Annotated in this window: 50 protein-coding genes and 1 tRNA gene (1 of these 51 running past the window's edge); 17 read left to right on the top strand and 34 right to left on the bottom strand. The window is 73.6% G+C overall.

Annotated elements, in window-relative coordinates:
- On the bottom strand, positions 1 to 489 hold a 489-nt coding region (locus tag JQN83_RS19140), incomplete at its 3' end, for an acyl-CoA dehydrogenase family protein (RefSeq protein WP_208568509.1).
- Positions 490 to 736: 247 nt separating this feature from the next.
- On the opposite strand from JQN83_RS19140, the gene JQN83_RS19145 reads away from it, so the two are divergent.
- A complete protein-coding gene (locus JQN83_RS19145; RefSeq protein WP_208568510.1) occupies positions 737 to 2,164 on the top strand; it encodes a UDP-glucose dehydrogenase family protein in 1,428 nt (475 codons plus the stop codon).
- Positions 2,165 to 2,319: 155 nt separating this feature from the next.
- The gene (locus JQN83_RS19150) at positions 2,320 to 7,212 is read left to right on the top strand and encodes an SCO7613 C-terminal domain-containing membrane protein (RefSeq protein WP_208568511.1); all 4,893 of its coding nucleotides are present in this window, start codon (positions 2,320 to 2,322) and stop codon (positions 7,210 to 7,212) included.
- A 215-nt stretch (positions 7,213 to 7,427) separates the two neighbouring features.
- Here the strand turns inward: JQN83_RS19150 and purE are convergent, their stop codons facing one another.
- The 3 genes from purE to JQN83_RS19165 form a co-directional block, all read right to left on the bottom strand.
- Entirely contained in the window at positions 7,428 to 7,919 is a 492-nt protein-coding gene (gene purE / locus JQN83_RS19155) for a 5-(carboxyamino)imidazole ribonucleotide mutase (RefSeq protein WP_208568512.1), read from the bottom strand.
- Positions 7,916 to 9,076: a 5-(carboxyamino)imidazole ribonucleotide synthase gene (locus tag JQN83_RS19160; protein WP_208568513.1), complete on the bottom strand. Its 1,161-nt coding sequence runs from the start codon at positions 9,074 to 9,076 to the stop codon at positions 7,916 to 7,918. The genes purE and JQN83_RS19160 overlap by 4 nt, the downstream gene beginning before the upstream one ends.
- Positions 9,077 to 9,265: 189 nt before the next feature.
- Positions 9,266 to 11,302 carry a thioredoxin domain-containing protein gene (locus JQN83_RS19165; protein ID WP_208568514.1) on the bottom strand — a complete coding sequence of 679 codons (2,037 nt, stop codon included), beginning with the start codon at positions 11,300 to 11,302 and terminating at the stop codon, positions 9,266 to 9,268.
- Between the two features lie 125 nt (positions 11,303 to 11,427).
- Between JQN83_RS19165 and JQN83_RS19170 the strand changes: the two genes are divergently transcribed.
- Positions 11,428 to 12,462, top strand: coding sequence for a phosphatidylinositol-specific phospholipase C domain-containing protein (locus JQN83_RS19170; RefSeq protein WP_208568515.1), 1,035 nt, complete (start codon positions 11,428 to 11,430; stop codon positions 12,460 to 12,462).
- A gap of 528 nt (positions 12,463 to 12,990) precedes the next feature.
- Here the strand turns inward: JQN83_RS19170 and JQN83_RS19175 are convergent.
- The 3 genes from JQN83_RS19175 to mca form a co-directional block, all read right to left on the bottom strand.
- Complete coding sequence (locus JQN83_RS19175; RefSeq protein WP_244252792.1) at positions 12,991 to 15,465, bottom strand: putative bifunctional diguanylate cyclase/phosphodiesterase; 2,475 nt, start codon at positions 15,463 to 15,465, stop codon at positions 12,991 to 12,993.
- A 242-nt stretch (positions 15,466 to 15,707) separates the two neighbouring features.
- On the bottom strand, positions 15,708 to 15,992 hold the full coding sequence (locus tag JQN83_RS19180) for a hypothetical protein (protein ID WP_208568517.1): 285 nt from the start codon (positions 15,990 to 15,992) through the stop codon (positions 15,708 to 15,710).
- A 49-nt stretch (positions 15,993 to 16,041) separates the two neighbouring features.
- Positions 16,042 to 16,923 carry a mycothiol conjugate amidase Mca gene (gene mca, locus JQN83_RS19185; RefSeq protein ID WP_208568518.1) on the bottom strand — a complete coding sequence of 294 codons (882 nt, stop codon included), beginning with the start codon at positions 16,921 to 16,923 and terminating at the stop codon, positions 16,042 to 16,044.
- Between the two features lie 179 nt (positions 16,924 to 17,102).
- Here mca and JQN83_RS19190 point away from each other — a divergent pair, with 179 nt between their 5' ends.
- Complete coding sequence (locus tag JQN83_RS19190; protein WP_208568519.1) at positions 17,103 to 17,537, top strand: DUF4307 domain-containing protein; 435 nt, start codon at positions 17,103 to 17,105, stop codon at positions 17,535 to 17,537.
- 153 nt (positions 17,538 to 17,690) lie between these two features.
- Positions 17,691 to 18,191 (top strand): transcription elongation factor GreA, encoded by a 501-nt coding sequence (gene greA / locus JQN83_RS19195; protein ID WP_208568520.1) that lies wholly within the window; start codon positions 17,691 to 17,693, stop codon positions 18,189 to 18,191.
- A gap of 75 nt (positions 18,192 to 18,266) precedes the next feature.
- Here the strand turns inward: greA and ilvA are convergent, their stop codons facing one another.
- The 3 genes from ilvA to JQN83_RS19210 all read right to left on the bottom strand — a co-directional run bounded on the left by ilvA (position 18,267) and on the right by JQN83_RS19210 (position 22,251).
- A complete protein-coding gene (gene ilvA, locus JQN83_RS19200) occupies positions 18,267 to 19,487 on the bottom strand; it encodes a threonine ammonia-lyase (protein WP_208568521.1) in 1,221 nt (406 codons plus the stop codon).
- Between the two features lie 196 nt (positions 19,488 to 19,683).
- Entirely contained in the window at positions 19,684 to 21,093 is a 1,410-nt protein-coding gene (locus tag JQN83_RS19205) for an amidase (RefSeq protein WP_208568522.1), read from the bottom strand.
- An 18-nt stretch (positions 21,094 to 21,111) separates the two neighbouring features.
- Positions 21,112 to 22,251, bottom strand: coding sequence for a cystathionine gamma-synthase (locus JQN83_RS19210; RefSeq protein WP_208568523.1), 1,140 nt, complete (start codon positions 22,249 to 22,251; stop codon positions 21,112 to 21,114).
- Positions 22,252 to 22,376: 125 nt separating this feature from the next.
- Here JQN83_RS19210 and JQN83_RS19215 point away from each other — a divergent pair, with 125 nt between their 5' ends.
- From JQN83_RS19215 to JQN83_RS19235, 5 genes are all read left to right on the top strand, one after another.
- Positions 22,377 to 22,790, top strand: a complete 414-nt coding sequence (locus tag JQN83_RS19215) for an HIT family protein (RefSeq protein WP_208568524.1) — start codon at positions 22,377 to 22,379, stop codon at positions 22,788 to 22,790.
- 109 nt (positions 22,791 to 22,899) lie between these two features.
- A complete protein-coding gene (gene msrA / locus JQN83_RS19220) occupies positions 22,900 to 23,562 on the top strand; it encodes a peptide-methionine (S)-S-oxide reductase MsrA (RefSeq protein WP_208568525.1) in 663 nt (220 codons plus the stop codon).
- A 197-nt stretch (positions 23,563 to 23,759) separates the two neighbouring features.
- Positions 23,760 to 25,550, top strand: a complete 1,791-nt coding sequence (locus JQN83_RS19225; RefSeq protein ID WP_208568526.1) for an N-acetylglutaminylglutamine amidotransferase — start codon at positions 23,760 to 23,762, stop codon at positions 25,548 to 25,550.
- Between the two features lie 2 nt (positions 25,551 to 25,552).
- Positions 25,553 to 27,382: an N-acetylglutaminylglutamine synthetase gene (ngg, locus tag JQN83_RS19230; protein WP_208568527.1), complete on the top strand. Its 1,830-nt coding sequence runs from the start codon at positions 25,553 to 25,555 to the stop codon at positions 27,380 to 27,382.
- Positions 27,379 to 28,554: an osmoprotectant NAGGN system M42 family peptidase gene (locus JQN83_RS19235; RefSeq protein WP_208568528.1), complete on the top strand. Its 1,176-nt coding sequence runs from the start codon at positions 27,379 to 27,381 to the stop codon at positions 28,552 to 28,554. The genes ngg and JQN83_RS19235 overlap by 4 nt, the downstream gene beginning before the upstream one ends.
- Before the next feature lie 146 nt (positions 28,555 to 28,700).
- On the opposite strand, the gene JQN83_RS19240 is transcribed toward JQN83_RS19235, so the two are convergent.
- On the bottom strand, positions 28,701 to 30,419 hold the full coding sequence (locus JQN83_RS19240; RefSeq protein WP_208568529.1) for an alpha/beta hydrolase domain-containing protein: 1,719 nt from the start codon (positions 30,417 to 30,419) through the stop codon (positions 28,701 to 28,703).
- Between the two features lie 472 nt (positions 30,420 to 30,891).
- On the opposite strand from JQN83_RS19240, the gene JQN83_RS19245 reads away from it, so the two are divergent.
- Together JQN83_RS19245 and JQN83_RS19250 are read left to right on the top strand one after the other, a co-directional pair.
- The gene (locus tag JQN83_RS19245; protein WP_208568530.1) at positions 30,892 to 31,821 is read left to right on the top strand and encodes a ribonuclease Z; all 930 of its coding nucleotides are present in this window, start codon (positions 30,892 to 30,894) and stop codon (positions 31,819 to 31,821) included.
- Positions 31,818 to 32,336, top strand: a complete 519-nt coding sequence (locus tag JQN83_RS19250) for a GNAT family N-acetyltransferase (protein ID WP_208568531.1) — start codon at positions 31,818 to 31,820, stop codon at positions 32,334 to 32,336. Before JQN83_RS19245 ends, JQN83_RS19250 begins: the two co-directional genes overlap by 4 nt.
- A gap of 3 nt (positions 32,337 to 32,339) precedes the next feature.
- Here the strand turns inward: JQN83_RS19250 and JQN83_RS19255 are convergent, their stop codons facing one another.
- The 3 genes from JQN83_RS19255 to JQN83_RS19265 all read right to left on the bottom strand — a co-directional run bounded on the left by JQN83_RS19255 (position 32,340) and on the right by JQN83_RS19265 (position 35,223).
- On the bottom strand, positions 32,340 to 33,248 hold the full coding sequence (locus JQN83_RS19255) for a dioxygenase family protein (RefSeq protein ID WP_208568532.1): 909 nt from the start codon (positions 33,246 to 33,248) through the stop codon (positions 32,340 to 32,342).
- A gap of 172 nt (positions 33,249 to 33,420) precedes the next feature.
- Positions 33,421 to 34,791, bottom strand: coding sequence for a cystathionine beta-synthase (locus JQN83_RS19260; RefSeq protein WP_208568533.1), 1,371 nt, complete (start codon positions 34,789 to 34,791; stop codon positions 33,421 to 33,423).
- A gap of 75 nt (positions 34,792 to 34,866) precedes the next feature.
- Positions 34,867 to 35,223, bottom strand: coding sequence for a YkvA family protein (locus JQN83_RS19265; protein WP_204928292.1), 357 nt, complete (start codon positions 35,221 to 35,223; stop codon positions 34,867 to 34,869).
- A 182-nt stretch (positions 35,224 to 35,405) separates the two neighbouring features.
- On the opposite strand from JQN83_RS19265, the gene JQN83_RS19270 reads away from it, so the two are divergent.
- The 3 genes from JQN83_RS19270 (at position 35,406) to JQN83_RS19280 (ending at position 38,856) form a co-directional block, all read left to right on the top strand.
- Complete coding sequence (locus tag JQN83_RS19270; protein WP_208568534.1) at positions 35,406 to 36,455, top strand: SGNH/GDSL hydrolase family protein; 1,050 nt, start codon at positions 35,406 to 35,408, stop codon at positions 36,453 to 36,455.
- Between the two features lie 85 nt (positions 36,456 to 36,540).
- A complete protein-coding gene (locus JQN83_RS19275; protein ID WP_208568535.1) occupies positions 36,541 to 37,344 on the top strand; it encodes an SGNH/GDSL hydrolase family protein in 804 nt (267 codons plus the stop codon).
- A 249-nt stretch (positions 37,345 to 37,593) separates the two neighbouring features.
- Positions 37,594 to 38,856, top strand: coding sequence for an acetyl-CoA C-acetyltransferase (locus tag JQN83_RS19280; RefSeq protein WP_208568536.1), 1,263 nt, complete (start codon positions 37,594 to 37,596; stop codon positions 38,854 to 38,856).
- A 4-nt stretch (positions 38,857 to 38,860) separates the two neighbouring features.
- Here the strand turns inward: JQN83_RS19280 and JQN83_RS19285 are convergent, their stop codons facing one another.
- The 20 genes from JQN83_RS19285 to eno all read right to left on the bottom strand — a co-directional run bounded on the left by JQN83_RS19285 (position 38,861) and on the right by eno (position 55,914).
- Complete coding sequence (locus JQN83_RS19285) at positions 38,861 to 39,181, bottom strand: hypothetical protein (RefSeq protein ID WP_208568537.1); 321 nt, start codon at positions 39,179 to 39,181, stop codon at positions 38,861 to 38,863.
- Positions 39,182 to 39,273: 92 nt separating this feature from the next.
- Positions 39,274 to 40,095, bottom strand: a complete 822-nt coding sequence (locus JQN83_RS19290; protein WP_208568538.1) for a Bax inhibitor-1/YccA family protein — start codon at positions 40,093 to 40,095, stop codon at positions 39,274 to 39,276.
- Positions 40,096 to 40,205: 110 nt separating this feature from the next.
- A tRNA-Leu gene (locus JQN83_RS19295) sits at positions 40,206 to 40,289 on the bottom strand.
- Between the two features lie 130 nt (positions 40,290 to 40,419).
- A complete protein-coding gene (locus tag JQN83_RS19300; protein ID WP_208568539.1) occupies positions 40,420 to 41,757 on the bottom strand; it encodes an NAD(P)/FAD-dependent oxidoreductase in 1,338 nt (445 codons plus the stop codon).
- A gap of 91 nt (positions 41,758 to 41,848) precedes the next feature.
- Positions 41,849 to 42,409 carry a hypothetical protein gene (locus JQN83_RS19305; RefSeq protein WP_208568656.1) on the bottom strand — a complete coding sequence of 187 codons (561 nt, stop codon included), beginning with the start codon at positions 42,407 to 42,409 and terminating at the stop codon, positions 41,849 to 41,851.
- A 5-nt stretch (positions 42,410 to 42,414) separates the two neighbouring features.
- Positions 42,415 to 43,779: a DUF58 domain-containing protein gene (locus JQN83_RS19310; protein ID WP_372444071.1), complete on the bottom strand. Its 1,365-nt coding sequence runs from the start codon at positions 43,777 to 43,779 to the stop codon at positions 42,415 to 42,417.
- 5 nt (positions 43,780 to 43,784) lie between these two features.
- Positions 43,785 to 44,792 (bottom strand): AAA family ATPase, encoded by a 1,008-nt coding sequence (locus JQN83_RS19315; RefSeq protein ID WP_208568540.1) that lies wholly within the window; start codon positions 44,790 to 44,792, stop codon positions 43,785 to 43,787.
- Entirely contained in the window at positions 44,792 to 45,379 is a 588-nt protein-coding gene (locus JQN83_RS19320; RefSeq protein ID WP_208568541.1) for a hypothetical protein, read from the bottom strand. Before JQN83_RS19320 ends, JQN83_RS19315 begins: the two co-directional genes overlap by 1 nt.
- Before the next feature lie 72 nt (positions 45,380 to 45,451).
- Entirely contained in the window at positions 45,452 to 46,189 is a 738-nt protein-coding gene (locus JQN83_RS19325; RefSeq protein WP_208568658.1) for a DUF4129 domain-containing protein, read from the bottom strand.
- A gap of 19 nt (positions 46,190 to 46,208) precedes the next feature.
- Complete coding sequence (locus tag JQN83_RS19330) at positions 46,209 to 47,024, bottom strand: uracil-DNA glycosylase (RefSeq protein WP_372444072.1); 816 nt, start codon at positions 47,022 to 47,024, stop codon at positions 46,209 to 46,211.
- A 27-nt stretch (positions 47,025 to 47,051) separates the two neighbouring features.
- A complete protein-coding gene (locus tag JQN83_RS19335) occupies positions 47,052 to 47,738 on the bottom strand; it encodes a dienelactone hydrolase family protein (protein WP_208568659.1) in 687 nt (228 codons plus the stop codon).
- Positions 47,739 to 47,953: 215 nt separating this feature from the next.
- Positions 47,954 to 48,445 (bottom strand): LppU/SCO3897 family protein, encoded by a 492-nt coding sequence (locus JQN83_RS19340; RefSeq protein WP_244252778.1) that lies wholly within the window; start codon positions 48,443 to 48,445, stop codon positions 47,954 to 47,956.
- Positions 48,446 to 48,553: 108 nt separating this feature from the next.
- Positions 48,554 to 49,627, bottom strand: a complete 1,074-nt coding sequence (locus JQN83_RS19345; protein ID WP_208568543.1) for an HAAS signaling domain-containing protein — start codon at positions 49,625 to 49,627, stop codon at positions 48,554 to 48,556.
- A complete protein-coding gene (locus JQN83_RS19350) occupies positions 49,624 to 49,956 on the bottom strand; it encodes a PadR family transcriptional regulator (protein ID WP_088642881.1) in 333 nt (110 codons plus the stop codon). Before JQN83_RS19350 ends, JQN83_RS19345 begins: the two co-directional genes overlap by 4 nt.
- Before the next feature lie 347 nt (positions 49,957 to 50,303).
- Positions 50,304 to 51,245 carry a Ppx/GppA phosphatase family protein gene (locus JQN83_RS19355; RefSeq protein WP_208568661.1) on the bottom strand — a complete coding sequence of 314 codons (942 nt, stop codon included), beginning with the start codon at positions 51,243 to 51,245 and terminating at the stop codon, positions 50,304 to 50,306.
- Between the two features lie 234 nt (positions 51,246 to 51,479).
- Positions 51,480 to 52,721 (bottom strand): hypothetical protein, encoded by a 1,242-nt coding sequence (locus JQN83_RS19360; RefSeq protein ID WP_208568544.1) that lies wholly within the window; start codon positions 52,719 to 52,721, stop codon positions 51,480 to 51,482.
- A 159-nt stretch (positions 52,722 to 52,880) separates the two neighbouring features.
- On the bottom strand, positions 52,881 to 53,387 hold the full coding sequence (locus JQN83_RS19365) for an amino-acid N-acetyltransferase (protein ID WP_208568545.1): 507 nt from the start codon (positions 53,385 to 53,387) through the stop codon (positions 52,881 to 52,883).
- Positions 53,384 to 53,941: a DUF501 domain-containing protein gene (locus tag JQN83_RS19370; protein ID WP_208568662.1), complete on the bottom strand. Its 558-nt coding sequence runs from the start codon at positions 53,939 to 53,941 to the stop codon at positions 53,384 to 53,386. Before JQN83_RS19370 ends, JQN83_RS19365 begins: the two co-directional genes overlap by 4 nt.
- Before the next feature lie 34 nt (positions 53,942 to 53,975).
- A complete protein-coding gene (locus JQN83_RS19375) occupies positions 53,976 to 54,599 on the bottom strand; it encodes an FtsB family cell division protein (protein ID WP_208568546.1) in 624 nt (207 codons plus the stop codon).
- A 31-nt stretch (positions 54,600 to 54,630) separates the two neighbouring features.
- Complete coding sequence (eno, locus tag JQN83_RS19380) at positions 54,631 to 55,914, bottom strand: phosphopyruvate hydratase (RefSeq protein WP_208568547.1); 1,284 nt, start codon at positions 55,912 to 55,914, stop codon at positions 54,631 to 54,633.
- 222 nt (positions 55,915 to 56,136) lie between these two features.
- Between eno and JQN83_RS19385 the strand changes: the two genes are divergently transcribed.
- Both JQN83_RS19385 and JQN83_RS19390 read left to right on the top strand, forming a co-directional pair.
- Positions 56,137 to 56,829 carry a hypothetical protein gene (locus tag JQN83_RS19385; protein WP_208568548.1) on the top strand — a complete coding sequence of 231 codons (693 nt, stop codon included), beginning with the start codon at positions 56,137 to 56,139 and terminating at the stop codon, positions 56,827 to 56,829.
- A 215-nt stretch (positions 56,830 to 57,044) separates the two neighbouring features.
- On the top strand, positions 57,045 to 57,671 hold the 5' portion of the coding sequence (locus JQN83_RS19390; RefSeq protein ID WP_307799445.1) for an NAD(+) diphosphatase. It continues 210 nt past the right edge of the window; only the first 627 of its 837 coding nucleotides appear in the window; it begins with the start codon at positions 57,045 to 57,047; its stop codon lies beyond the right edge, outside the window.

Consider the following 57,671-nt stretch of genomic DNA (forward strand, 5'->3'; position numbering starts at 1 on the left):
GATCCACCGCTTCACCCCGTTGAGCACCCAGTGATCACCATCACGCACCGCCCGCGTCGTCATCGACGCCGCGTCACTGCCCGCCTCCGGCTCCGACAGACAGTACGAGAACATCCCCTCACCCGAGGCGACCCGGGTCAGGTAACGCTGCTTCAACTCCTCGGACCCGGCCAGGATCAACGGCATCGTGCCGAGCTTGTTCACCGCCGGGATCAACGACGACGACGCGCAGACCCGCGCGACCTCCTCGATGACGATCGCGGTGGCCAGGGCATCCGCGCCGGCACCGCCGTACTCCACGGGGATGTGCGGGGCGTGGAAGTCGGCGGCCCGCAGCGCGTCGTACGACGACTGGGGGAACTCACCGGTCTCGTCGGCCTCGGCCGCGTGCGGGGCCACCTTGGCGGCGCAGACGTCGCGGACCGCCTCGCGGACCGCGTCGTGCTCCTCGGGCAACCGGTAGACGTCGAACGTCTGCTCTGCGGCCATGTCGACCCTCCCATTTCACGGCTATCATGCGCAGTCTGTGACGTCCCTCAGGCCGCCGACTGCCGCGGTTGAAGAATAGCCATCGCGACCCCCGTCATGTTACCGACAGGTAGGATCACGCCGCACGGCCCCCGAGAGCGCACAACTACGCTGACCGAACGACAGGTTTTTCCATCGGTGCCCGGCCAGGCGCCGCAGCCGATTGCGACGCAGTGAAGCGCCGCCAGCGCGAGCGGAGAAGACAGGCGTGACGATCCCGTACCCGAACATCCAGCCGGCGCCGACCATCTCCCCGGTGACGCCCCCCTCGGGTGCGCCCCGCCCCCGGGTGACCTTCCTGGGCACCGGCTACCTCGGCGCGACGTACGCCATCTGCTATGCCGAACTGGGCTACGAGGTGCTCGGCTTCGACGTCGACGCCGACAAGATCGCCAAGCTGAACGCAGGCGAGGTGCCGATCCACGAACCGGGCCTCGACGAGCTGCTGCGGCGTAACCTGGCCGCCGGCCGGCTGCGGTTCTCGACCGACATCGCCGAGACCGCCGACTTCGGCGACGTGCACTTCATCTGCGTCGGCACCCCGCAGCGCGCCGACGGCATGGGCGCCGACCTGTCGTACGTCGAGGCGTCGGTGACCGCCCTGGCCCAGCAGCTGACCCGCAAGGCGCTGATCGTCGGCAAGTCCACCGTCCCGGTCGGCACCGCCGAGTGGGTGGAGCAGCTCGTCGGCAAGCACACCCCGACCGACCTGGGCGTCGAGGTGGCCTGGAGCCCCGAGTTCCTCCAGGAGGGCTTCGCCGTCGACGACGTGCTGCGCCCCAACCGGATCGTGGTCGGCGTCAAGAGCGAGTGGGCCAACGCCATGCTCTACGCCGCCCACAAGGGCGTCTTCGACCTGGCCGCCACCGAGGACCGGGAGGTCCCGCTGGTGGTCACCGACTTCGCCACCGCCGAACTGGTCAAGGTCGCCGCGAACGCCTTCCTGGCCACCAAGATCTCCTTCATCAACGCGATGGCCGAGGTCTGCGAGGCCAGCGGCGGCGACGTCACCCAGCTCGCCCGCGCCATCGGCTACGACCCCCGGATCGGCAACCGGTTCCTCCAGGCCGGCCTCGGCTTCGGCGGCGCCTGCCTGCCCAAGGACATCCGCGCCTTCCAGGCCCGCGCCCAGGAGCTGGGTGCCGGCGAGGCGCTGCGGTTCCTGCACGAGGTCGACCTGATCAACCTGCGCCGCCGCACCCGGGTCCTCCAGCTCGCCGCCGACCTGCTCGGCCGCCGCTCCGGCCCGGCCGGCCCGGACTTCTCCGGCACCCGCATCGCCGTGCTCGGCGCGACCTTCAAACCCAACACCGACGACGTCCGCGACGCCCCGGCCCTCGCCGTCGCCGCGCTGCTCGCCAAGGCCGGCGCCGACGTGCACGTGTACGACCCGCAGGGCACCGAGAACGCCCGCCGGGTCGCCCCGGAACTGGTCTTCGAGGACAGCGTGAACGACGCGGTCTCCGGGGCCGACCTGGTCTGCGTACTCACCGAGTGGGCCGACTTCCGCAACGCCGACCCGGTGGCCCTCGGCGAACTGGCCGCCGGGCGCAAGGTCGTGGACGGCCGCAACTGCCTCGACGCGGCACTGTGGACCCAGGCGGGCTGGGAATACCGGGGCATGGGCCGCCCCTGACGACGCCGGAACGCGTCGGTGCGGGAGGTGACACTCCCGCACCGACGCGTTTTTTGTGCCCCTAACGGAGCGGCAGGTGTCGAAATCCACGCCCGCTCAGGGCATGCTGCGTGGGGACGGCGTCCACAGTGCGGCCGGCCGGGTGGAGGGATGTCGTGGAGAACTTCCAGTGCTCCTCGTGCGGGCGGCAGATGAAGGCGGCGGCCCGCTGCCCCAACTGCGGGGCCGAGCAACCGCAGTGGCGCGAACACCTGGCCGACATCGAACGCTCCATCGCGGAGATGAAGGCACGCGACGCCGAGATCGCCCGCGAACAACGGCAGATCGCCGCGAAGATGCAGGCCGCCCTCTTCCAGCGGGACATCCTCGCCCACGCCGGTGACGAACGCGTCAAGCAGGCCACCCGCCCGCGCCGGGTGCTGCGCCGCAAGCCGGGCCGTCGACCGCCGACCGCCGCCACCGGAGCGCCACCCCGGGTGCCCCGGCAGGGCACTCCGGCCGGTCCGGACGAACCCCCGCTCCCACCGCCGTACCGGACCGCCACCTGGCTGGGCGCGGACAACCCGGAACACCCGGCCGAAGCCTCCTCCCGGGAGGTGCAGAACATCCCCCTCGGGCTGGGCGCACTGGTGCTGGCGGTGGCCGCGGTGGTCTTCGCCGCCGTCGCGACCAGCTCGATGGACGCCCTCGCCCGACTCGGCATCCTGCTGGTCGCCACCGTCCTGCTGCTGCTCGCCCCGCCGGTGCTGGCCAAACGGGGGCTGACCTCCACCGCCGAGACGATCTCCACGGTCGGCCTGCTGCTGGTGCCGCTGGCCGGGTACGCGCTGTGGGCGGTGGACCGGATCGGCGCGTCCGGCGCGGTCTTCTCCGGGATGATCTTCGCGCTGACCACCGGGGTCGCCCTCGCCTACGCCGTCGGCACCGGCCTGCGGGCCCCCCGGTTCGCGGCGGTGCTGGCCGCCCAACCCGTGGTGCCGCTGCTGGCGTACGGGTGGATCAGCGGCCCGACCGGCTGGGCGGTGGTGTTCACCGTGGTGGCCGTGCTCGACCTCGGGCTGGTGCGCTCCGGCATCATGCGGGAACGACCGGCCCCACCGGAACCCGCGACCGCCGGCACCACCGCCCCGCCCCGGCAGCGGGTCACCCCGGACGGCCGGCCGGAGGGCGCACCCGAGGAGACGGGCGAGATCCTCGACGGCTCGGCGGCCACCCCGACCGGGCCCGCCCGACCGGTACCAGGGCTGCCCGAGGCGACCTGGCTGCTGCACGGGGTGGCGGTGGCGCTCGCCCTGGCGTACGCGGTCACCGCCCTGCTGCGGGTGCAGACCGTACCGGCAGCCACCGGGGCGGGTGCGGCGCTGCTGCTGGCCGCGGCGGTGGCCCTGGCCGGCACCCTGCTGCTGCGCCGCCCGCCGCTGCCGGACGTGGGAGCCGGCATCCTCACCCTGGCCGTGATCGGCGCGCTCGGGCGGATCGCCTCGGTGGCCTTCCCGGACCGGGCGTTGCTGCTGATCGCCGCCGTCATCACGTTGACCGGGCTGGCCGTGCGGGCCGTACCGGAAGCAGCCCGGCGGGGGCCGCAGCTCGCCTCCGCCGCGGCGCTGACCGTCAGCGGCCTGGTGGTGGCCGGCGGTGCGCTGCGGGCCGGGCTGGCCCCGGTCCAGGCGGCGCTGCCGGCCTGGCGGGCCGACCTGTCCGCGTTCCCTGGCGAGGTGGCCGCGACGGCCGGGCCGTCCGCCGGGCAGCTCGCCGCCAGCGCCCTGCTGCTCACCGTCGCGGCGGTGCTGGCCCTGCCGCCGGAGATCCGCCGCGAGTTCGCGGTGGTCGGCGCGGGCCTGACCGCGCTGGCCGTACCCGCCTCACTGGGTCTGGGTTGGGTGGCGGCCCCCTGGCCGATGGTGCTGGCGGCGGTCGCGATCGGCGTCGCCGGGATCTCCGCCGGCACGACCCGGGCGGCCGTGGTGCACGCCGGCACCGCCACCGTCGTCGGGTTCGTCGGGGCCGGTGCCGCCCTGAGCCGGCCGTCGGTGGCTGCCGCCGCACTGGCCGTGCTGATGCTGGCGGGCGTACTGGTGGCGCTCGCGCCCCGGGTACGCATCGCCCCGGCCGCCGCCGACGTCCTGTCCGGGTGGGCGGCCGGTGGGGCGGCGTTCGCGCTGCCCGGCGCGGTCACCGCGTTCGTGGCGGCCACCGAGCCGTCCGGGCCGGCGCTCACCCCGGGGGTGCTGCGGGAACTGACGGTGCCGATCCTCGCGGCGGGCTTCCTGGCCGTCTGCGTCACCCTCGGCTACGCGGCGATGATGCAGGTGTCGCAGCGGCACCTGAGCCTGCCGCACGCCGTCGGCACCGGGCTGGGCGCGTTGGCGGTGATCGGGGCCGCCTTCTTCGCCCCGGGGCGCACCGCCGCCGACGCCTGGCTCGGTGGGCTGGTGCTGATCGCCACCCTGCTGCTGCTGTTCGCCGGCCGGATCGACGCGGGTCGGCGTTCCGACCTGGCGCTGGACGGCGCGGACCTGGCCGCCGCCGCCGTCACCGCCGCACTGATCGCCACCCTGGCCCGGATCACCGCGGTGATCTCCCCCGGTGGACAGCTCGCGGTCGCCGCCGTGCTGGTGCTGGTGGTCGCCGTCGCCGCCCGGGCGATGCCCGAGGAGTGGCGGCGCGGCCCGGTGCTCGGCATCGCCGTCGGTGCCGCCCTGATCGGGGTGCTGGCCGGCTGGTCCACGCTGCGCGGCGGCGTGGGTGTGCTGGCCACCCCCGGCCCCATCTGGGCCGGGGACCTCACCGCCTGGCCGGCCGCACCGACCGGTGGCTCGGCCTGGCAGGCACCGGTCGCGCTGGCGCTGCTCGCGCTCGCCGCCGCGATCCTGCTCCCCACCCCCTGGAAGTACGACGTGGCGGGCATCGGCGCGGTGCTCGCCACCATCGGCGTCCCGGCCGCCTTCGACCTGCCCTGGTGGTCACCGGTCCTGGTGGGGTTGACCGTCGCCACCGTCTTCGCCATGGCCGCCGTGGCGTCCGCCGACCCGCGCGCCGGGCTGTCCCGGGCCACCGTCGCCGGGGTGGTCGCGCTGCACGCCGCCGGAGCCGGGCTGGTGCGCCCGTGGACCACCGCGCTCGCCCTGGGCGGCATCGCGTTGATCGGTCTGGCCGTGGCGGCGGTCGCCCGGTCCGTCGCCCCCTCCCTGGTGGACGACGTCGAGACCGAGGGGATGCCGCCCCACCTGGTGCAGATCGGTGGCCTGGCGACCGCCGCCGCGCTGCTCACGCTCCCCGGTGCGGTGGCCGCCCTCGCCGCCGAGTTCGGCCACGGGCCGCAGGTGGTGCTGACCGCCGCGTTGGCCGCGTCCAGCTTCGGCCTCGCCGCCGTGGCCGCCGTCCGCCGCCAGGTGCCGCAGTACCTGCCGTACGCGAGCGCGGCGATCGCCGGCGGAGCCACCGTCAGCGCGCTGGCCGCCATCTTCGTCGACCTGCCGTCCGGGGTGTTCGCCGCCGCAGCCGCACTGCTCGGGGTGCTCGCCGAACTGGTCCGGGCGGCGACCGTGCCACCGGTCGGGTCCGCCCAGCCGACCCGCCGCTGGACGGTCCTGCTGGACGGGGCGCTGCGCCGGCTGCCCGACGACGGTACGCAACGACGCTGGCGGGTCGATCCCGCCGCCGGGGCGCTGGCCGCAGCGGCCGTGCCCACCGTGCTGGCCCTGATCTCCCTCGCACCGCTGCTCTTCGTGGCGCTGGTCGAGCCGCACCGGATGCTCGCCCACATCTGGCAGGGCCCACCGCCGCAGCTGCGCACCCCGCCACCGGAACTGGTCGACCCCACGCACGTGCTCACCGCGCTGCTGCTCACCGGCACCGCCGCGCTGGCCGCCACCGGCCTGTCCGGCGGGCGTCGGTCCCGGGCGGTTCCGGTGGTGCTGCCGGGCCTGGCGGTGACGCTGCTGATCACCCCGATCGCCCTGGGCATGGCCTGGCCGCAGAACGCCCTGGCCGCCCTCGCCGTATTCACCATCTCGATGCTGGGCCTCGCGTTGACCCCGCCACCCCCGCTGGCGGAGCGGGCCCGGTCGCTGCGGTTGGCCCGGGTGCTGGTCTTCGTCATCGGGCTGGCCGGCGGTGGCGCGGGGCTGGCCGGCAGTCTGGCCAGTGAGGGGCTGACCCTGTTCACCCTGGGCGGCGCCGTCGGCGTCGGGGCCGTCGCCGCGTTCTTCGGCACCACCGGGCGGGCCCGCATCCTCGGCTGGCTGTTCGCCTCGCTGATGGCGCAGCTCTTCGTGCTCACCGCCGGGCTGGTGGCCGGTTTCCCCGCCGTCTGGTCGGCGTTCGGGGTGCTCGCCGTGGGCGCGGCGTTGCAGGTGTTCGCCGCGACGCTGCCCCGGCTACGGCGGCCCGAGGCGCACCGGGAGGCCGCCACCGTCGAGTGGAGCGGGTACGCCGCCGCGCTCATCGCCCTGGCCCTGGCGTTCGACTCCCCCCGGCACATCGCCGCCCTGCTCGCCGCCTGGGGTGCCGTGCTGGGGGTGGCCGCCGTCCGGCCGGGCCGGCGACCGGTGGAGCGGCGGATCCTCTTCTGGGCGGTGGTCGCCTGCGAGATCGTCGCCTGGTGGATCCTGATGCGGGTCGCCGACGTGGCGCTGCCCGAGGCGTACACGCTGCCGTTCGCGGCGCTCGCCCTCCTGGTCGGCATGTTGGAGTTGCGCCACCGCCCCGACCTGTCCAGCTGGGTGGCGTACGGCCCGGCACTCGTCGCGGCGTTCGTGCCGACCCTGGCGATCGTGCTGGCCACCGACTCCAGCATGCTGCGCCAGGTGCTGCTGCTGCTCGGCGCGGTGGCGGTGCTCGTCTTCGGCTCGACCAGCCGGCAGCAGGCCCCGGTGATCGTCGGCGCGGCGGTGACCGCGATCGCGGCGGTACACGCCCTGTTCAGCCTCGGCCCGTGGCTGGTGCTCATCCCGGTCGGCCTGGTCCTGCTGGTGCTCGGGGCGAGCAACGAACGTCGCCGCCGCGCCCAGGACCGGCTCCAGACCGCCCTGCGCTCCATGAGATGAATCGGAGGGTCACGGCAGGGTTCGGACCGGTGGCTGGGCTGAGTGGGCCGGGTGGTCGCGGGCGTCCGGGTGGCGTGGCTTGCGTGACCGACTCAATTGGACGAGTTTGCGGTGTCGGCGACGACTGGATGCCGCAGTACCACCCCCACTGCGAAGGCAGCCCGCCCGGCAGCGTCGGGCGGGGCAGCCCGGGGTCGGTGGGGCGGATGCGTCGGTCAGGTCAGGGAGGCGCGGAGGGCGGCGTCCTTCTCGGCGACCAGGTCCTCCAGGTCGGCCTGGAAGGCGACCATCCGGGCGCGCAGGGCCGGGTCGGTGGCCGCGAGGATGCGGACCGCGAGCAGGCCGGCGTTGCGGGCGTTGCCGATCGACACGGTGGCCACCGGGATCCCGGCCGGCATCTGCACGATGGACAACAGCGAGTCCATTCCGTCCAGGTGCTTGAGCGGGACCGGTACGCCGATCACCGGCAGCGGGGTGACCGAGGCCACCATGCCGGGCAGCGCGGCGGCACCCCCCGCCCCGGCGATGATCACCTGAAGTCCCCGGTCGGCGGCGTCCCGGCCGTACTCGATCATCTTGACCGGGGTGCGGTGCGCGGAGATCACCGCCACCTCGTACGGCACCTCGAACTCGTCGAGCGTGTCGGCGGCGGCTCTCATCACCGGCCAGTCCGAGTCGCTGCCCATGATCAGCCCGACGGTGCTCACCCGTGCCCCTCCCGCAGCCAACGGGCGGCCCGTGCGGCCCGCGCCCGTACGTCATCCAGGTCGTTGCCGAGCACCGTGACGTGCCCGATCTTGCGGCCGGGTCGGACCTGCTTGCCGTACAGGTGGACCCGGGCACCCGGTTCGGCGGCGAAGAGGTGGTGCAGCCGCTCGTCGAGGGAGATCCCGCCCGGCTCACCGCCGAGCACGTTCGCCATCACCACCACCGGGGCGGTCAGCGCGGTGTCCCCCATCGGGTAGTCGAGCACCGCCCGCAGGTGCTGCTCGAACTGCGAGGTCCGGGCCCCCTCGATGGTCCAGTGCCCGGAGTTGTGCGGGCGCATCGCCAGCTCGTTGACGACCAGCCCGGTGTCGGTCTGGAACAGCTCCACCGCCAGCAGGCCGACCACACCGAGCGCGGTGGCCAGGTCGATGGCGAGCTGCTGGGCGGCGACCGCCAACTCCTCCGCCAGGTCGGGGGCGGGGGCGAGGACCTCGACGCAGATCCCGTCCCGCTGCACCGTCTCCACCACCGGGTACGCGGCGACCTGCCCGAACGGTGAGCGGGCCACCTGCACGGCCAGCTCCCGGCGCAGCGCCACCCGCTCCTCGACGATCAGCGAGGTGCCCCCGGCGAGCAGGGTGGCGGCCAACTCGGCGGCCTGCCCGGCATCGTCGACCAGCCACACGCCGCGCCCGTCGTAGCCGCCCCGGGCCGCCTTGAGCACCACCGGCCAGCCCTGCTCCGCACCGAAGGCGAGCAGGTCCGCAGGGGCGTCCACCGGCCGCCACGCCGGGTTGGGTGCGCCCAACCCGCCGAGCCGTTCCCGCATCACCCGCTTGTCCTGGGCGTGCAACAACGCCTCGGCCGGCGGGAAGAGCTTCACGCCCTCGGCGGCGAGGGTGCGGATGTGCTCCGTCGGGACGTGCTCGTGGTCGAAGGTGACCACGTCGCAGCCCTTGGCGAAGGTGCGCAGCGCGGCGAGGTCGGTGTGGTCGCCGTACTGCACGTCGGTGGCGACGAGCGCGGCACCGTCGTCGGGGGCGAGCGCCAGCACGCGCAGTGACTGGCCGAGGGCGATGGCGGCCTGGTGGGTCATCCGGGCCAGTTGGCCGCCACCCACCATGCCGACGACGGGCAGACCGGTACGGGAATCCATAGCGCCACCAGCCTATCCGGGCCGCAGCGCCGGCCGACCCGAGGGCCACCCGTCCCTGGCCGGTGGCCGTCCACCCGCCAGCCCGGAGCCCGGGCGGACCGGGGTCAGGTGGATCATCGGCCGGGAACGGCCGCCGGACGACGCAGGCCCGTCCGGCAGCCGACGGCCCGCCGGGGCAGGGCGGATCAGTCAGGTGAGCTGGGCGACCAGGTCCTCGACCGAGGTCACCGGCCGTTGGCAGACGAACCCCCGGCAGACGTACGCGGTGGGCCGCCCGTCGACCAGCGGCCGGTCGGCGAGCAGCGGCACCCCGGGCTGGTCGGGCCGGCCGGCGACCACCACCGCACCGGGTGGGGCGTGCCGGTGCGCGGCGGCGACCAGCGGGTCCCCGGCCGGGTCGTCGGTGACCACCGCGATCTCGTACGGCCCGGACAGCAGCGCCTCCCCGGCGGACGCCGCGTACCCGGTGAACCGGGCGTGCCGGCCGACGATCGGTGCGACGGTCGACAGGGCCGCCTCCGCCGCCTCCCGGTAGCGGGTCTCCCCGCTCAACGCCGCGTACGCGGTCAGCGCCGCCACGATCGCCGACCGGCCCGACGGGGTGGCGTTGTCGGTCGGGTCGGCCGGCCGGGTGACCAGCCGTTCGGCGTCGTCGGCGGTGTCGTAGAAACCGCCGTCGGAGGCGGCGAACCGGGCCAGCGCCACATCCAGCAGGCCACCGGCCAACTCCAGCCAGCGTCCCTCGCCGGTGAGCTGGTGCACCGCGCAGAACGCCTCGGCCACGCAGCCGTAGTCCTCCAGCACACCGGCCGGCTCGCCGACCGTCCGGTCCCGGGAGGCCCGGCGGAGCCGGCCGTCGACCAGGTGCACGCCGGCCAGGTGTTCGGCGGCGTCGCGCAGCGCCCCGTCGGCGACGATGGCGACCCCGTCCATCAGGTTGGCGTCCTCGTCGTCGGGGTCGGCGTAGAGCGCGGCGACCTGGACGAACTCGACGAGCGCGGTGACCGCCAGGCCGTTCCAGGCGGCCACCACCTTGTCGTCGCGGGCCGGTTGGGGGCGGGTGTCCCGGACGGCCAGCAGGCGGCCCACCACGCTGCGCCACCGGGCCCGGATCTGCGGGTCGGCGTCGTCGACGTCCCGGGCCAGCCGCAGCACGCTCGTGCCGTGCTCGAAGGTGCCCGCCCCGGTGACGTCGAACAGGTCGGCGGCCCAGCGGCCGTCGTCCTCGCCGAGCGCCTCGACGAGCTGGGCCGGGGTCCAGGCGTAGGTGAGGCCCTCCACCCCGTCGGTGTCGGCGTCGAGCGCGGAGGCGAAACCGTCACTGGGGCGGTGCAGCTCGTCGGCGAGGAACCGGGCGGTGTCCCGGGCCACCCGACGGGCCAGCCGGTCGCCGGTGAGCCGCCACAGCTGGGTGTAGACCCGCAGCAGCAGGGCGTTGTCGTAGAGCATCTTCTCGAAGTGCGGCACCGTCCAGTGGGCGTCCACCGAGTAGCGGGCGAACCCCCCGGCGAGCTGGTCGTACAGGCCGCCCCGGGCCATCGCCTCGGCGGTGTGCCGGACGATCTCCAGGCTGCGCGCCGACCCGGTGCGCCGGTGGTGCCGGAGCAGGAACAGCAGGTTCATGTGCGGCGGGAACTTCGGTGCGCCGCCGAAACCGCCGTTGGTCTCGTCGTACTCGGTGGCGAGTTGGGTGGCGGCGGCGTCGAGCAGGTCGGCGGTGAGCGGGGCGGTGGGGCCGCCGACGGCCTGGGCGCCGCCGATCGCCTCGACCACCGCCGCACCCTGCCGCAGTACGGCCTCCCGCTGCTCCCGCCACGCGGTGCCCACCGACTCCAGCAGCCGGACGAAGTTGGGCTTCGGGAAGTACGTGCCGCAGAAGAACGGGGTGCCGTCAGGGGTGGCGAAGACCGTCATCGGCCACCCGCCCTGGCCGGTCATCGCCTGGGTGGCGGTCATGTAGACGGCGTCGACGTCGGGCCGCTCCTCCCGGTCCACCTTGATCGCCACGAAACCGGCGTTGACCAGCGCGCCGACCGTCTCGTCCTCGAACGACTCGTGGGCCATCACGTGGCACCAGTGGCAGGCGGCGTAGCCCACCGAGATCAGCACCGGGACGTCCCGCCGCTTCGCCTCGGCGAACGCCTCGTCGCACCACGGCCACCAGTCGACCGGGTTGTCGGCGTGCTGGAGCAGGTACGGCGAGGTGGCCTGGGCGAGTCGATTCACCCGACGACCCTATCCACCCCCGGGCGCACCCGTCCCGCCGAAACCGGGCCTTCCCCCGTTCACATTCATCGTCTTTGATCTGTGCGGGTGCGGTGATCGGCACCGGCCCGCGAGGAGGTACCCCCATGCGCGGTTCCCGTCTCCTGTCGGCGCTCACGTCGGTCGCGGTGGCCACAGCGGTGTTCAGCACCGCCGCCCCCGCCTCGGCCGCCGTGGACCCCGGCACCCGGGTCTCGGCGACCACCGTGGTCGGCACGCACAACGCGTACGAACGCGGGACGTACACCTATCTGGCGCAGGCGCTCGACGCCCGCCCCGGAATGATCGAACTGGACGTCTGGCCGGACATCATCACCAAGCAGTGGCGGGTCAGCCACTCCAACCCGCTGGGCAACGACAACAACTGCGTCGCCGCCAGCACCCCCGCGCAGCTCTACACCGGCACCCGCAACAAGAACCTGGAGCACTGCCTCGACGACATCCGGCTCTGGTTCGACGCCCACCCCGACGCCGGGCCGCTCCAACTCAAACTGGAGCTGAAGACCGGCTTCAGCAGCCGTACCGGGCAGGGGCCCGTCCAGCTCGACGCGGTGCTCGCCGCCCGCCTCGGCAGCCGGGTGTTCCGCCCCGCCGACCTGCGCGGCGGGTACGCCACCCTGGACGCCGCCGCCCGCGCGAACGCCTGGCCGACCCGGGCGCAACTCGCCGGCAAGGTGATCGTGGAGCTGATCCCCGGCACCGTCGAGGAGGGCAACCCCACCGACACCCTGTGGACCGACATCGAGTACGCCCAGTACCTGGCCGGCCTGGCGGCGGCGGGCACCCTCGGTCAGGCGCAGGCGTTCCCGGCGGTGCACCGGGCCCAGTCCGGCGACCCGCGCAGCCGGTACGCCGACACCAGCCTGCGCCCGTGGTTCGTCCTGTTCGACGGCGACGCGTCGGCCTACGTCACCGGCGGGATCGACACCTCCTGGTACGACACCAACCACTACCTGCTGGTGATGACCGACGCGCAGAACGTCCCCCCGGCGGTCGGCAACACCGATCCGGTGGCCGCCCGCGCCCGCCTCGCGCAGCTCGCCGCCGCCCACGCCAGCGTCGCCTCCGCCGACTGGGCCGCACTGCCGGCGGTGGTCGGCGAGGTCCTCCCCAGAGGCTGACCCGCCCACCGCCAGGATGGCCCGCGTTCCGACGTAGGCACGCGGGCCACCCCGTCTCCGCCCCGCCGGCCGCCACCCCGCTCCGCCGCTCCGCCGCTCCGCCGCTCCGCCGCGCCGCCGCGCCGCCGCGCCGCCCGCCGCCCGCCGCCCGCCGCCCGCCGCCCGCCGCCCGCCGCAAGATCGTGCTCGATCCTGGTTGTAGTGGCCTCAGAACCCGCCGAGACCACTACATCGTGGATCGAGCACGATCATGCCGTCGCCACACGCCGAGGACGGGCTTCGCCACACACCCGAAGACGGGCGTCGGCACGCCCCCGAGGACGGACGTCGCCACACCCCGAGGACGGGGGTCGCCACACGCCCGAGAACGGGCATCGCCACACCCCGAGGACGGGGGTCGCCACACGCCCGAGAACGGGCATCGCCACACCCCGAGGACAGGCATCGCCACACACTTGAGGACGGGCGTCGCCACACGCCCGAGGACGGGCGTCGGCACGCGCCCGAGGAGGGGTGGGGGTTGTGGGGTCAGGAGGCGCCGTCGGCGCGGAGGGGGAAGACGTTCGACTCGGCGGAGTCGCGCAGCGAGCCGAGCACCGCGCCGATCTTGTCGGCCGGCATCGGCTTGAAGAAGTGGTAGCCCTGGGCGGCGGTGCAGCCCAATGCCACCAGTGCGGCCCGCTGCTCAGCCGTCTCCACGCCCTCGGCGACCACCCGCAGCCCCAACTCGTGGGCGAGGCCGACGGTGGCCCGGACGATCGCCGCCGCCTCCGGTGAGTCGGCCATCCGGATCACGAAGGACCGGTCCACCTTCAACTCGTCGACCGCGATCCGGGTCACGAACGACAGCGACGAGAACCCGGTGCCGAAGTCGTCGACGGCCAACTGGACGCCCATCGACCGCAGGTTCGCCAGCACCTCGTCGATCACCTCCAGCTCGCTCATCACCACCGTCTCGGTGATCTCCAGGACCAACCGGTGCGGCGGCACCTGGTGGCGACGCAGGGCGTCGGCGATCTCCGCCGGCAACCGGGGGTCGAGCAGGCTGCGGGCCGAGAGGTTCACCGAGATCGGCACGTCCAGCCCGTCGCGGGCCCACTCGGCGGCCACCGACAGCGCCTTGTCCAGCACGTACCGGGTGAACGTGCCGAGCTGTTCGCTGTTCTCCACCGGGCGGATGAAGTCGGCCGGGCTGAGCCAGCCCCGCCGGGGATGCCGCCAGCGGATCAGCGCCTCCACCCCGGTCGGTGCGCCGGTGGCCAGGTCGACCGCCGGTTGCAGGGCCAGCACCAGCTGGTCGTCGGCCTGCAACGCCTCCCGCAATTCGGCCAGCAGGGCCAACTGGTCGGTGCTGGCCGCGTCCCGGGTGCTGTCGTACGCGGCGACGCTGCCGCCGCCCTCCTTCGCCTGGTACATGGCGATGTCGGCCCGGCGCAGCAGCTCGGTCAGGTCGGCGGTGCCCGCACCGGCCACCACCACCCCCACCGACACCTCGACCGACATCCGCACCCCGGCCACCTCGGTCGGCGCGGCCAGCCGCTCGGCGATCTCCCGGGCCTGCCGCAGCGCGTACGCCATCGGGGCGGCCCGGTCGCCGATCACCGGGACCGACGTCAGCAGCAGGGCGAACTCGTCGCCGCCGAGCCGGGCGAGCAGGTCGCCGGGGCGGGTCAGGGTGCCCAGCCGGTTGCCGGTGAGCCGCAGCAGCTGGTCGCCGGCCGCGTGCCCGAGGGTGTCGTTGACCTCTTTGAACTGGTCGATGTCGAGCAGCAGCAGGGCCACCGGATGATCGTGGACGAGCTGCCGCAACGCCTGGTCGCCCTTGGTCAGCATGGCCGTCCGGTTGACCAGCCCGGTCAGCGCGTCGTGCACCGCGTCGTACGACGAGCGGGCGCTGACCAGCCGCAACTCCCGATGGGTCGCCGCGTCGTGCAGCGCGGCGGCCAACGCGTCGGAGTAGGCGGCCACCGCGTCGCGTTCCCGGTCGTTCGGCGGCCCGGTGGAGGGGAACCGGACCCGCAACTGTCCGACCTGGACGTCGCCGACGACGAGCGGCCGGACCAGTTCGTGGGTGTCCACGGTGGCCCCGGCGGGTGGCCCGGTCTCCCGGTCGGCCACCTGCCCCGAGGCGTCGCCCCGGTAACGCCGCCAGCGGCCGTCACCCCGGGCCACGTCCACGTCCACCAGTTCGGCACCGAAGAGGGCCAGCGCGCCGGTGACCGCCGCCGTGGCCACCCCGCGCTCGTCGAGCTGGTTGAGCGCGGCGGTGGCCTCGGCGAAGGCCCGCCAGGTGCGCTGTTCCTGGTCGGCGCGCAGCCGGTGCCGGTAGGTCTGCTGGAGCAGCCAGAGCAGCGGTGGGAGCAGCAGCAACCAGCGCGGGTCGACCTCCAGCAGGGCCACCACGACCAGCCCGACCACCACGTTGCCGACGAACATCAGCACCTTGCCGCGCAGGGCGACGAGCAGCGCCGGACCGACCGCCACGCCGTGCCGCAGGGCGAGGGTGGCCCCGCCCAGCCCGGCGGTGGTGAGCAGGTAGGTGACCGCGCCGGCGACCAGGGCGGGCACGAGGGCCGGGGTGGGGCCGGCCAGCAACGGCTGACCGAGGGCGGTGGCGACGGCGACGGCGAGCGCGGTGGCTGCGGTCAGCGAGGCGGCGATCCGCAGCAGCTCCACCGGGGGACGGCGGTCGGCGGCCAGTGACATGGTCGTCCAGGCCACACCGGTGCCGAGCAGCGCTGCGGCCGGCAACCAGCCGGCTGGCGCGAGATAGAGGCAGACGATCAGGGCCGCCTCGCCCCAGGTGATGCTCACCATGCCGGTGGCGGTGCGGAACCGCAACCGGGCGAGTTGGGACATCGCGAACACGGCGACGACGATGCCGAACCGGGCGACCGCGGGGAGCGGGTCGTCGGGCGGCAGGACGGTCGGCAGGCGCAGGCCGAGCGCCACCGCCACCAACGCGGTCAGGGTCACGGCGAGGGTGAGGACACGTACCCGCAGCGGGGTGTCCGGCGGCTCCGGCCCGTCGTCGGACGCGCCGGCCCTGCCGGAGGTCACCGCCCGGCTCCGTCCGCGGGGCCGTCGACGGCGCGACGGACGGACGCGGCTACGACGGTCATGGCACCCCCTCCCGCGCACGGCTCAGGGACTTTCGTCCCCCGGCGGAAGGCTAAGCCAATCCGGGTGGCCGCAACAGGGGTCGACGACCCTGATAAGCGTGATTCACGCCCCCGTCATCCCACTCAGGGCTGCTGGTGGCCGCTCGGCAGGTTCGTACGTGATTCCTGCCCGGTCGTCCCGTCCGACGGACCGGTGGCCGACGAATCGGTCCGGTCGGCCCCGACCGGGCCGCCCTGCTGGGGGAACCGCTCGGGCAACCGGCGCAGCCGGGAGTTCATGTTGCGGATCAGCAGCACGGTGGCGGTGCCGAGGAGCAGGATGAGGAACAGGCCCATCGGCCCGGCCAGACCACCCGTGCGGGTGTCCCCGAAGTTGTTCTCCGCGAGCACCTGGACAGTGTTGAGCATGGCATTTCTCCGATGTGCGGTGGAGTGTCAGCGTAGCCCCGGCCGCCGGTCACCCGGCATGGGCGGCTTCCCGTACCCCGGCGAACAGGTCGGACTCGGGCAGCGGGGAGTCGACCGTCGAGCGGGCGAGTTGGAAGTCCTCCGTCGGCCAGGCGTGCTGCTGGACCTCCATCGGCACGTGGAACCAGAAGCCGTCCGGGTCGACCTGGGTGGCGTGGGCGCGCAGCGCGTCGTCGCGGACCGGGAAGTATTCCGCGCACTGCACCCGGGTGGTGATCCGCGCACCCTTGTCCGGCCGCTCGTCCCAGCGCTTGAGCCAGTCCTCGTACGGTGAGGGGAGGCCTGCGGCCAGCGTGCCCTCGTGCAGGGCCAGGATCCTGCCCTTGGAGAAGCCGATGTCGTAGTAGAGCTTCAACGGCTGCCAGGGGGCGCCCAGCTCCGGGTACCGGGTCGGGTCGCCGGCCGCCTCGAACGCGGCCACGCTGACCTTGTGGCACATGATGTGGTCGGGGTGCGGGTAGCCGCCCTCCTCGTCGTACGTGGTGACGACGTGCGGACGGAACTCCCGCATCAGCTTGACCAGCGGCCCGGCCGCCACCTCGACGTCCTGGAGGGCGAAGCAGCCCTCGGGCAACGGCGGCAGCGGGTCACCCTCGGGCAGGCCCGAGTCGACGAAGCCCAGCCAGGCCTGCTCGACGCCGAGGATCGCCCGGGCGGCGTCCATCTCGGCCCGCCGGATCTCACCGATGTTGGCCCACACGTCGGGGCGGTCGAGCTTGGGGTTGAGCACGCTGCCGCGTTCGCCCCCGGTGCACGTCACGACCAGCACGTCCACCCCCTCGGCGACGTATTTCGCCATGGTGGCGGCACCCTTGCTGGACTCGTCGTCCGGGTGTGCGTGCACGGCCATGAGCCGCAGCTTCTCTGCCAACGTGGGCGCTCCTCGTCTGTGCCCGCCGGCGGCCCGGTCCGGGTCGCTCGCCCGACCCGCCGCGGTGACCTGTCGGCGCGGCTGCCGACCTGCCGTTCCGGGCCCGGCCCCGGGCTGGGAAGATGGACCCTGTCATTCTTGCCGACGCGACCGACAACAACGCCAGGAGATGCCCGCCGGTGACCGAGACGCACGCCACAGTTCCCTCGGCCGCGCCGGTGTTCCCGCCCGGCCGGTACGGCCGCCGGCGGGAGCCCGGGCGTCGACGCCCGGCGCTGAGCTGGGCACTGGTGGCCGTGCTGATCGCCGGGTTGGTCCTGGCCGCGACGCAGCTCTACCAGCGCTACGGCGACCCGGAATACCGGCCCGAGGTGATCACCTACACCGATGCCAGCGACACCGGCGTGCGGGTCGACTTCCGGGTGACCGTGCCCGAGGGCGGCTCGGCGGTGTGTCTGGTGCGGGCCCGCTCGCACGCCGGCGTCGAGGTGGGGCACGAGGAGGTCACCGTGACCGCGTCCCCCGGCCAGCGGCACGTCACCGCCCGGCACCGGGTGGCGACCACCGAGCGTCCGTTCATCGGCGAAGTGGTCCGCTGCCGTCCGGCGGGCTGAACACCACGGTTGACCAGGGCGCGGCGACGCCACGGCGGGCGGGCGGCACGCTGCTCCCACCCGACCGGCTGATCAACGACGCCCACACGTGCCGGCCACTGGTAGGTTGGTAAGTCACCTGTCAGCCAGCACGCACATCCGAGGAGTACGCCTGTGTCCACCAATGACAACAAGGCGCCCGCCACCTGGCTGTCCCAGGACGCGCACGACCGCCTCCAGGCCGAGCTCGACGAGCTGATCGCCAACCGGCCGGTCATCGCCGCCGAGATCAACGCCCGGCGGGAAGAGGGCGACCTGCGGGAGAACGGTGGCTACCACGCCGCCCGCGAGGAGCAGGGCAAGGCCGAGGGCCGGATCCTCTACCTCAAGGAGCTGCTGCGCACCGCCCAGGTGGGCGAGGCGCCGACGGCCGACGTGGTGTCGCCCGGCATGGTCGTGACGATCTACTTCGACGACGACAAGGACGACACCGAGACGTTCCTGCTCGGGTCGCGGGAGATCGCCGCCACCACCGACCTGACGGTCTACAGCCCGGAGTCGGCGCTGGGCAGGGCCATCCTGGGCGGTCGACCCGGCCAGGCCTGCACCTACACCGCGCCCAGCGGCGCGGACATCAAGGTGACGATCGTCAGCTTCGAGCCGTTCTCCGGCTGAGCCGTACCGCCGCCGGGTCCGCGCGACCCGACGACGATCCATCGGTACGCACGAGGCGTGGCACCCGCCGGGGTGTCACGCCTCGGTCGTCAGGACCACCTGGTAGCCACTGGCCCGTAGGGCACTGATCAGGGTGTCGGAGTGCTCGACGCCCCGGGTCTCCACCGACAGGGCCACCTCCACCTCACCGAGCCGCAGGTGCGGATTGGCCCGCTGGTGTTCCACGTCGACCACGTTCGCCCGGTGCCCGGCGATCTCGGTGAGCAGTAAGGCGAGCTGACCCGGCCGGTCCGAGCAGCGCACGGTGACCCGCAGGTATCGGCCCGCTGCGGCGAGACCGTGTTCGATCACCCGCATCATCAGCAGCGGGTCGATGTTGCCGCCGGAGAGCACCGCGACCGTGGGGGTGTCCACCTGCACGACGCCGGCCAGCAGCGCGGCCACCCCGACCGCACCGGCCGGCTCGACCACCTGCTTGCCCCGCTCCAGCAGCATCAGCAGCGCCCGGGAGATGTCCTCCTCGCTGACGGTGACCATCTCGTCGACGAGCGTACGGACGTGACTGAAGGTGATCTCACCTGGCCGGCCGACCGCGATGCCGTCGGCGATGGTGGCGAACGCCGGCAGCCGGACCGGTTCCCCGGCGGCCAGCGAGGGCGGGAACGCGGCGGCGCTGGCCGCCTGCACGCCGATGATCCGCACGTCGGGTCGCAGCGCCTTCGCGGCCACCGCCATCCCGGAGATCAGGCCACCGCCACCGACCCCGGTGATGATCGTCCGGACCTCGGGGCACTGTTCGAGGATCTCCAGGGCGACGGTGCCCTGGCCGGCGATCACGTCCGGGTGGTCGAACGGGTGGATGAACACCGCGCCGGTGCGCTCGGCGAAGGTCTGCGCGGCCACCAACGACTCGTCCACGGTGTTGCCCACCAGCTCGATGCGGGCGCCGTACCCCTTGGTGGCGGCCACCTTGGGCAGCGGGGCGTTGACCGGCATGAAGACGGTGGCGTGGGTTCCGACCAGGCCGGCGGCGAGGGCCACCCCCTGGGCGTGGTTGCCGGCACTGGCCGCGACCACACCCTGCTCCCGCTCCTGCGCCGACAGCCGGGAGATCCGCACGTACGCGCCGCGCACCTTGTAGGAGCCGGCGCGCTGCATGTTCTCGCACTTGAGCCAGACCGGGCCGGCCAGCGCCGCGCTCAGCGGCCGGGACGGCTCCAACGGGGTGGTCCGGGTGACCCCGGTGAGCAGTTCCCGGGCGGCCCGTACGTCGGCGAGGTCGACCAGTTCCGTCATGCCCCGATCGTGCCACCCGCCCCCGGCGGCACCGGCGGCGACACCGCCCGCCACCAGCGGCGACGACGCGCTCACCGACCGCTGGTGGTCTCGCCGGGGTCAGCCGGCCGACGACCCGGACCAGGTGGGCCCGCCCGGCACCGACGGCCCGGCACGGGACGGTCAGGCGGACGGGTCAGGCGGGCAGGCGGACGGGTCAGGCGACTGCCGGGGAGCCCGTGTCGACCCGGGGATAGCCGGGGGCGTGCCGGGTCCAGGGGGCCTGCATCTCGAACTGCCCGGCGACACCGAGCAGCAGCAGTTCCGACCCGGGCGGGCCGACCAGTTGCGCGGCGACCGGCAGGCCGTCCGGGCGGCGGCCCACCGGCACCACGATCGACGGCAGGCCGGCGACGTTCCACGGGGCGGCGAACGGGGCGTACCGGATGCTGGTCCTCATGTTCGCCAGCCAGGACCGGCCGGACCAGGCGGTGGCCTCCGGCGGCGGCCCGGCCAGCGCCGGGGTGAGCAGCAGGTCGACCGCGTGGTCGGTGAAGAAACCGACGGAGCGGTCGCGCCAGGCGGCCCGGTCGGCCTCCCGCACGTACCCCCGGCGTTGCGCCCACTCCCCCAGCGCCACGTGCCGGCGGCTGCGCCGTTGCAGGCCGCGCCGGTCGATGCCGGCGGCCCGCACGTCCGCTGCGGCGGCGGCGAGCCAGGTGGCGATGCCCTGCAGGCCGAGCGAGGTCGGGTAGACCGGGTCGGCGGGCACGGTGTCGTGGCCGGCGGCGGCGAGCAGCCGGCCGGCGGCGGCCACCGCGTCCCGGTTGGGCGCGTCCGGCGACACACCGCGCACCGGCGAACGCAGCGACACGCCGACCCGCAGCCGGGGCGGCGGGACCAGTTTGTCCGGGCGACGCCCGGCGAGCACCTGGAAGCCGACGGCGGCATCGGCGACCGTGGTGGTGAGCATGCCGTGCTCGGTCAGCCCGAACCAGTCCTCCGCGCCGAGCTGGCACGGGACCACACCCCGGCCGGGCTTGAGCCCGACCAGGCCGCAGCAGGCGGCCGGGATGCGGATCGAGCCCAGCCCGTCGTTGCCGTGCGCGATCGGCACCAGCCCGGCCGCGACCGCCGCGGCGGCCCCGCCGGAGGACCCCCCGGGGGTACGCCGCAGGTCCCACGGGTTACGGGTGACGGCGGTCGCGTCGTCGGTGATCGCCCAGAGTCCCAGCTCCGGCATCCGGGTCACCCCGAGGATCACCGCACCCGCGCCGCGCAACCGGCGCACCACCTCGTGGTCGGCCTCCGCCACCGGGGTACGCGCCACGACCGACCCGTTCCAGGTGGGCAGGCCGGCGACCGGGGTGTTCTCCTTGACCGCCACCGGCACCCCGGCGAGCGGGAGGTTCGCCAACTCCTCCTGCTCGTCGACCTTCTCCGCCTCGGTGATCGCCTCGCCGCCCCGGACCACCCGGAACGCGGAGAGGGCGCCGTCGACCCGCCCGACGTGGTCCAGGTGGTCGGCGACGACCTGGGTGGCGGAGACGTCGCCCCGGCGTACGCCCCGGGCGATCTGCTTGGCGGTCGCCCCCACCCAGGTCGGCATGATGTCCTGCACGGCCACCTTCTCCCCAGCCCGCGGTCAGCCCAGCGCCTGCTCCAGATCGGCGAGCAGGTCGTCGACCGTCTCGATGCCGACAGACAGTCGCACGAGATCGCCGGGAACTTCAAGCGGCGAGCCGGCAGCACTTGCGTGTGTCATCCGACCCGGGTGCTCGATCAGGGACTCCACCCCGCCGAGCGACTCGGCGAGGACGAACAGCCCGGCCCGGTTGCAGACCTGCACGGCGTGTTCCTCACCCCCGGCGGCCCGGAAGGAGATCATCCCGCCGAACCGGCGCATCTGCTTGGCGGCCACCTCGTGTCCGGGGTGCGACGGCAGGCCCGGGTAGATGACCTGGGCGACCTTGGCGTGCCCGTCGAGGAAGGCGGCGATCCGTTCGGCGTTGTCGCAGTGCCGGTCCATCCGTACCCCGAGGGTCTTGATGCCGCGCAGGGTCAGCCAGGCGTCGAACGGGCCGTTGATCGCGCCCATCGCGTTCTGGTGGTAACGCAGCTCGTCGCCGAGGGTCGGATCGGCGACGATCAACGCGCCACCGACCACGTCGGAGTGCCCGCCGACGTACTTGGTGGTGGAGTGCACCACCACGTCCGCGCCGTGCGCGAGCGGCTGCTGCAGGTACGGCGAGGCGAACGTGTTGTCGACCGCCAGCAGCGCCCCGGCCTCGTGCGCGATCCCGGCCAGGGCGGCGATGTCGGCGATGCCGAGCAGCGGGTTCGTCGGCGTCTCCACCCAGACGATCTTCGTCTCGGGGCGGATCGCGGCCCGGACCGCGTCGACGTCGGAGACCTTCGCCGGCGTGTACGTCAGCCCCCACCGCTCGGCGACCCGGGCGAACAGCCGGTAGGTGCCGCCGTACGCGTCGTCGGGGATCACCACGTGGTCGCCGGGCGAGCAGACCGTCCGCAGCAGGGTGTCCTCGGCGGCCAGGCCGCTGGCGAAGGCGAGCCCGACCCGACCCCCCTCCAGCGCGGCCAGGCACTCCTGGAGCGCGTCGCGGGTGGGGTTGCCGGAGCGGCTGTACTCGTAGCCCTGCCGGGGCGCTCCGACGGCGTCCTGGGCGTACGTGCTGGTCTGGTAGATCGGGGGGATCACCGCGCCGGTGCGGGCCTCCGGGTCCTGGCCGGCGTGGATGGCGAGCGTCTCGAAGCCGTGACTCATCCCGCAGACGTTAGTCCGCTCCGCCCCGCCCGCCGGGCGGAACCCACCCCCGCTCATCCCGCGCCGCGCCCCGGCGGCGTCCGCTCCGCGTGGTGGGCGGGCGCGCAGGGCTTTAGGCTGCGCGGGTGAGCGGGTGTGTGTTCTGTCAGATCGTGGCCGGGGAGGTGCCGGCGTTCCGGGTGGCCGACGAGCCGGACGGGGTGGCGTTCCTGGACACCCGGCCCGTGTTCAAGGGGCACGTCCTGGTGGTGCCCCGCACCCACCTGGTCACCCTGACCGATCTGCCGACGGCCGACCTGTCCGGCTACTTCGGGCTGGTGCAGCGCCTGGCGGCGGCCGTGGAATCCGGTCTGGGGGCCGGTGGGACCTTCGTGGCGATGAACAACCGGGTGTCCCAGTCGGTGCCGCACCTGCACACCCACGTGGTGCCGAGGACCAAGGGCGACGGCCTGCGCGGCTTCTTCTGGCCGCGTACCCGCTACGCCGACGACGCCGAGGCCGACTCCTACGCCGGGCGGGTCGCCGCCGCCCTGGCCTGAGACCCGCCGACATTCGGCGGGGCCCGGGGGCGAGAGCCGGGACGCAGCGGGTAAGGAAGCCGGGCCCGCCGGTGTTACATGCGGGGAGAGGTACGAGAGGAGTTCCACCGTGTTCCTTCGCCGCATGAAGGCCGAGATGATCAGCCCCGACCAGGCCCTGCCCGGCCGCCCGATCGCGATGCCGATCGGGGACCGGCACGAGGTGCTGCCGTCGTCGCTGAAGGGCCCGTTCCCGGAGGGTGCCCAGGTCGCCGTCTTCGGCATGGGCTGCTTCTGGGGCGCCGAGCGGCTGTTCTGGACCCTCCCGGGGGTGCTGACCACGTCGGCCGGCTACGCGGGCGGCTACAGCGCCAACCCGACGTACGAGGAGGTGTGTTCGGGGATGACCGGGCACGCCGAGGTGGTCCAGGTGGTCTACGAGCCCACCGTGATCAGCTACGAGGACCTACTCAAGGTGTTCTGGGAGAACCACGACCCGACCCAGGGCATGCGTCAGGGCAACGACGTCGGCAGCCAGTACCGCTCGACGATCTACACCACCAGCGACGAGCAGCTGGCCACCGCGCAGGCGTCCCGGGACGCGTTCGCGCCGATCGTGGCGCGGGCCGGCAAGGGTGAGATCACCACCGAGATCGCCCCGCTGGGCGACTACTACTTCGCCGAGGACTATCACCAACAGTATCTGGCCCCGACGAAGAACCCGAACGGCTACTGCAACCACGGCCCGAACGGGCTGAGCTGCCCGGTCGGGGTGGCCCGTACCGCCGGCTGACCCTGGCGCGGTGACCGGGTCTGCGGTGTTCTTCACACCGTGGGCCCGGCGCATTTCCGGCATCCGTCACCGGGCGGGCAGCAATCGAGACCATGACAGGCAACCACCGTCGGTGACGGCGCATCGTAGCAAGCTGTCACACGTTCGTCATCGTCTCAACAGGCGAACTGCAACAACCTCTGGCAGCATTGGCTGGCATGTGCGGACTTGCGGGAGAGTTCCGGCGTGATGGTTCCCGGGCCGATGTGTCGGCGGTGGAACGCATGGCGGCCACGATGAGTGACCGGGGGCCCGACGACAGCGGAGTGTGGTCACAGGGGGCCACCGCTCTTGGGCACCGCCGCTTGAAGATCATCGACCTCTCCGCCGCCAGCGGGCAACCGATCGTCGACCCGGCTGCCGGGCTCACCGGCGTGTTCAACGGCTGCATCTACAACTACCGAGAGCTGCGCCAGGAGTTGCTGGCCTTGGGCCACCGCTTCTTCTCCTCCGGCGACAGCGAGGTGGTGGTCAAGGCGTACGCCGAGTGGGGGCTCGACTTCGTCGACCACCTGATCGGCATGTTCGCCGTCGCGATCACCGAGCGGGACACCGGCCGGCTGGTGCTGGCCCGGGACCGGCTCGGCATCAAGCCGCTCTACCTGGCCGAGACGCCGGGCGTGGTGCGGTTCGCGAGCACCCTGCCCGCCCTGCTGGCCGGCGGCGGGATCGACACCACCATCGACCCGGTGGCGCTGTCGCACTATCTCAGCTTCCACAGCATCGTGCCGCCGCCGCGCACCATCCTGCGTGGCGTGGCCAAGCTCCCCCCGGCCACCGTCCGGGTCTACGAGCCCGACGGCCGCACCCACGAGCGGGTCTACTGGGACCCGTCGTTCACCCGGGACGCGTCGCGCGCCGACTGGTCGGCCCGGGACTGGGAGGACGCCCTGCTGGAGTCGCTGACCACCGCCGTACGCCGGCGGATGGTCGCCGACGTGCCGGTGGGCGTGCTGCTCTCCGGCGGTCTGGACTCCAGCCTGGTGGTGGCGCTGCTGGCCGGCGAGGGGCAGACCCGCTCCGGGCTGTCCACCTTCTCGATCGGCTTCGACGCCGTCGGCGGGCGGGAGGGCGACGAGTTCGTCTACTCCGACCTGGTGGCCAAGACGTTCGGCACCGACCACCACCAGCTCAAGGTGGCCGCCGGTGACCTGGTGCCGCCGCTGGAGGCGGCGGTGGCCGCGATGAGCGAGCCGATGGTCAGCCACGACTGCGTCGCCTTCTACCTGCTGAGCCAGGAGGTCTCCAAGCACGTCAAGGTGGTCCAGTCCGGTCAGGGCGCGGACGAGATCCTCGGCGGCTACCACTGGTACCCGCCGCTGGCCGGCATCGACCGGGAGCAGGCCCTCGACTCGTACGCGAAGGCGTTCTTCGACCGGGACGCGGCCGGGCTGGCCCGGGTGCTCAACCCGGCGTGGCTGGCCGACGGCGACCCGGCGCGCGAGTTCGTCGCCGCCCACCTGGGCCGGGCCGGGGCGCAGACCGCCGTCGACGCCGGCCTGCGGATCGACACCCAGGTCATGCTCACCGACGACCCGGTGAAGCGGGTCGACAACATGACCATGGCGCACGGCCTGGAGGCCAGGGTGCCGTTCCTCGACCACGAGTTCGTGGAGCTGGCGGCGAGCTGCCCGCCCGAGCTGAAGCTGGCCCAGGGCGGCAAGGGTGTGCTCAAGGAGATCGGCCGCCGGGTCCTGCCGCACGAGGTGATCGACCGCCCCAAGGGCTACTTCCCGGTGCCCGGCCTGACCCACCTGGAGGGCAAGCTCCTCGACCGGGTCCGCGACGCGCTCACCGCGCCGCAGGCCCGCCGCCGCGACCTGTTCCGTGCCGACTACGTCAATGCGCTGCTCGCCGACCCGAACGCCGAACTGACCCCGTTGAACGGAAACAAACTGTGGCAACTGGGACTCCTGGAAATGTGGCTCCAGAGCCACGGAATCGACTGACCGTGAACGAGACCCTCGCGACCGGCACGGCCCGAACCGACCGGGAGCGGGTGCTCGGCCGCCGCCGGGAACGCATCGGCCCCGGCGGTGACCCGGTCGCGCCGGCCACCGCACCGGAGCCGCGCCGGGAACCGGCCGGGCCGTCCGACGTGGTCCTGGACTGCGGCTGGGGGCGGCTGGTGTTCGGCCAGACCTTCCACGAGCAGGTGGCGGTGGCCCATGTGCTGCGGTCCGAGGCGGCCGGCGCCCGGGACATCTGCATCTACCTGCGCGACCCGCACGTGCTGGTGTCCCGGCTGCCCGACGAGCTGTTCATCGACCCGTCGCTGACCTACCGGCTGCCGCTGGGTGAGCGCCGTCCGGAGGCCACCGGGCGGATGGAGATCCCGGGGCTGGTCGTCCGGCCGCTGCGCGACGCCGACGACGCGGACGCGGTGAACCGGATCTACGCCCGCAACGGCATGGTCACCGCGCCGGTGGAGGTGCTCGTCGACAACGCCGGCACCGACCGGTTCCTGCACCTGGTGGCCGAGGCGAGCACCGGGGAGATCGTCGGCACCATCACCGGCGTCGACCACGTGGCGGTCTTCGGCGACCGGGAGAACGGCGCGAGCCTGTGGTGCCTGACCGTGGACTTCAACACCGCGCCGCCCGGCACCGGTCAGGCCCTGCTCACCGAGCTGGCCGACCGGCTCGACGAGCGGGGCCGGGCGTTCGTCGACCTGTCGGTGCTGGCCGAGAACTCCGGCGCGATCCGGCTCTACGAGCGGTTGGGTTTCCACCGCACCGGGACGCTCTGCGTCAAGCGGAAGAACCCGATCAACGAGCGGCTGTTCCTGCCGGCCACCCCGGCGGGCTACGACGAGCTGAACCCGTACGCGAAGATCGTCGCCGACGAGGCGATGCGACGCGGCATCCGGGTGGAGGTCACCGACGCGCACTGGGGTGAGCTGCGGCTGACCAACGGCGGCCGGACGATCGTCACCCGCGAGTCGCTGTCTGAGCTGACCTCGGCGGTGGCGATGAGCCGCTGCGACGACAAGCGGGTCACCCGGCGCATCCTCACCGAGGCGGGCCTGTCGGTGCCGCGCGGCCGGACCGCCACCGGCGACGCCGACGACCTGGCCTTCCTCACCGACGTCGGGCCGGTGGTGGTCAAGCCGGCCCGGGGCGAGCAGGGCAACGGCATCACCGTCGGGGTACGCACCGCCGAGGCGTTGGCCACCGCCGTCGAGCTGGCCCGCCGGTTCTGCCCCGACGTGCTGATCGAGGAGCTACGCGCGGGCGAGGACCTGCGGGTAATCGTGATCGACCACGAGGTGGTGGCCGCCGCCGTACGTCGACCGGCGCAGATCACCGGTGACGGCGTGCACGACGTCACCGCGCTGATCGAGCGGCAGAGCCGACGCCGGGCCGCCGCCACCGGCGGGGAGTCCCGCATCCCGGTCGACGAGATGACCCGCGAGGTGGTGGCCGAGGCCGGGCACCGGATGGACGACGTGCTGCCCGAGGGGCGGGTGCTGGCGGTGCGCCGGACGGCGAACCTCCACACCGGTGGCACAATCCACGACGTGACGGCCGAACTGCACCCGACGATCGCCACCGCCTGCGTGGCGGCGAGCCGGGCCCTGGACATCCCGGTGACCGGGCTGGACCTGCTGGTCCCCGCCCCCGACCAGCCCGAGCACGTGTTCATCGAGGCGAACGAGCGGCCGGGGCTGGCCAACCACGAGCCCCAGCCGACCGCCGAGCGCTTCGTGGACCTGCTCTTCCCGGGCACCCGGGCCCCGCAGCGCCTCTGGAGCCCGGCCGGGCCCGGAGGGGTCGCGTGAGCCTCAAGCCCCTGGAGATCGACCTGGACTACCTGCGCCAGGTGCTGGTGGAGTTGCTGGACATCCCCAGCCCGTCGGGGCGTACCGACCACGTGCAGCAGTACGTGGGGGAACGCCTGTCCGCGCTGGGCATCCCGTCCACGCTGACCCGGCGGGGGGCGCTCAGCGCCTGCCTGCCCGGCCCCCGGCAGACCGGCGCCGACCGGGCGATCGTGGTGCACACCGACACCATCGGCGGGATGGTCAAGCGGCTCAAGGAGAACGGTCGGCTGGAGCTGAAGACCATCGGCACCCACTCGGCCCGGTTCGCCGAGGGCGCGCACGTGCGGATCTTCACCGACGACCTGGACCGGGTGGTCACCGGGCAGGTGTTGCCGTTGAAGGCCAGCGGGCACCGCTACAACGACGACGTCGACCTGCAGGGCGTCGGTTGGCAGCACGTCGAGGTACGCGTCGACGAGCCGGTCGAGGACATCGCCGGCCTGCGGGCGCTGGGCATCGACGCGGGCGACTTCGTGGCGTTCCTGCCGAACCCGATGATCACCCCGTCCGGTTACGTGAAGTCCCGGCACCTGGACGACAAGGCCGGGGTGGCGGCGGTGCTGACCGCGTTCAAGGCGGTGGTGGACGCCGGTATCACCCCCACCGTCACCGCCCACCTGCTGGTCACCGTGACCGAGGAGATCGGCCACGGGGCCAGCCACGGCCTGGACCCGGACGTCGCCGAGATCGTCTCGGTAGACGCGGCGGTGGTCGCGCCGGGCCAGCAGTCCCGGGAGGACGCGGCGACCCTGGCGATGGGCGACGGGGTCGGCCCGTTCGACTACCACCTGACCCGCAACCTGGCGGCCATCGCCCGGGAGCACGGGGTGGACCTGGTCCGCGACGTCTTCGACTACTACCGCTCGGACGTGGCGGCGGCGGTCGAGGCGGGCGCGCACGCCCGGGTGGCGCTGCTCGGTTTCGGGGTGGACGCCACCCACGGCCATGAGCGCACCCACCTGGACGGCCTGGCCCACCTGACCCAGTTGCTCTGCCTCTATCTCCAGAGTGACCTGGTCTTTCCCGAGTGGGACGCCGAGCCGGAGGGCGACCTGGCCGACTTCCCGTCGCTGGCGGTGCAGCCGGCCAACGAGGACGGCCCCCGTGAGGGCCCGATCGGCATCGACTGACCGGCTCCGCGCAGCCCTGACCACCGGCCCGGCCGGCGGTCACGTCGCCGGTGGGTGGCGGCCCGCGTCGCGCCCGCCACCCACCGGCCGGGTCGATCGTTCCCCGGCGGGTGGCCGACGCCTTCGCACCGGCCACCCCGGACGGGTCACCGGTTGCGGCGGTCCGCCGCGTGCAGGAGCGCGATCAGCGCCTCGGTCGGTCGCAGCACCGCGTCCCGGGCTGCCGGGTCACCGGTGATCCGCTGCCGCGCCCGGTCGGCCAGCTGCGCCAGCAGTTCACCGGCGCGGGCCGCGTTGCCGGCGGTGCCGGCCTGCTCGGCCCGCTGGAGCCGGTCGGTCAGCCGGGCCGCCACGTACTCGGTGATCCGGCCGGCGGCGACGTACTCCGCGATCAGGTACCGCAGGTCGGAGTACCAGGCAGGGTCACGGGTGAACGACGCGGGCAGGTAGCCGGCGTCGGCGGCGGCGAGGGTCGCCGCGACGCTGGCGTCCACGTATGCCCCGACGGTCGGGTAGCGGGTGGCGAGTTGCGCGTCGGTCAGCGGCACCGAACTGCCGTCGAGGAAGCAGAAGCCGGGTCCGGTGTTGCTGCCGCTGTTGACCCGCAGCGGCACCTGGTGCTGGGCGAGCCGGATGCCGCCGAGGGCGAGCCCGAGGTCGTCGCGGGCGATGGCCGGCGGGGTCGTGGTGGTCGTCTGGATCGGCGGGGCGCTCGGCGGGGCCACCTGCCGGGCGACCCAGGCGACGGTGTGGTCGTAGACGGCGTTCTGCACCATGTGCTGCGGGACGCGCGACAGCGAGGGCAGCGTGCAGGTCTGCGGTTCGCCCGGGTAGCCGCCCGGGTAGCTGCCGATGTCCCGCTTGCGCAGCGGCCCGTAGTCGGTGATCAGCTTCCAGTCGCCGTGCGAGGCGCCGGCCACCTCCCAGGAGCGCAGGGCGGGCGAGTCGGCCTGGGCGCGGGCCGCCGCGGGCAGGATGCCGCTGGCCACGTCCCCCTCGGAGTTGATCCGGAACACCGGTGTGGTCAGGTCGGTGCGCAGCACCCCGCCACCGCCGTGCAGGACGACCGCGTCGAGGACGTTCGCCGACTGCTGGACGCCGTTGTAGTAGTTGGCGAGGCGGCCGGCCGACTGCGAGTGGCCGGTGGCGATCACGTACTGCGGGGCGGGCAGTTTGCCCAGCGGGTCGACGCCGGTCGGGTTGCGGACCGCCTTCACCGCCTGGCTGAAGATGTCGTACGAGAGGCTGTCGTCGGTGACGGTGCCGCCGACGGTGACGTCCAGGGGGCCGTACCGGGTGGGGCTCCACGCCTTGAGCCCGGTGGCGGAGTGCAGCCCGGCCCGCTGGGCGGACACCCCGACCCAGGCGTAGCCGGAGCGGATCAGGTGTTCGTGCGACTGGAACCAGTCGACCTCCTGGTCCCACTGGTTGCTGACGTTGTTCCACTCGGCGATGACGACACCGTTGAACTTCGTGGTGTTGGCCGGCCGGCGGACCACCAGCCGGGTGCCGTACGGCTGGTCGGTGCCGAGGGTGGTCGCGTTCTGGGTGCCCTGCACGGCGTACCGGGTGGCGGTGCCGAAGAGGAAGAACTCCTCCTCGACGTAGCCGGCGGCGGCCAGGTTGACGTCGGTGGCGAGGAACGGGTAGCCGTGGCCGGGGTCGCCGACCGGGGTGGTCCGGGCGATCGGCCCGGCGACCACCGGGTTCGCCACGGTCGCGCCGGTGGCGGTGGACGGCCGGGGCGTGGTCGGGGCGGCTGCGGTCGCCGGGTGGACCGGGCCGGTGGCGACGGCCAGCGCACCGACCAGGCCGAGGGTGAGACATCGTCGGGTGTTCCTGCGGGTGGTGGACGAAACGGGCATGGTTCACCTCACGGGGGGAGCGACCGAGGGGACGACTCGGGCGGCAGCGGCGTGACGTGGCCACTGTGGGGCAGAGAGTAATGCTCACTTCAGGCGAAAGATAGGCCAGACGAGCACGAACTTTCGCCGAATTGAGCAAAAGTCGCCGGCCGACGACCCTCCCGGCCGGCATGACGCCGTCTGCGGGATCGCGCCAAAAATCACTACCGGCACCCGGGGTGCAGTGGGTAGCGTGGCGGTACACGGGAAAGGAGGTGGTCCAGACTTGTATAGCAATCGGACTCGTGAGGTGGCTGTCCGCTAGCCGCTGTCCTCGACAGTGAACGACCAAGCATGATCGTCGAGACCGTGTGGCAGCGGTGCGGCGAAACCACGACAGCCACCCGACCCCCGGGGTGCCGACCCAGTCCAGTCGGCCCGTGCGCGAGCACGGAAGCCCCGGGGGTCGCTTCGTCTCCGGAGGAGGCCGGCGGTGTCCATGCGCGAGCTGACGGTGCTCGGCACGGCCAGCCAGACCCCCACCCGGCTGCGCAACCACAACGGCTACGTGCTGCGCTGGGACGACGAGGTGATCCTCTTCGACCCGGGCGAGGGCAGCCAGCGCCAGCTCCTGCACACCGGGGTCACCGCCACCGACCTCACCCGGATCTGCGTCACCCACTTCCACGGCGACCACTGCCTCGGCCTGCCCGGCACCATCCAACGGCTCTCCCTCGACCGGGTACCGCACCCGGTGGCGGTGCACTTCCCCGCCGGAGGCGCGGAATACTTCGCCCGGTTGCGGCACGCCAGCAGCTTCCACGAGACCGCCGAGCTGGCCGTCGAGCCGATCACCGCCGACGGGCAACGGATCACCCTGGGCGTCGGCACGCTGGAGGCCCGCCGGCTGCGGCACCCCGTCGAGACGTACGGCTACCGGCTGGTCGAGCCGGACGGCTGCCGGATGCTGCCGGAGCGGCTGTCCGCGTACGGCATCGGTGGGCCGGCGGTCGGCGAGCTGCTGCGCGTCGGGCACCTGGACGTCGGCGGACGCCGCGTCACCCGGGACGAGGTGAGCGTGGTCCGGCCGGGGCAGCGGTTCGCCTTCGTGATGGACACCGGCCTCTGCGACGGGGTGTACGCCCTCGCCGAACACGCCGACCTGCTGGTCATCGAGTCGACGTTCCTGGCGTCGGAGGCCGCGCTCGCCGCCGAGGTCGGCCACCTGACCGCCGGCCAGGCCGCCCGGGTCGCCACCGAGTCCGGGGTACGCACCCTGGTGCTCACCCACTTCTCCCAGCGGTACGCCGACCCGCGCCGCTTCCACGACGAGGCCCGCGAGCACTTCACCGGGGAACTGGTGATCGCCGAGGACCTGACCACCGTGCCGGTCCCGCCCCGGCGGGTAGCCTCGGCCGGGTGACCGTCACGCTCCGTCCCGCCGTCGCCGACGACCTGGTGCCGGTGGGCGCCCTGCACCAGCGGTCCCGGATCGCGGCCTACTCGTCGTTCCTGCCGCCCGAGGCGTTGGCCGACCCGACGCCCGAGGCGATGGGGGCGTACTGGGTCGAGCGGTGGACGTGGGAACGCGACGAGCACCTGATGACGGTGGCCGAGCGGGACGGCCGGCTGGTCGGGTTCAGCTACCTCGGCCCCGACGACGGGGGCGACCCGGCGACCGGGCTGCTCAACGCCATCCACCTCGACCCGGCCGAGCGGGGCCGGGGCACCGGCCGGGCGCTGATGGTGGACGCGTTGGACACCATGCGGGCCCGGGGCTGGCGTCGGGCGGTGCTGTGGGTGCTGGAGAGCAACGCCGCGGCCCGGCACTTCTACGAGCGCGGCGGCTGGCGGGCCACCGGCGATCGTCGGGAGGAACGGATCGGCCCCGCCCGCACCCCGCAGCTGCGCTACGCCCGCCAGCTGCCCGGCTGCTGACCGTCAGGTGCCGTCCCGGTCCGCGTCGACCGAGAAGTTGATCACCGATAGATACCCGTCGCCGTCCTCGACCACCTTCATCAGCATGCTCTCGGCAAAGATGTTGTCGTTGTCGTTGAAGGTGTCCCGCCCGGTGTGCGCGGCGTACGGCGCGTCGGCGTACACCCGGGTGTTGAGCGCCTCGTCGAACATCATCTGGGTGGTGAGCACCCGGTCGTCGCCCAGGTGCACCATCGCGTGGATGTGCGTGGTGCGGCCCCGGTACCAGCCCGGCCAGATGGTGGTGAACTCGACGATCCCGTCGGCGTTGGTGACCTGGGCGCCGCGCAGGTAGCGCTTGTCGTCGGTCGGCGTCAGGTCCGCCGCCGACCCCGCGCCGCCGCCACCCGGGGCCGCCCCACCACCTGGCGGGGTGCCGGTGGGCGGGGTGCCACCCGACGCGCCGCCGGGCGGATTGCCGCCGGGCGCAGCGCCGCCGCCCGAGGCCCCGGACGACTGGGCCTCGGCCCCCGAGTAGAGGCCGGCCGCGTCACAGTGCCAGATCTCCACGACGGCGTTGGCCAACGGTCCGCACTGCTCGCTGTCCTGCACCCGGATCGCCACCCGCAGCCGGGTGCCCGCCCGGTCCTCCCGGATGTCGTTGCGGATCTTGTCGGCGTCGAAGTAGTACGGGCCCTGTGTGGTGCTCGCGGTCAACGTGCAGGTGTTCGCCGCGCCGAACAGCGCGGCCAGGTCGGCCGACGTGCTGGCGGTCGCCTGGGGGGACACGGTCTGGCCGGTCGACGTGGTGACCGTGCCGCTGTCCCGGCCGCAGGCCGCGAGCAGGCCGGCCAACCCGATCGAGCCGACCCCCGCGATCAGCCGCCGACGGCTGACCCGCTGCCCCTCATGGTGGTCCAGGTCGTGTCGCATGTCGTTCCTCCCGTGGTCGGTGCCTCTCGGCTCACCCCGACCGTAGGGAGGCTGCTCGGATGCCCTCTGTGCTGCCCCTGTGCCCGTGCTGTGAATGGTCGCCCCCACGGCGACCGGCCCGGACACGCTGCGGGGCCCCTCCCGTCGGAAGGGGCCCCGCAGCGGCGTCGGATCAGCGTGCGCCGAGGTGGGCGAGCAGGTCCTGACGGGTCAGCACGCCCTTGGGCTTGCCATCGACCAGCACCAACGCCGCATCGGACTTCTCCAGCAGGCCCACCGCCTCGCTCACCGGCTGACCGCCACCGACCATCGGCAGCGGGTCACCCATGTGCCGCTCGATGGTGTCGTGCAGGTGGGCCTGACCGGTGAACAGGGCGTCCAGCAGGTCCCGCTCGGCGATCGAGCCGGCCACCTCGCCGGTGACCACCGGCGGCTCGGCCTTGAGCACCGGGAGCTGGGAGACGCCGTACTCACGCATGTAGTCGATGGCGTCGCGGACCGTCTCGGTCGGGTGGACGTGCACCAGTTCGGGCAGGCCACCCGGCTTACCGGCCAGCGCGTCGGCGACGGTCGGCTCGGTGCCGGGGTGGTCGAGGAAGCCGTACCGGGCCATCCACCGGTCGTTGAAAATCTTGGACAGGTAGCCCTTGCCGCTGTCCGGCAGCAGCACCACGACCACGTCGTCCGGGCCGGCGGCACGGGCCACCTCCAGCGCCGCCACCACGGCCATCCCGCAGGAGCCGCCGACGAGCAGCCCCTCCTCGCGGGCCAGCCGCCGGGTCATCTCGAAGGACGCCTTGTCGGACACCTCGATGATCTCGTCGGCGACCTCCCGGTCGTACGTCGCCGGCCAGAAGTCCTCACCGACACCCTCGACCAGGTACGGCCGGCCGGTGCCCCCGGAGTAGACCGAGCCCTCCGGGTCCGCCCCGATCACCCTGACCCGCCCCTCGGACGCCTCCTTGAGGTAACGCCCGATGCCGGTGATGGTGCCGCCGGTGCCGACCCCGGTGACGAAGTGGGTGAGCCCGCCCCCGGTCTGCTTCCACAGCTCCGGGCCGGTGGTCTCGTAGTGCGAGCGCGGGTTGGCCGGGTTGCTGTACTGGTCGGGCTTCCACGCGCCGGGGATCTCCCGGGCCAGCCGGTCGGAGACGTTGTAGTAGGAGCGGGGGTCCTCCGGGGCGACGGCGGTCGGGCAGACCACCACCTCCGCCCCGTACGCGCGCAGCACGTCCTGCTTGTCCTGGCTGACCTTGTCGGGGCAGACGAAGACGCAGTGGTAGCCCTTGAGCTGGGCCACCAGGGCCAGCCCGACACCGGTGTTGCCGCTGGTCGGCTCGACGATGGTGCCACCGGGCCTGAGCAGCCCGGCAGCCTCGGCGTCCTCCACCATCCGCAGCGCGATCCGGTCCTTGACCGAGCCGCCGGGGTTGAGGTATTCCACCTTCGCCAGCACGGTCGCGCTGATGCCCTCGGTGACGTTGCGCAGTCGTACCAGCGGGGTGTTGCCGATCAGGTCGACGACGTTGTCGTAGTACTGCACCTCGTTGTGCCCTTCGTTGCGGCGCCGGCGACGGCGGCCTGGCAGACGGTCCTTCGTCGCTCAGGGTACGTGCCCTCAGAGCGTCACATGACCGGGGATGACGGAGGCCCGACGCGCCTCCCACTCCAGGAAGCGCTCGGTCTCCGACAGCACGCTGCCGGCCAGCCAGGTGACCATCACGGCGTCGTCCACCAGGCCGAGCACGGTCAGGAACAGCTCCGGCACCAGGTCGACAGGCGACACGACGTAGACCGTCGCCGCCGTCATCATCGCCAGCCGCAGCCCGCCGTCGTACTCGCCCCGGGCGGTCGCCCGGATCATCCGGGGCAGCGCCGCCAGCCGGGCGCCCAACGACGGGCCACCCCGGGCACCCGCCGCCAGCGACCGGGCCAACGCCGTGAAGGCCGCGGTCCGCTTCAATGTCCTACCCATCTCATCCAGCCCCTCTCCACCGACCAGCGTGACTGTCCGGCGCAAGCCGTCGCCACCTGCGGCGGGGCGACCGCAGGTGGGCCCCGCCACCGGATCAGGTACCCAGAATCGTCGCGGCCCAGCCGGGAAACCGACCGTCCCGACGGAAGCGAGGGGCCGTCGCGGCGCGATAATGTCGCTGTATGGGGGTGGCTGGTTCCGTCGTACCGGTGGTTCCGCGCTGGCATCGCGCCCGACAGGTCGCCCGGCTGGCGGCGATCGGCACGGGCGCCACCGCGGCGGCCGTCGCCGCGACCGGCGGGGTGCTGCTCGGCCAGGCCCGGCAGGCCCGACGCACCATCCCGATGGCGCAGGCCCCACCGCCGCGCTGCGACGGCGTCTACGGTGCCAAGATCCCCGGGACACCGCTGACCATGGTGATCCTCGGCGACTCCTCCGCCGCCAGTTACGGGGTGCTGCGGCGGCGGGAGACCCTGGGTTCGCTGCTGGCCACCGGGCTGTCCCGGCGACTGCACCGGGCCGTACGGGTGCACCGCTTCGCCGTGGTCGGCGCGCTCTCCGCCGGGCTCCGGCCGCAGGTCGAGGCCGCCCTGGAATGCGCACCGGACATCGCGGTGATCATGGTCGGCGGCAACGACGTCACCAACCGGTCGCCATACTCCGTGGCGGTCCGGCACCTGGTCGACGCGGTCCGCGCGCTGCGCGCCGCCGGCTGCGAGGTGGTCGTCGGGACCTGCCCCGACCTGGGCGCGATCCAGCCGATCCAACCCCCGCTGCGCTGGTTGGCCCGCCGGTGGAGCCGGCAGCTCGCCGCCGCCCAGACGGTCGCGGTGGTCGAGGCGGGCGGCTGGACGGTCTCCCTCGGTGACCTGCTCGGCCCCCGGTTCTCCGCCGAACCGACCCGGATGTTCGCCTCGGACCGGTTCCACCCGTCCGCCGAGGGGTACGCGATGGCCGCCGCCGCGCTCCTGCCGACCGTACTGTCGGCGCTCGGCGGCGGGGAACGCCGACCCGCCCCGGGCCGGAGCGACGGCGTGCGGTCGCTGCCCGAGGCCGCCCAGGAAGCAGCCCGGCACGCCGGCACGGAGGTCAGCGGCGCGCAGCTCCGGGGTCGGGAGCGCGGCCCCGCCGGCCGCTGGGCGCAACTGCGGCGGCGGGCCTTCTTCGGCGTCGGCGCGGTGCCGCAGTCCGGTGCCGCCGCCGACTCACCCCAACTGGAGGAACTGGCATGAGCGAGCACAGTGAGCGAACCACCGGGTGCCACGAATGCCACGCCGCGCCGGTCGGCATCGACGTGCACCTGCCGACGGTGACGCCATGACCGGCCGGTCCGTGGGCGGCGAGCTCGCCGTACGCCTCGGTAAGGCCGCGGCGGTCTCCCTGGTCGCCGGGACGATCGGCGGGGCGGCGGTGCTCGCCGGCCAGGCGGTGGCGGCCCGCAACCGCGACTACGCCCAGCCCGAACTGGGCCTGGCGCTGCGGGCCACGGTCGGCCGGGCCGGTGCCCCACCGCTGCGGCTGGTGCTGCTCGGGGACTCCTCGGCGCTCGGTGTCGGGGTGGGCCGCTTCGACGAGACGGTCGGCGGTCAACTCGCCTACCTGCTGGCCGAGGGGCCGACCGGTCGTCGGGTGCACCTGTCCAGCGTGGGGGTGTCCGGCTCCCGCTCCACCGATCTGTCCACCCAGGTGGCGCGGGCGCTGCTCGGGGACCGGCCGGACGTGGCGGTGGTGCTGATCGGGGCGAACGACGCCACGGCGATGAGCCGGCCGTTGGAGGCGGCGGCGTACCTCGCCTCGGCGGTGCGCCGGCTGCGGGAGGCCCGGGTCGAGGTCGTCGTCGGCACCTGCCCGGACCTGGGGGCGGTGCGCGCGGTGGCCCCGCCGCTGCGGCAGGTGATCGGGTGGTCGGGCCGGCGGGTCGCGAGGGCACAGACCGCCGCCGTGCTGGACGCCGGGGGCACGGTCGTCGACCTGGGTACGGAGACCGGGCCGGTGTTCCGGGCCGACGCCGGGACGCTGTGTCACGACGGCTTCCACCCGTCCGCCGACGGTTACCGGGTGTGGGCGCACGCCCTGCTGCCGGCGGTGGTCGCCGCCGCGAACGTCGCCTCCCGGCACTGACCGACCCCGGACCCGGCCCGACGGTCTGGCGTACCCGCCCGGCGGTCCGGCGCACCCCGCCCGGCGGCCGGGCGTGCCCCGGCGGTCCGGCGTGGCCCCGCGGTCCGGCTTACCCCGGCCGGCGTAGCCCGGGCCGGCGGGTCCGAGCTGCCGGCGGGGTCGACGCCGCCACCGGCATGCCGCCCGGGTGACATTTCCCGCTGGTCGGGCTGCTTCCGCGCCAAGTTACCGTCAAGTTAACGTTGGTTCATGCCGATTGAGTCGTCCCGCGACGCCGTCATCGTCGCCACCGCCCGGTCCCCCATCGGCCGCGCGTTCAAGGGTTCCCTGCGCGAGGTCCGCCCGGACGACCTCGCCGCCACCATCGTCCAGGCCGCGCTGGACAAGGTTCCCGGGCTCGACCCGACCACCATCGACGACCTCTACCTCGGGTGCGGGCTGCCCGGCGGCGAGCAGGGCTTCAACCTGGCCCGGGTGGTCGCCACCCTGATGGGCCTGGACGGGCTGCCCGGTGCCACCCTCACCCGCTACTGCGCGTCGTCGTTGCAGACCACCCGGATGGCGATGCACGCGATCCGGGCCGGTGAGGGCGACGTCTTCGTCTCCGCCGGGGTCGAGATGGTCTCCCGGTACGCCCGGGGCAACTCCGACACCCTGCCACCCGAGGCGCAGGCGCTGGTCGGCGGTGGCTGGGAGAACCCGCGCTTCGCCGAGGCCCGGCAGCGGTCGGTGGCCCGCGCGCAGGGCGACGCCGAGGTGTGGACCGACCCGCGCGACGCCGGGCAGCTCCCCGACATCTACCTGGCGATGGGGCAGACGGCGGAGAACCTGGCCCAGGTGTACGACGTCACCCGGGAGGAGATGGACGCGTTCGGCGTCCGCAGCCAGAACCTCGCCGAGAAGGCCATCGCCGACGGCTTCTGGGCCCGCGAGATCACCCCGGTCACCACCCCGGACGGCAGCGTGGTCGACACCGACGACGGCCCCCGCGCCGGGGTCACCCTGGAGGCGGTGGCCGGGCTGAAGCCGGTCTTCCGCCCGGACGGCCGGATCACCGCCGGCAACTGCTGCCCGCTCAACGACGGGGCCGCCGCCGTGGTGGTGATGAGCGCCCAGCGGGCCGACGAGCTGGGGCTGACCCCGCTGGCCCGGATCGTCTCCACCGGCGTCACCGCCCTGTCGCCGGAGATCATGGGCCTCGGCCCGGTCGAGGCGTCCCGGCAGGCGCTGCGCCGGGCCGGGATGACCGTCGACGACGTCGACCTGGTCGAGATCAACGAGGCGTTCGCCGCCCAGGTGATCCCGTCGTACCGGCAGCTCGGCATCCCCGAGGACAAGGTCAACGTGATGGGCGGGGCGATCGCCGTCGGCCACCCGTTCGGGATGACCGGCGCCCGGATCACCGGCACCCTGCTCAACGCCCTGCAGTGGCACGACAAGACCATCGGCCTGGAGACCATGTGCGTCGGCGGCGGTCAGGGCATGGCGATGGTGCTCGAACGGCTCAGCTGAGCCGCTACAACGCGCCGCGGGTCGCCGTCACCAGGGCGGCGGCCCCGGCCAGCACCGCCTCCGGCGGGCCGGCGGCCACCAGGTCCGCCGTGACCACCCGGAGCTGGTCGGGCAGCGCCATCGGGTGCGCCAACCGGGGTACGTCCCGCCGGGGCTCACCCTCCGCGTCGGCCGCCAGGTCGGCGACCTCCTGCACCAGCTTGTGCACCAGGTCGGCCCGGGACACGTTGCCGCCCTCGGCGACCGCCGCCCAGCGCGGCTGCTGCCAGTGGCCCACCTGACGGACCAGCAGGTCCACCGCCCGGCCCAACTCCGCTGCGCTCATCGTCGGCGAGTCTACGCACCCCGGTCGGGGTGCGTAGACGACGACGCCCGCCGCCGCAGGGTGCACGGTGGCGGGCGTCGGGTGCGAAAGCGTCAGTCGTCACCCTGGAAGTAGCTGATCAGACGGAGCATCTCCAGGTAGAGCCAGACGAGGCTGACCACGATGCCGAACGCCGCCGTCCAGGAGTAGCGGGCCGGCAGCCCCATCCGGACACCGTCCTCGACCTCCTTGAAGCTGAGCACGAAGCTCAGCGAGGCGACCACGATGCAGACCAGGCTGAAGCCGATGGCCAGCGGGCTGCCGTCGCGCAGGCCGGTGTTCACGCCGAACAGCGCGAGCACCAGGTTGATCAGCATGACGGCGAACAGGCCCGCCATCACGGCGATCATGCCCTTGACGAACTTGGGGGTGGCCCGGATGACGCGCGCCTTGTAGAGGATGGTCATCACGAAGAAGACGCCGAAGGTGGCGACCACGGCCTGGAGCACGATGCCCTGGTAGGCCGTTTCGTAGACCTTGCTGACCAGGCCGACGAACGCGCCCTCGACGATCGCGTACGCGACGACCAGCGCCGGGTTGGCGACCCGGGAGAACGAGATGATCAGCCCGAGGACCAGGCCGACCATCGCGGCGCCGATCCAGGCGACGCCGAGCACCGAATCCGGCACCAGGATCCAGGCGGCGGCGGCGGAGACGCCGAGGATCGCCAGGAGCGTGACGGTCTTGACGACGACGTCGTCGAGGGTCATCGTGCCGGACACCTTCGGGGCGACCGGGGAACCGGGCTGACCCGGGTACTGCTGGGGAACGCCGGGCTGTCCGTAACCGTACGGCCCGGGCTGGGCGTACCCGGCGGAGCGCTCTCGCTCGGCCGCCTGGCCGAGCCGGGCGAGCACCGGGTTCGAGGTCTTCACTGTCTCAGGCCTCCCTCAGGGGGTCAGTCGCACGCAAACGTGCACTCCCAGGGTAAACGGCCCGGTGGCAGCCGGTACGGCCGGGACGCTGTGGGAAAGCTGAGAGTGTGTGGTGCCCGGGGCGGGTCTCGAACCCGCACGCCTTGCGGCAGCCGCTTTTAAGGCGGCCGTGTCTGCCGTTCCACCACCCGGGCGAAAGCGCGTCGCGTCGATGCGCGGCGGTGCAGTCCCACGGTAACCGGTCCGTGTCGCCCCGGCGTACCCGGCGACGCGAACGCCCCTGCCCGCTCCGGCGGGCAGGGGCGTCCGGTGTCGGAGCGAAGGTCAGGCCGCCCTGCTGGTGATCGGGATCGGCTGCGACGCCTCCGCGAACTCCTCCCGCGGATCGTGCAGCTGACCGAGCGCGACCACCTCACGCTTGAGGAAGAAGGCCAGCGACCAGTCGACCACGACCCGGACCTTGCGGTTGAACGACGGGATCCGGCTCATGTGGTACGTCCGGTGCATGAACCAGGCCGGCCAGCCCGTCATCTTGATGCCGTACACCTGGGCGACGCCCTTGTGCAGGCCAAGGCTGGCCACGCTGCCGGCGTGCTTGTGCTTGTAGTCGACAGGAGGCCGGCCCCGGACCACCAGGGCGATGTTGTCGGCCATCCGGGCGGCCTGCCGCACCGCGTGCTGGGCGCTCGGCGAGCAGTAGTTGCCCGGCTCCTTGGTGAGGTCCGGGACGGCCGCGCAGTCACCGGCGCTCCACGCCCCCTCGACCACCCGGTCGCCATCGACGACCTGGAGGGTGGGCAGGCAGGTGACCCGCCGCCGCTCGTCGCGGGGGAAGTCGGTGCGGTCCAGCATCGGCGACGGCTTCACCCCGGCCGTCCAGACGATGGTGTCGGAGCGGAAGCTGTCACCGTCGGAGAGCTTCACCACACCGTCGACGCAGGACTCCAGCCGGGTGTCCAACCGGATGTCCATGTTCCGCTTGAGCAACTGCTGCACCGTGTACGCGCCCATGTCCCGGTCGACCTCGGGCAGCACCCGCTGGGTCGCCTCGACCAGCACCCAGCGCATGTCGTCCGGTTCCAGCTCGGGGTAGTAGCGCAGCGCGTCCCGGGCCATGTCCTCCATCTCGGCCAACGCCTCGATGCCGGCGTAGCCGCCGCCGACGAAGGTGAAGGTCAACGCGGAGCGACGGACGTCGGGATCCGGCGTGGCGGCGGCCACGTCGAGCCGGTCCAGCACGTGGTTGCGCAGGTAGATGGCCTCACCGATGGTCTTGAAGCCGATCCCGTGCTCGTGCAGGCCGGGGATCGGCAGGGTGCGGGACACCGAGCCGGGGGCGACGACCACGTGGTCGTAGGGGATCTCCCGGGTCGGGCCGGAGATCGGCTGCACCACCGCGGTCTTGCGGCTGTGGTCGATCCGGGTCACCGCGCCAGCGACCACCTTGCACTTGCGCAACTCGCGCCGCAGCGGCACCACGGAGTGCCGGGGCGAGATGTTGCCGGCCGCCGCCTCGGGCAGGAACGGCTGGTAGGTCATGTGCGGCTGCGGGTCGACGACGACGACCTCGGCCTCACGGGAGCTCAGCTTCTTGGACAGGCGCAGAGCGGCGTACAGGCCCACGTGCCCGGCACCCACGACAAGGATCCGCTTCGGATTCACGTATCCATCTTTCCCCGGGCGGCTGCGGTAATACCCCTCGAGACCCCCATCTGTGACGGAGCACAACACCTGTGAGCTGCGCAACGTCGCGCTATCTGCGGCGCAGCAGCCAACCCAGCAGCCCGCTCAGACCCACCGCCACCAGCAGTCCGACCACCGTGGCGGTCTGGAAACCGTCATCCGGGCCGAGTTGCCCCGCCTGGGTCAGCAACACACCGATCACCGCGGAGGCCAGCAGCACCGCGCCGGCCCGGGTGAGCCAGCGCAGCACCACGTTCGGGTCGGTCACCCCGTCGTAGGGCAACACGGCCACCAGGGCGCAGAGGGTGTGCCCGAGGTAGAGCAGGGTCGCCACCGCCAGCAACCGCCACAACGCGATCGGGCGGTCGTAACCGGCCGAGGCGAACACCCAGCCGGCGACCGTGACCAGCGCGGCGAAGGTCGGCCAGACCCGGCGCGGGGCCACCGCCGGCAGCACCGCCACCACCGTCAGCGCGAGCAGCGACCGGGCCTGGAACAGCTCCACCGGGTACGCCAGCAGCAGACCGGCCAGCACCACCAGGAAGACCGCCCCGCGCACCAGCAACGGCAGCAGCGCCACCCGACGCACCGCCGTGCGGGCCGCCCGGACCCGCTCCCGGGCCGCGTCCACCGCGTTCACCGGCCACCCACCCGGGGGGCGGTGGCCAGCCGGGCGACGTCCCGCAGCACCTGGTCCAGGCTGCCCGCGCCGGCCCAGCCCACCACCGGCACGCCGTGCTCCCGGAGCTGGGCGATCATCGTGTCCCGGTCCAGCCGCCACAGCCGGTACGCCACGGGTGCCCAGCCCCGGTCGCCGGGTGGGGCCAGGTCGGTCGGCAGGGTGTCCACCGCCACCACGAACCGTCCGCCCCGGGCCAGCCGGGCCAACATCTGCGCGGACCGCTCGTCGAGCAGCGGGGTGAGCACCACCACCAGCGCGTCGGCGGAGAGCACCTGCGGCCCGAACACCTGGTCGTACGGCTCGTGTGGGGAGGACTCGGCGTGCACGTCGAGCAGCCACTCCAGCACGGTCAGGTACTGCCGACGGCCGGTCGCCGGGCGCAGCCGGCGCGCTGCCGGGCCGTACTCCAGCAGGGCCACCCGGTCGCCCCGGTGCAGGTAGTGCTCGGCGATCGCGGCGGCGGCCCGGACGGTGGTGTCCAGCACGGATGCCGCTCCGGCCACCCCGCCGGAGCGACCCGCCTCGGCCAGCACGTCGAGCAGGACGACCACCTCGGCGTCCCGGTCGGACAGGGTCGACGCCACGTGCAGTTGCCGGGTCCGCAGCGACACCCGCCAGTCGATGCGGCGCAGCCGGTCCCCCGGCCCGAAGACCCGCACCCCGGCCAGCTCCCCGCCCTCCCCCGGCCGGCGCGAGTGGTGCGCGCCGACCAGCCCGGCGGCCCGGGGCATCGCCTCCACCGCGGAGAACGGCTCGGTCTTCGGGTAGACCCGCATCCGCACCGGTTCGGTGAGCACCGCACGGGAGATCAGCAGCCCGTCGGCGGCGGCGGCGCGGGCACCGGCCGGACCGACCGGGTGCCGCCCCCAGCGCAGCGCGGTGCCGGACAGCTCCAGATCGACGGCGGTGCCGGTGGACAACGCCGTCACGAAGGGCCGGTCCATGCCGCCGGAGCGGCTGACATCCAGCTCGATGCCGCCGAAACCGACCCGCCGCACCGACAGCCACGGCGAGACGCGGGTCCGGACCACCACCACGTCGTACGGCACGGTGTCCGGGTTGCCCACCGCCACCGCGCCGACCAGGTCACCGCCCTCGACCAGCTGGGCGTCCTCGGCGATGATCTCCAACTGTGGGGCGGCGGAGGGCCGGCGACGCAACGCGTACGCGGTGCCGAGCGCGAACGGGGTGGCCAGCACGACCAGGTCGACCCGGCCGAGCAGCACCGCGGCGATCAGCAGCAGCCCGGTGAGCAGCACCGCCCGGCCGAGCGCCCAGGTGGGCGACCAGCCCGCCGTCGGCTCCTGACGGTCCGGCACGACGATCAGCGCCCGGCCCGGCCGGCCGCGTAGCTGGGCAGCGCGCCGCTGGCCGGCGCCGGGGTCTGCTCCAGCACCTCGCCGACCACGAACGACGGGTCGACCCGACGCAGCCACATCTCCGGACGCAACGTGATCCGGTGCGCCAGCGCGGGGGCCGCCACCTCCTTCACGTCCTCCGGCACCACGTAGTCCCGGCCGGCGAAGACGGCCCGGACCCGGGCCAGCAGCAGCAACGCCAGCGAACCCCGGGGGGACGCCCCGACCAGCACCGACGGGTGTTCCCGGGTGGCCGCGGTGAGGTCCACGATGTACTTGCCGACGGAGTCCTCCACCACCACGTCCTCCAACGCGGCCTGCATGGCCCGCAGGGTTGCGGCGTCGACCACCGGCTCGATCTGCGCCTCCTCGCGGCGGCGGTCCATCCGGCGGCGCAGCACCTCCCACTCCTCGTCGCGCTGCGGGTAACCGAACGACACCCGCAGCAGGAACCGGTCGAGCTGCGCCTCGGGCAGCGGGTACGTCCCCTCGTACTCGATCGGGTTGGCGGTGGCCAGGACGTGGAACGGCTCGTCGAGCCGGTAGGTGACGCCCTCGACGGAGACCTGCTTCTCCTGCATCGCCTCCAGCAGCGCCGACTGGGTCTTCGGCGGGGTCCGGTTGATCTCGTCGGCGAGCAGCAGGTTGGTGAAGAGCGGACCGGCCCGGAAGGAGAAGTCGCCGGTGCGCTGGTCGTAGAGGAACGAGCCGGTGACGTCGGCGGGCAGCAGGTCGGGGGTGAACTGGAGCCGGCGGAAGTCCAACCCGAGGGCCTGGGCGAAGGAACGGGCGGTCAGTGTCTTGCCCAGGCCGGGCAGATCCTCCAGCAGCACGTGCCCGCCGGCCAGGATGCCGGCGAGGACCAGTTCCAGGGACTCCCGCTTGCCGACCACGACCGTGCCGACCGCGTCCAGCACCGCCCGGGCCAGGTGGCCGACCTCCGTGGCGGGAATGCTGCGGTCCACGTCGTTCATCAGATCTTCTCCAGTTCGGCGACGATCGCCGCGAGGTCGCGCGGCGACGGGGGACGGCGGGAGGGGGTCTCGAGGAAACTCCACAGCGGGTCCCCGAGCAGGGCCCGGGCCCGGGGCGGATCGGCTTCCCTGGTCAGGCCGTGGCGTTGGCGCAGCCGCTCGTCGGCCAGCTCGCCGAGACGGGGCAGGATCCGCTCGGTGAACCGCTCCTGGTTGCCCGACGACCAGTCCAGCGGTCGTTCCCAGCCGTTGATCGCGGCCCGCAGCGCGTCCCGGGCCGCCCAGTTGTAGGCGCCCGGCTCCTCACCGGCCGGGGTCCGGGTCCCGCTGCGGGGCGGGGGCGGCGGGGCCAGCGCGGCGGTGACCCGACGGACGGTGAGCACCGCCAGCACCCCCGCCACCACGATGCCGATCGACAGTTGCAGACCGACCGCGCGCAGGCCGACCAGGACCACGGCGGTCACCCCGGCGGTGGTCAGGAGCAGCCGGAACAGCCAGCGCACGCGCCCGCCCCGGGCCCGGCCGGACCGGGCCGACGGCTCCTCCTCGAAACGGAACAGGTCGTCCAGACCGGTCGACTCGCTCACCCCGACACCCCGCCGGACGGGTGGCGGGCGGTCACGCCGGCACCCCACCGGGTGCGGTGTGCTGGCGGGCGGTCACGCCGGCACCTGCGGGTCGGCCAGGGCGGTGAGTTCGCCACGCAGCCGGCGCAGCGCCCCCCGGGCCTGGTCCCGCATCCGGGCGTCGACGCTGCGGGTGGCGTAGCGGGCCTCGCGGTAGACGTGGGCGAAGCCGTCCAGCACGTCGGCGCTGGCGATGGCGGGCACGCCGGCGGCCGGGTCGCCGCGCAACAGCCGGGTGACCAGGTCGGTCGGGGTGTCCCCGGTACGCCTCGGCACACCGGCCTCGGTGGCGGCCTCCTCCAGCCGCACCCAGCAGGCGATGACGGCGGTACGCGGGTCGGTGTCGGCGTCGTCCAGCTCCTCCAGGCCGGCGTCGAGCGCGGCCACCACCTCCCGGGCGGTCCCCTCGGCGGTACGCCGGGCCCGCGCGGCGGGCACCGCCCGGGTGGTCCGGCGCAGCGCGCCGCGCAGCAGCGTCCAGGCCAGGTAGCCCACGGCGGCCAGGATCGCCAGCCCGAGCAGGCCGATCGCCGCCGTGGCGATCCACTGCGGAACACTCGCCCGGGTCTGCTCGGCGTCGGCACGGGGCTCGATCGGGATCGACGCGGCCGGCTCGGCGGACGGGTAATCCGGCACGTACGGGATGTTGTCGGCGGCCGGCGGGATACGGCTCGCGCCGATCGAGGAGTGCCCGGCGGCGAGCGCGGCGGCGAGCAGCAGCAGCGTCACCAGGGCGACGGGCCACCACCTGCGCAGTACGCCGAGGTCCATCGCCACCGCCCCACGCTGCTCAGTCCACCCCCGCGAGCTGTTTCGCCCGGGCGAACACGTCGTCCAGCATCTGTATGGTCAACCGCCCGGTGAAGGTGTTCTGCTGGCTGACGTGGTAGCAACCGAGCAGATCGGGAGCGGCCGACCCGGACCAGTGTGCCCCATGGCCGAAGACCGGTCGCGGGCTGGGCGGTCGGACGCCGTACACCTGGCGTAGCACCGGCCACCACGCCGCCCAGGCGAACGCGCCCAGGGCGACGACCACCCGCAGGGTGGGCCGGATCAGGGCCACCTCCCGGTGCACCCAGGGGGCGCAGGTGTCCCGCTCGGCCGGGGTGGGCTTGTTGTCCGGCGGGGCGCAGCGCACGGCGGCGAAGATCCGCACGCCGGTGAGGGCGAGGCCGTCGTCGGCGGCGACGCTGGTGGGCTGGTTGGCCAGCCCCGCCCGGTGCAGGGCGGCGAAGAGCACGTCGCCGGAGCGGTCGCCGGTGAAGACCCGCCCGGTCCGGTTGCCGCCGTGGGCCGCCGGGGCCAGGCCGAGGATCCCGATCCGGGGTTCGGAGACCGGGCCGGGTGGGGTGGCGGGCGGGCCCGCGCCGCCACGCGCGGTGCGGTTGTCGGGGGCGCCGAAGCCGGGCACCGGGCGACCCCAGTAGTCCTGGTCGCGGAACGCGGCCCGTTTCGTCCGGGCGACCTCCTCCCGCCAGTCGACCAGGCGCGGGCAGGCGAAACAGTCGCTGACCGCCGCGTCGAGGTCGGCCAGGTCGGTCGCCCGCGCGGCGCGGGCGACCACCTCGGCGGGGGTACGGGACACGGTCGGCCGGGGCACCGTCAACGCCTGCGCCCGTCGGCTGACCGGCGCTCAGCCAAGCTTGGCCCGGAAGAGTTCGAGGGTGCGGGCCCAGGCGGTGGCGGCGGCCCGCTGGTCGAAGTTCTCCGGCCGGTCCTCGTTGAAGAACGCGTGCGCGGTGCCCGGGTAGTCGTAGGTCTGGCAGGTGCCGCCGGCGTTCTCCACGGCCCGGCGTACCGTCTGCACGCCGTCGGCGGCGGACAGGCCGTCGGCCTCCGAGCAGTGCACGACCGCCGCCTTACCCGCGTAGTCGGTCCACTCGGTGGGCATCCCGTCCCACGGCAGCCGGGGGTAGAAGGCGGCGGTGGCGACGATCCGCTCGGCGCGGGTGGCCGCCCACAGCGCCAGGCTGGCACCGGCGCAGAACCCGGCGCACCCCACCTTGCCGGTCACCTCTGCCCGACCGGCCAGGTATTCCGCCGCCCCGGCGATGTCGGCCGCCGCCTCGTCCATCTGGGTGCTGTTGAGCATCTGCCGGGGCTCACTGGGCTTGCTGGCCGGCTGGCCGTGCCGGAAGTCGGGGGCCAACGCCACGAAGCCGGCCTCGGCGAACCGGTCCACCACCGAACGGATGTGCGGCACGAGACCCCACCAGTCCTGGATGACGATGACCGCCGGGCTGGCCGTCGCACTGGCCGGTACCGCGAGATACCCCTCGCCGGTCCCTGCGTTGCGGCGGTAACTCACCATCTCGCCCATCGGCCCGTCCTCCTGTCGGTCAGTCATCGTCGGCTGGTCGCAGGGCGTTCCTACGTGTCGGTAGCCTGCCACGCCGTACGCGTGCCGGGAAGATGCCAGAACAGTGGCATATACCTCGCGTTCATCGAACGGTGGCGTGCAACACGCCGACGGCGGCGCGGGAATCCCGCGCCGCCGTCGGCTGATCGTCGTACGGACCGGTCAGGCCCTGTCGGTCACGCCTTCTTGGTGAGGCAGAGCAGGTAGCCCTTGCCGCCCGGGGCGATGTTGTAGAAGACGTAGCCGTCCTCACCCTCCTTGATGTACTGCTCGCACGCCTTACCGGTCTTGGCCTGCGCCTCGGTCTGCTCCTCGACCCGGCCGACCACGTTGTAGACGGCGTCGGTCGAGGTGCACTTGACCACCTTGGCGTCGCTGACCGACTTCTCCTGCGTGCCGGTCACCTCCGGCAGCTCGGCGATGCAGTCACCGGCCTTCGCCTCGGCCGTCTCGTCGGGGTTGAGGAAGTTGCCGATGGCGCTGGCGACGCCGAACTTCAGCGCCGCGATCACCAGGAAGGCGACGATCGCGCCGACGATGCCGAGCACCTTCTTCGCCCCGCCACCCTTCGGCTCCTCCGGCTGCGCGGCGGGGGCCGGGGTGACCGACTCGGGCTGGCCCACCTGCTCTGCCTGCGGCGCGGGGGACGATGCGACCTGCTCTGACACTGAGTTTCCTTCCGAGGGGCGAATGAGCAGACGACAACGTAGCGACGAAGATCAGCGCGTGCTGCCCCGTTCCCCTCGTCCGTTCAGCCATTTCCCAGCAACGGCAGGTCAGCCGGTGGCGGTGGGCAGGGGCACCCCCGCAGGCCCGGACACCGAGGGCGACGCGACCGGCACCGATCCGGTGGGTACGGGGTTGCCCGGCGCGGTGGCCGACGGCGCCACACCCGGCGCGGTGGCCGACGGCGCGACACCCGGTGCGGTCGGCGACGGCGACCCGCCGGGGCTCACGCCGGACCCGGGCGGGAGCGGGGCGACGGCCGGCGGATGCGGCCGGAACGGCGCCTGCTGCGGGCAGTACGGGTAGCCGCGCTGCACCGGGTTGACGTCGGGCAGGGCCAGATCGTCGCAGGCCGGCCAGCCCAACCGGATCGGGGTGCCGTTCTGGTCGAAGAGCCGGGCGTTCTCCACCAACCGCCCTTCGCTGTCGTAGACGTAGACGTCCTGCACCTGGTCGTACGGGTTCTGCACGGAGGTCGTCTCGTAGCCGTAGCCGTAGCCGGAGCGGGCCTGGTCGTCCACGTTCGCCACCGCGCCGACCGCGAACAGCGCCAGCACCACGGCACCGGCATGCACCGCCCAGCGCCGCCAGATGCGCAGCTCGGGGGTGCGCCGGCCCAACCAGATGGAGCCGACGAGCAGGCCGGCGAACATCAGCAGGCCGACGAACTCGTTGCCGTCGAGCCGGGGCAGCAGGCCGAGCGGCCCGTCGGTGCTGAGCGCGGTGACCAGCATCGCGGCCAGGTAGGCGCGGACCAACCACCAGGCCGGGCGGAGCAGCCGCAGGAACTCGCCCGCCGTGGCGTGGCCGACCAGGGGGCCGAGCCGGGCGTCGACCCGCCCGACCCTGGCCCGGGCGCTCCCCACCACGGCGGCGATCCGTCGTTCCAGGGCCCGTCGACCGGCCGCCGGATCACCCGCCCCGGCTGCGGCGCGCAACTCCGCCGCGTACGCCTCGGGGGTGCCCAGCCGGTCGACCAGGGAGCCGTCGGCTTCGGCGGCGACCTCGGTGAGGTGTTCCGGCAGATCCTCGGTCAGCTCGTCGCGGGCCTGCGGTGGCAGGTCGGCCAGGGCCGCCCGCACCCGCTCGACGTAGTCCGTGATCTCCTGCCCAGTGACGGTCATGCCGCCATCCCCCGATCGTCGAGCAGCTGGTCCATCGTCGTGGCGAACGCGCGCCAGGTCTTGCCGGAGCGGGTGAGCTGGTCACGGCCGGCGGCGTTGAGCGCGTAGTACTTGCGGTGCGGGCCGGCCTCGCTCGGCACGACGTAGGTGGTGAGCAGGCCGGCGGCGAAGAGCCGGCGCAGGGTCCCGTAGACCGACGCGTCGCCGACCTCCTCCAGCCCGGCCTCGCGCAGCCGCCGCAGGATGTCGTAGCCGTACCCGTCGGAATCCCGCAACACGGCGAGCACCGCCAGGTCGAGCACACCCTTGAGTAGTTGTGTGGTGTCCACGCATCACACACTACTGCGCACTGCGCACTACCGTCAACAACGCCATACCCCACCCCCCGCTCCCATCTCCCCCCGCCACCCACCCCCGCCCCACCCCCACCCCCACCCCAGCCCCAGCCCTCGACCCACCCCAGCCCCCGGCCCCGCCCTGGCCCCGGTGATCAAAAGATTCGCGTCATCCCCACCCGGATTTCCGACGCAAACCTCTTGATCACCACACCACCGGCCCGGTGATCAAGAAGTTTGGGTCGTTCCCGCCGGGAAATTTGACGCAAAGCTCTTGATCACCGGGCTCGATGTCGAGCGGTGGGGAGAGGGGGGAGGGAGCGGGAGGGGGAGCGTGGGGGTCAGCTGGGGGTGGGGTGCTGGCTCCAGGCGATGCCGTCGAGGATGTCGTGTTCGGAGGCGACCACCGAGGACATCCCGGCCCGCTCCATGATCACCTTGAGCACCAGGGCACCCGCACCGATCACGTCCGCCCGGCCCGGGTGCATCACCGGGATCGCCAACCGCTGCGCGGCGGTCCGGCCCAGCAGGTCGGCGGTCACCCCGGCCACCCGCTCGTACGGCACCCGGGCGTGGTGGATGCGCTCGGGGTCGTACTCCTGGAGGTCCTGGGCGATGGCGACGACGGTGGTGACCGAACCGGCGAGCCCGACCAGTGTGGCGGCCTGCCGGCCGGGGACGGCGACGAGCGCCCGGTCGACGGCGGCGGCGATGTCGGCCTGCGCGGCGGCGACCTCGGAGACGGTCGGCGGGTCGCCGTGCAGGTGCCGTTCGGTCATCCGGACGCAGCCGATGTCCACCGAGATCGCCGCCTGCACCCCGGAGTCGCGGGTGCCCACCACGAACTCGGTCGAACCGCCGCCGATGTCGACCACCAGGTACGGCGGCTCCGCGTCGGCGGGCAGCCCCCGGACCGCGCCGGTGAACGACAGCCGGGCCTCCTCGTCGCCGGTGACCACCTCGGGCGCGACCCCGAGGGTCTGCTCCACCATGGCCCGGAAGTCGGCCGCGTTGCTGGCATCCCGGGACGCCGACGTGGCGCACATCCGCACCCGGTCGACGCCCAGCTTGTCGATCTCGGCGGCGTACCCGGCCAGCGCCACCCGGGTCCGCTCGATCGCCTCCGGGGCCAGCCGGCCGGTCCGGTCGACGCCCTGACCGAGCCGGACGATCTCCATCCGGCGGGCCAGGTCGACCAGTGGGGCCTGCGGCCCGGCCGACGGGTCGGGCAGGTCGGCGACCAGCAGGCGGATGGAGTTGGTCCCGCAGTCGATGGCGGCCACACGCGTCGTCACGGCAGCAACCCTACGGCAGCAGTCGCCCGCGCACGGCAGCGCCGACCCGACGCCCGACCGCACCGACCGGGCACCCGACTGCACCGCCCCGACGCACGGCAGCACCGACAGGACGCACGGCAGCACCGGGCGACCCGCGACGCCGACCGGATGCCCGGCAGCACCGACAGGGTGCCCGGCAGCGCCAACCGCACCCGGCAGCGCCAACCGGGCCGGCGGCGGTCACCGACGCCGGGACAGTCGTCGCAGCAGCAGCCACGGCGCCCAGGGCAGCACGGCGAGCAGCACCAGCAGCGCCACCAGCGGCGCGCGCCACCACGGGTCCACCGTCGCCGGTGGCGGGTCGGTGGGCGCGGAGACCCACGGGCGGGCGGTCTTCGACCAGGCCAGGAAGGCGTCACCGATCGGGAGCAGGCCGAAGGCGTACCGGCGGGTGTGCGGGGTGTCCAGGGGAAAGCCGACCAGTTCGCCGTAGTTGGCCAACGCCCCGGCCAACGCGTCGTCGCCCTGCACCTGGGCCGCACCGAGGGTCACCACGGTGGCGGAGAAGCTCACCCCGAGCGGCAGCGGTCCCGAGTCGACGTCCCCCGGGCCGTCCAGGCCGCGCGGGTACTCCCGCACCGCCGGGCCGAGCCTCAGCGGCGACACCACGAAGTCGGTGCGGAAGCGCAGGTACTGCTCGCGGGCGAAGGTCGGGTCGATCTCCGGTAGGAACCGCTGGATGACGCTCTGCGAGGTGCCCCGGGCCACCTCGGCCGGTGCTCCGGTGCCCGGGTCGACCCGGTGTGGCAGCAGGCCGGTATGCGGGTCGAGGCGCTGGCGTACCCCGTCCAGCCAGCGGCCGGTGGTCGGCGCGAAACGCGGCGGTAGCAGAGCGTCGTGCAGCCGCAGCGAGGCCACCGCCACCGTCGAGTCGACCGGCCACGCCTGCCCCGGATAGGCGGCGAGGTACGGCGTGGGAGAGGCGTCGAACGCGGCGGCCAGGGTCGCCGACGCCTCGGCGAACCGGCGCACCTCGGCCGGGTCCCGCCCCGACTCCGGTTGCAGGGCGAGCACCCCGCCGCGCAGCCAGTTCGTCCAGCCGGCGTGGAAGACGCCGTACGCCGGGGTCAGGTCGCGGCTGAACGGGGCCGTGCCGGCCGGTGACTCCAGCCGGGCCAGCGCCCACCGGGCCTCCCGCAGCGCCTCGTCACGCCCCTGCGGCGGTTGCCGCAGGCCGGTCTCCACCCGGGCCAGCCCGTACAGCGCGTGGGCGAAGAACCAGCCCTCCGGGAACATCGCCTGGGCGTCCTCGCCGGCACCGTCGTCCAGTTCGACCCGCAGGTAGTCAAGTTGCCGGTCCACCCCGGGCGGCTGACGGTCGACGCCGCCGGTCGCCGGGGCGATCAGCCGGGCGATGCCGACCAGGGCGAACAGGGTCACCAGGGCGGCGAGCACCGCGCCCAACCGGCGCACGATCGTCACCGCCCCAGGGTGGCGGGCCGGGTCAAGACCGGCCGGGGCCACACCTTCGGGCCGCAGCGCCGGGCTCGGCCCCCGTCCGGGCCAGAGGCGCAGCAGCGCCGGGCTCGGCCCCCGTCCGGGCCAGAGGCGCAGCAGCGCCGGGCTCGGCCCCCGTCCGGGCTAGAGGCGCAGCAGCATCCGGGTGTTGCCCAGGGTGTTCGGCTTGACCCGTTCCAGGTCGAGGAACTCGGCGACGCCCTCGTCGTAGGAGCGCAGCAACTGCTCGTAGACGGGCTGCGGCACCGGGGCGCCGTCGATCTCGGTGAACCCGAACGCGCCGAAGAACGCCGTCTCGAAGGTGAGCACGAAGATCCGGGCGATGCCCAACTCCCGGGCGGCGTCGATCAGCTCGGTGACGATCCGGTGGCCGAGCCGCCGGCCCCGGCAGGCCGGGTCGACGGCCACGGTACGGATCTCGGCGAGGTCCTCCCACATCACGTGCAGCGCCCCGCAGCCGACCACCCGCCCGTCGTCGGCCACCGCGACCCGGAACTCCTGCACGTCCTCGTAGAGGGTGACGGTGGCCTTGCTGAGCAGCCGCCGGTCGTCGGTGTAGGTGTCGACCAGCCGGCGGATGCCGCGTACGTCGCCGGTGCGGGCCCGGCGTACCACGATCCCGTCGGTCACTGCGCCGCCGGCAGGTCCACGCACGGCCCGGCCGTCCACCACTTCTCCACCAGGGCGAGCGTCTCGTCGCCGAACGGGTTCACCCCGGGGCCGGCACCGAGCGCGTGGCCCAGGTGCACGTGCAGGCACTTCACCCGGCCGGGCATCCCACCGGCGGAGATGCCGGCGATCTCCGGCACCTCGCCGATCGCGGCCCGGCGGGCCAGGTAGTCCTCGTGCGCGGCCCGGTACCGGTCGGCCAGCTCCGGGTCCCCGGCGAGCCGCTCGGCCATCTCCTTCATCAGCCCGGCCGACTCCAGCCGGCTGCACGCCGCCGTCGCCCGGGGGCAGGTCAGGTAGAACAGCGTCGGGAAGGGGGTGCCGTCGGCGAGCCGGGGGGTGGTCTCCACCACGTCGGGCAGGCCGCACGGGCAGCGGTGGGCCACCGCTCGGGTGCCGCGGGGCGGGCGTCCGAGCTGCGCGGCCACCGCGGCCAGGTCGGCCTCGGTGGCCGGCTGGTGCTCCGGCGGGGGTACGGAGTCCGCCGCCGGCTCCTGCGGTGGTACGACAGTCACGGTGCCCATCTCTCGTTCGGTACGCGGGTGCTGCTCACTGGTCCGGGGCGTCGCCGTTCGCCGCCTGGACGCTCGACCACAGGGTGTCGTACCAGGGGTCGGGGGTCTTGGGTGGGGTCGGCGGCCGGCCGCCGTTGGCGTCCCGGGCCGCGCCGTCCGCGTCGTTGAGCACGATCACCGGCGTCTCACCGGGGGCCACCATGAAGAACCGTTCCCGCGCTTTGATCTTGATGTATTCGGGGTCCTGCCACTTCGCCGCCTGGGCCGACAGCTCGGCGATCTCCGTACGCTGGGCGGCCTGGCTGGCCTCCATCCGCTCGATGTCGACCTGCTGGTCGAGATAGACCCGGACCGGATAGGTGTACGCCAGGGCGAGCGCGAGCAGCACCGCGAACAGGACGGTGGCCCGGCCGGTGAACCGTCGGGGGTGGGGTGCGGTGAGTCGCCGGATGGTGCCGCCGGCCGCCGTCCGACGGGCCGCCGCCGGACGGTTCGCCGACCGTACCCCGTCGGCGGTCCGCGACCGGGCCGCGGCAGCCCGCGGCTCGGCGCGGACCCCGCCGTCGCGCAGCGGCGTCCGGGCGCCCCGGGTCCCGCCCGGCCGACCGGTCGGCCGGCGGGCCGGGCGTTGGCCACCCGGTGTGCGGCGCTGCTGCATCGTCACACCCCTCCCCCGAGGTTCGCCTGGGTCAGGCCGAACGGTAACGCGGGAACGCGCCGGCGCCGGCGTACCGCGCCGCGTCGGCCAGCTCCTCCTCGATCCGCAGGAGCTGGTTGTACTTGGCGACCCGGTCGGACCGGGCCGGGGCACCGGTCTTGATCTGGCCGCAGCCGGTGGCGACGGCCAGGTCGGCGATGGTGGTGTCCTCGGTCTCGCCGGAGCGGTGGCTCATCATGCACTTGAAGCCGGCCCGGTGGGCCAGGTCCACCGCGTCCAGGGTCTCGGTCAGCGAACCGATCTGGTTGACCTTGACGAGGACCGCGTTGGCGGACTTCTCGGCGATGCCCCGGGCGATGCGCTGCGGGTTGGTGACGAACAGGTCGTCGCCGACGATCTGGATCCGGTCGCCGACGGCGGCGGTCAGGGTGGCCCAACCGGTCCAGTCGTCCTCGGCCAGCGGGTCCTCGATGGAGACGATCGGGTAGTCGCCGATGAGCTTGGTGTAGTAGTTGCTCATCTCCTCGGCGCTCTTGGCGGCGCTCTCGAAGGTGTAGGTGCCGTTGTCGAAGAACTCGGTCGCGGCCACGTCGAGGGCGAAGACGATGTCGGTGCCCAGCCGGTAACCGGCCTTCTCGACCGCCTCGGCGATCAGGTCGAGCGCGGCGGCGTTGCTGGGCAGGTTGGGGGCGAAACCACCCTCGTCACCCAGACCGGTGGAGAGGTCCTTCTTCTTGAGCACCGACTTCAGCGCGTGGTAGACCTCGGCACCGGAGCGCAGCGCCTCCCGGAAGCTGGGGGCCCCGATCGGCGCGATCATGAACTCCTGGACGTCGACGTTGGAGTCGGCGTGCGCGCCACCGTTGAGGATGTTCATCATCGGCACCGGCAGCAGGTGGGCGTTCGGGCCACCCAGGTAACGGAACAGGCTCAGCTCGGCGCTGCCGGCAGCCGCCTTGGCCACCGCCAGGGAGACCCCGAGGATGGCGTTCGCGCCCAGCGTGCCCTTGTTGTCGGAGCCGTCGAGGTCGAGCATCTTCTGGTCGATCAGCCGCTGCTCGCTGGCCTCGTAGCCGATCAGCTGGTCGACGATCTTGTCCTCGATGTTGGCGACCGCGTTCTCGACGCCCTTGCCCAGGTAGCGGTCCTTGTCACCGTCGCGCAGCTCGACCGCTTCGAAGGCGCCGGTGGAGGCGCCGGAGGGTACGGCGGCGCGAGCGATCGTGCCGTCGTCCAGCCCTACCTCGACCTCGACCGTCGGGTTGCCCCGTGAGTCGAGAATCTCCCGGGCGACGATTCCCTCGATGGTTGCCACTGAGTCGCTCCTCGTTCGTTGTGCGAATCCGGTATGGGCCGCGACGGTGCGGCTGGGGCAGTTGTGTTGAACGCAGCGTATCGGGCGACGCTCGGCCGCACGGCGTCCGGGCACACGTAGCCCACCCCTAATCAGCCCGCCCTAACGGACATTCCCGGATTCTCACCCCTCAACCGGCAACCGGTTTGCGCCGGGTGGACACGATCGACCACGCTGGTCGCCATGCCCGCCGTCTCGACCACCCTCCGCGTGCTCGCCGTGTCGGTCATCGCGTCGCTCACCGTCACCGGCTGTCAGACCCTCGACGACACCGGACGCACCCTCGGCCGGTCCGATCTGATCAACGATCTCGCCACCCGGCTGGACGAGTCCCTGGTCCAGACCTGGACCGCCGAATACCGGCTTCCCGGCGGCCGGACCACCACCATCGCCCAGGAGAAGGAACCGGCCCGCTCGGCGTACACCTGGGCCGCCGGCAAGATCACCGTCTCCGAGCAGGCCATCACCCGGTGCGCGACCACCGCCGGGCGGACCGCCTGCACGGTGGAGCCGCCGGTGCTGATGTCCGGCAAGGCCGCCGTGCCGCTGTTCGCCGAGGCCCGCAAGGCCGGGCTGGTCACCCCGCCCGCCGTCATCCGGTTGCTCACCGAGGCCGCCCTGGACCCGCAGGCCCAGGTCAAGCAGAGCGACACCACGCTCGTCGGCCACCACGCCACCTGCGTCGCCGTCCGGCGTTCCGCCGGGGACTTCGACGCCTGCGTCACCACCGAGGGGGTGCTCGGCAGCTTCACCGGTCTGCTCGACGGCCAGCCGGTCGAGCTGGCCCTGGAACGCTTCACCGACTCGGTGACGCCGACGGCGTTCGACCTGCCGGCCGGTGCCGGGGTGACGGACCGCCGGCCGGCGTCGTCGTGACCGTCCCACCGCCCGGCCACCCCACGCCCCCGGCCGACGACCCGGCGACCTCCACGACCGCCACCGACCGCCCCGCCGGCCCCAGGCCCCCGGCCGACCACCCGGCGACCTCCACGCCCCCGGCCGACCGCCCTGCCGGTCCCACGCCCCCGGCTGACGGCGCGGCCGGCCACGCTGCCGGGCCCGCGCCCGCGTCGGGCGATCTGGGTCTGCTGGTGGCCGGTACCCGGCTGTTCACCACCCCCGACGGTGGCCTGCCCCGGGTCGGCGAGCTGCCGGCCGGGACCGGATGGGTGCCGCTGGGCACGCTCGACGGCGTGCCGGCCTGGGCGCTGGAGACGGCCGACCCGGGCCGGCCGGCCACCCGGGACAACCCGACCGGGGACGGGGAGCCGGGGAACGGGGAGACCGTGGGGAGCAGGGCCGGGGGTCGACGGCCGGTCGGGCGGTGGCGCAGTTGGCGGGCGCTCGCCGCCGAGCTGCCCGAGCCGGTCGCCACGCTCGCCGGACGGGCGGTGGCCGTGGTCACCTGGCGGCGTACCCACCGCTGGTGCGGGGCCTGCCGGGCGGCGCTGATCGACGTGCCGGGCGAGACGGCCCGCCGCTGCCCCGACTGCGGCCTGTACGTGCCGCTGCGGCTCTCCCCGGCGGTGCTCACCGCGATCACCCGCCCCGGCCCGGCCGGTGGCCCCACCGAGCTGCTGCTGGTCCGGCACGCGTCCGGGCCGACCGAGCTGTGGGCGCTGGTCGCCGGCTTCGTGGAGGCCGGCGAGTCGCTGGAGACGGCGGTCCGGCGGGAGGTCGCCGAGGAGGTCTCACTCGACCTCGACACGATCGACTAC

It is taken from the genome of Micromonospora antibiotica (genome assembly GCF_017599305.1).
Taxonomy (GTDB): Bacteria; Actinomycetota; Actinomycetes; order Mycobacteriales; family Micromonosporaceae; genus Micromonospora; species Micromonospora antibiotica.

Bases quoted from the DNA above. Each gene is read 5' to 3' on its own strand.
- JQN83_RS19160 (WP_208568513.1), bottom strand. From the start codon at position 9,076: ATGGATTCCCGTACCGGTCTGCCCGTCGTCGGCATGGTGGGTGGCGGC.
- JQN83_RS19170 (WP_208568515.1), top strand. From the start codon at position 11,428: ATGCGCGGTTCCCGTCTCCTGTCGGCGCTCACGTCGGTCGCGGTGGCC.
- JQN83_RS19180 (WP_208568517.1), bottom strand. From the start codon at position 15,992: ATGCTCAACACTGTCCAGGTGCTCGCGGAGAACAACTTCGGGGACACC.
- ilvA (WP_208568521.1), bottom strand. From the start codon at position 19,487: ATGACGGAACTGGTCGACCTCGCCGACGTACGGGCCGCCCGGGAACTG.
- JQN83_RS19210 (WP_208568523.1), bottom strand. From the start codon at position 22,251: ATGAGTCACGGCTTCGAGACGCTCGCCATCCACGCCGGCCAGGACCCG.
- JQN83_RS19225 (WP_208568526.1), top strand. From the start codon at position 23,760: ATGTGCGGACTTGCGGGAGAGTTCCGGCGTGATGGTTCCCGGGCCGAT.
- JQN83_RS19240 (WP_208568529.1), bottom strand. From the start codon at position 30,419: ATGCCCGTTTCGTCCACCACCCGCAGGAACACCCGACGATGTCTCACC.
- JQN83_RS19255 (WP_208568532.1), bottom strand. From the start codon at position 33,248: ATGCGACACGACCTGGACCACCATGAGGGGCAGCGGGTCAGCCGTCGG.
- JQN83_RS19265 (WP_204928292.1), bottom strand. From the start codon at position 35,223: ATGGGTAGGACATTGAAGCGGACCGCGGCCTTCACGGCGTTGGCCCGG.
- JQN83_RS19270 (WP_208568534.1), top strand. From the start codon at position 35,406: ATGGGGGTGGCTGGTTCCGTCGTACCGGTGGTTCCGCGCTGGCATCGC.
- JQN83_RS19275 (WP_208568535.1), top strand. From the start codon at position 36,541: ATGACCGGCCGGTCCGTGGGCGGCGAGCTCGCCGTACGCCTCGGTAAG.
- JQN83_RS19280 (WP_208568536.1), top strand. From the start codon at position 37,594: ATGCCGATTGAGTCGTCCCGCGACGCCGTCATCGTCGCCACCGCCCGG.
- JQN83_RS19285 (WP_208568537.1), bottom strand. From the start codon at position 39,181: ATGAGCGCAGCGGAGTTGGGCCGGGCGGTGGACCTGCTGGTCCGTCAG.
- JQN83_RS19315 (WP_208568540.1), bottom strand. From the start codon at position 44,792: ATGAACGACGTGGACCGCAGCATTCCCGCCACGGAGGTCGGCCACCTG.
- JQN83_RS19325 (WP_208568658.1), bottom strand. From the start codon at position 46,189: ATGGACCTCGGCGTACTGCGCAGGTGGTGGCCCGTCGCCCTGGTGACG.
- JQN83_RS19335 (WP_208568659.1), bottom strand. From the start codon at position 47,738: ATGGGCGAGATGGTGAGTTACCGCCGCAACGCAGGGACCGGCGAGGGG.
- JQN83_RS19345 (WP_208568543.1), bottom strand. From the start codon at position 49,627: ATGACCGTCACTGGGCAGGAGATCACGGACTACGTCGAGCGGGTGCGG.
- JQN83_RS19375 (WP_208568546.1), bottom strand. From the start codon at position 54,599: ATGCAGCAGCGCCGCACACCGGGTGGCCAACGCCCGGCCCGCCGGCCG.
- JQN83_RS19385 (WP_208568548.1), top strand. From the start codon at position 56,137: ATGCCCGCCGTCTCGACCACCCTCCGCGTGCTCGCCGTGTCGGTCATC.